General features: G+C 71.6%; 47 protein-coding genes and 3 tRNA genes (2 of these 50 cut by a window edge). 18 read left to right on the top strand and 32 right to left on the bottom strand.

Annotated features, from left to right (window positions below; genetic code table 11):
* The 5 genes from ACIQFU_RS28875 to ACIQFU_RS28855 form a co-directional block, all read right to left on the bottom strand.
* Positions 1-538: the start of a pyridoxal-phosphate-dependent aminotransferase family protein gene (locus tag ACIQFU_RS28875; protein ID WP_402555286.1), read on the bottom strand. It extends 581 nt beyond the left edge of the window; the window shows 538 of its 1,119 coding nt (coding positions 1-538); it begins with the start codon at positions 536-538; its stop codon lies beyond the left edge, outside the window.
* Positions 535-1,665: a phosphonopyruvate decarboxylase gene (gene aepY, locus ACIQFU_RS28870; RefSeq protein ID WP_402555285.1), complete on the bottom strand. Its 1,131-nt coding sequence runs from the start codon at positions 1,663-1,665 to the stop codon at positions 535-537. The genes ACIQFU_RS28875 and aepY overlap by 4 nt, the downstream gene beginning before the upstream one ends.
* The gene (locus ACIQFU_RS28865; protein ID WP_402555283.1) at positions 1,662-3,272 is read right to left on the bottom strand and encodes an isocitrate lyase/phosphoenolpyruvate mutase family protein; all 1,611 of its coding nucleotides are present in this window, start codon (positions 3,270-3,272) and stop codon (positions 1,662-1,664) included. The genes aepY and ACIQFU_RS28865 overlap by 4 nt, the downstream gene beginning before the upstream one ends.
* 183 nt (positions 3,273-3,455) lie before the next feature.
* Positions 3,456-5,021, bottom strand: coding sequence for an MFS transporter (locus ACIQFU_RS28860; RefSeq protein WP_402555281.1), 1,566 nt, complete (start codon positions 5,019-5,021; stop codon positions 3,456-3,458).
* 62 nt (positions 5,022-5,083) lie between these two features.
* Positions 5,084-6,016, bottom strand: a complete 933-nt coding sequence (locus tag ACIQFU_RS28855) for a sterol desaturase family protein (protein ID WP_402555280.1) — start codon at positions 6,014-6,016, stop codon at positions 5,084-5,086.
* A gap of 365 nt (positions 6,017-6,381) precedes the next feature.
* Here ACIQFU_RS28855 and ACIQFU_RS28850 point away from each other — a divergent pair, with 365 nt between their 5' ends.
* Entirely contained in the window at positions 6,382-6,663 is a 282-nt protein-coding gene (locus tag ACIQFU_RS28850; RefSeq protein ID WP_402555278.1) for a chorismate mutase, read from the top strand.
* Positions 6,664-7,054: 391 nt separating this feature from the next.
* Entirely contained in the window at positions 7,055-7,777 is a 723-nt protein-coding gene (locus tag ACIQFU_RS28845; protein ID WP_402555276.1) for a BTAD domain-containing putative transcriptional regulator, read from the top strand.
* A 136-nt stretch (positions 7,778-7,913) separates the two neighbouring features.
* Here the strand turns inward: ACIQFU_RS28845 and fabF are convergent, their stop codons facing one another.
* The 8 genes from fabF to ACIQFU_RS28805 form a co-directional block, all read right to left on the bottom strand.
* On the bottom strand, positions 7,914-9,164 hold the full coding sequence (gene fabF, locus ACIQFU_RS28840) for a beta-ketoacyl-ACP synthase II (RefSeq protein ID WP_402555275.1): 1,251 nt from the start codon (positions 9,162-9,164) through the stop codon (positions 7,914-7,916).
* Between the two features lie 81 nt (positions 9,165-9,245).
* Positions 9,246-10,070 carry an SDR family oxidoreductase gene (locus tag ACIQFU_RS28835; RefSeq protein ID WP_402555273.1) on the bottom strand — a complete coding sequence of 275 codons (825 nt, stop codon included), beginning with the start codon at positions 10,068-10,070 and terminating at the stop codon, positions 9,246-9,248.
* Entirely contained in the window at positions 10,067-11,227 is a 1,161-nt protein-coding gene (locus ACIQFU_RS28830) for an acyl-CoA dehydrogenase family protein (protein WP_402555271.1), read from the bottom strand. The genes ACIQFU_RS28835 and ACIQFU_RS28830 overlap by 4 nt, the downstream gene beginning before the upstream one ends.
* A complete protein-coding gene (aroA, locus tag ACIQFU_RS28825) occupies positions 11,224-14,235 on the bottom strand; it encodes a 3-phosphoshikimate 1-carboxyvinyltransferase (RefSeq protein WP_402555269.1) in 3,012 nt (1,003 codons plus the stop codon). The genes ACIQFU_RS28830 and aroA overlap by 4 nt, the downstream gene beginning before the upstream one ends.
* 243 nt (positions 14,236-14,478) lie before the next feature.
* Entirely contained in the window at positions 14,479-15,240 is a 762-nt protein-coding gene (fabG, locus tag ACIQFU_RS28820) for a 3-oxoacyl-ACP reductase FabG (protein WP_402555268.1), read from the bottom strand.
* Between the two features lie 66 nt (positions 15,241-15,306).
* The gene (locus ACIQFU_RS28815; RefSeq protein WP_402555266.1) at positions 15,307-16,107 is read right to left on the bottom strand and encodes an SDR family oxidoreductase; all 801 of its coding nucleotides are present in this window, start codon (positions 16,105-16,107) and stop codon (positions 15,307-15,309) included.
* Positions 16,108-16,161: 54 nt separating this feature from the next.
* A complete protein-coding gene (locus ACIQFU_RS28810; protein WP_402555264.1) occupies positions 16,162-17,196 on the bottom strand; it encodes a beta-ketoacyl synthase N-terminal-like domain-containing protein in 1,035 nt (344 codons plus the stop codon).
* Positions 17,193-18,359 carry a beta-ketoacyl synthase N-terminal-like domain-containing protein gene (locus ACIQFU_RS28805; protein ID WP_402555262.1) on the bottom strand — a complete coding sequence of 389 codons (1,167 nt, stop codon included), beginning with the start codon at positions 18,357-18,359 and terminating at the stop codon, positions 17,193-17,195. Before ACIQFU_RS28805 ends, ACIQFU_RS28810 begins: the two co-directional genes overlap by 4 nt.
* 243 nt (positions 18,360-18,602) lie before the next feature.
* Between ACIQFU_RS28805 and ACIQFU_RS28800 the strand changes: the two genes are divergently transcribed.
* From ACIQFU_RS28800 to ACIQFU_RS28775, 6 genes are all read left to right on the top strand, one after another.
* The gene (locus ACIQFU_RS28800) at positions 18,603-18,863 is read left to right on the top strand and encodes an acyl carrier protein (protein ID WP_402555260.1); all 261 of its coding nucleotides are present in this window, start codon (positions 18,603-18,605) and stop codon (positions 18,861-18,863) included.
* A gap of 4 nt (positions 18,864-18,867) precedes the next feature.
* The gene (locus tag ACIQFU_RS28795; protein WP_402555258.1) at positions 18,868-20,076 is read left to right on the top strand and encodes a beta-ketoacyl-[acyl-carrier-protein] synthase family protein; all 1,209 of its coding nucleotides are present in this window, start codon (positions 18,868-18,870) and stop codon (positions 20,074-20,076) included.
* Positions 20,076-21,200 (top strand): beta-ketoacyl synthase N-terminal-like domain-containing protein, encoded by a 1,125-nt coding sequence (locus ACIQFU_RS28790; protein ID WP_402555256.1) that lies wholly within the window; start codon positions 20,076-20,078, stop codon positions 21,198-21,200. The genes ACIQFU_RS28795 and ACIQFU_RS28790 overlap by 1 nt, the downstream gene beginning before the upstream one ends.
* Positions 21,197-22,006 carry an alpha/beta fold hydrolase gene (locus ACIQFU_RS28785; RefSeq protein ID WP_402555254.1) on the top strand — a complete coding sequence of 270 codons (810 nt, stop codon included), beginning with the start codon at positions 21,197-21,199 and terminating at the stop codon, positions 22,004-22,006. The genes ACIQFU_RS28790 and ACIQFU_RS28785 overlap by 4 nt, the downstream gene beginning before the upstream one ends.
* Before the next feature lie 11 nt (positions 22,007-22,017).
* Positions 22,018-22,770: a DsbA family protein gene (locus ACIQFU_RS28780; protein WP_402555252.1), complete on the top strand. Its 753-nt coding sequence runs from the start codon at positions 22,018-22,020 to the stop codon at positions 22,768-22,770.
* 79 nt (positions 22,771-22,849) lie between these two features.
* Entirely contained in the window at positions 22,850-23,548 is a 699-nt protein-coding gene (locus tag ACIQFU_RS28775; RefSeq protein WP_402555250.1) for a lysophospholipid acyltransferase family protein, read from the top strand.
* Positions 23,549-23,740: 192 nt separating this feature from the next.
* On the opposite strand, the gene ACIQFU_RS28770 is transcribed toward ACIQFU_RS28775, so the two are convergent.
* The 9 genes from ACIQFU_RS28770 to ACIQFU_RS28730 are packed head-to-tail and all read right to left on the bottom strand — an operon-like array spanning position 23,741 to position 38,041.
* A complete protein-coding gene (locus ACIQFU_RS28770) occupies positions 23,741-24,961 on the bottom strand; it encodes an MFS transporter (protein WP_402555248.1) in 1,221 nt (406 codons plus the stop codon).
* Between the two features lie 17 nt (positions 24,962-24,978).
* Positions 24,979-25,833: an alpha/beta fold hydrolase gene (locus ACIQFU_RS28765; RefSeq protein WP_402555246.1), complete on the bottom strand. Its 855-nt coding sequence runs from the start codon at positions 25,831-25,833 to the stop codon at positions 24,979-24,981.
* Positions 25,834-25,879: 46 nt separating this feature from the next.
* A complete protein-coding gene (locus ACIQFU_RS28760; protein ID WP_402555244.1) occupies positions 25,880-27,367 on the bottom strand; it encodes an AMP-binding protein in 1,488 nt (495 codons plus the stop codon).
* Positions 27,358-28,806, bottom strand: a complete 1,449-nt coding sequence (locus tag ACIQFU_RS28755) for a polyketide synthase (RefSeq protein ID WP_402555242.1) — start codon at positions 28,804-28,806, stop codon at positions 27,358-27,360. The genes ACIQFU_RS28760 and ACIQFU_RS28755 overlap by 10 nt, the downstream gene beginning before the upstream one ends.
* Positions 28,807-28,810: 4 nt before the next feature.
* Entirely contained in the window at positions 28,811-34,894 is a 6,084-nt protein-coding gene (locus ACIQFU_RS28750; protein ID WP_402555240.1) for an SDR family NAD(P)-dependent oxidoreductase, read from the bottom strand.
* A gap of 12 nt (positions 34,895-34,906) precedes the next feature.
* On the bottom strand, positions 34,907-35,293 hold the full coding sequence (locus ACIQFU_RS28745; RefSeq protein WP_402555238.1) for an acyl carrier protein: 387 nt from the start codon (positions 35,291-35,293) through the stop codon (positions 34,907-34,909).
* A gap of 2 nt (positions 35,294-35,295) precedes the next feature.
* Complete coding sequence (locus ACIQFU_RS28740) at positions 35,296-35,856, bottom strand: FcoT family thioesterase (RefSeq protein ID WP_402555236.1); 561 nt, start codon at positions 35,854-35,856, stop codon at positions 35,296-35,298.
* A 34-nt stretch (positions 35,857-35,890) separates the two neighbouring features.
* Entirely contained in the window at positions 35,891-37,129 is a 1,239-nt protein-coding gene (locus ACIQFU_RS28735; RefSeq protein ID WP_402555234.1) for a cytochrome P450, read from the bottom strand.
* Positions 37,130-37,153: 24 nt separating this feature from the next.
* The gene (locus ACIQFU_RS28730) at positions 37,154-38,041 is read right to left on the bottom strand and encodes a TauD/TfdA dioxygenase family protein (RefSeq protein WP_402555232.1); all 888 of its coding nucleotides are present in this window, start codon (positions 38,039-38,041) and stop codon (positions 37,154-37,156) included.
* Between the two features lie 431 nt (positions 38,042-38,472).
* Between ACIQFU_RS28730 and ACIQFU_RS28725 the strand changes: the two genes are divergently transcribed.
* The 7 genes from ACIQFU_RS28725 to ACIQFU_RS28695 all read left to right on the top strand — a co-directional run bounded on the left by ACIQFU_RS28725 (position 38,473) and on the right by ACIQFU_RS28695 (position 44,414).
* Positions 38,473-38,730: an acyl carrier protein gene (locus tag ACIQFU_RS28725; protein ID WP_402555230.1), complete on the top strand. Its 258-nt coding sequence runs from the start codon at positions 38,473-38,475 to the stop codon at positions 38,728-38,730.
* 8 nt (positions 38,731-38,738) lie between these two features.
* Positions 38,739-39,425, top strand: a complete 687-nt coding sequence (locus ACIQFU_RS28720) for a lysophospholipid acyltransferase family protein (protein ID WP_402555228.1) — start codon at positions 38,739-38,741, stop codon at positions 39,423-39,425.
* A gap of 127 nt (positions 39,426-39,552) precedes the next feature.
* A tRNA-Asp gene (locus tag ACIQFU_RS28715) sits at positions 39,553-39,627 on the top strand.
* 24 nt (positions 39,628-39,651) lie between these two features.
* Positions 39,652-39,725: transfer RNA gene (locus ACIQFU_RS28710), tRNA-Phe, on the top strand.
* 133 nt (positions 39,726-39,858) lie between these two features.
* Positions 39,859-43,854, top strand: a complete 3,996-nt coding sequence (gene hrpA / locus ACIQFU_RS28705; RefSeq protein ID WP_402555226.1) for an ATP-dependent RNA helicase HrpA — start codon at positions 39,859-39,861, stop codon at positions 43,852-43,854.
* A 104-nt stretch (positions 43,855-43,958) separates the two neighbouring features.
* Positions 43,959-44,033, top strand: a tRNA-Asp gene (locus ACIQFU_RS28700).
* 186 nt (positions 44,034-44,219) lie between these two features.
* The gene (locus ACIQFU_RS28695) at positions 44,220-44,414 is read left to right on the top strand and encodes a DUF6274 family protein (RefSeq protein ID WP_402555224.1); all 195 of its coding nucleotides are present in this window, start codon (positions 44,220-44,222) and stop codon (positions 44,412-44,414) included.
* A 487-nt stretch (positions 44,415-44,901) separates the two neighbouring features.
* On the opposite strand, the gene bldC is transcribed toward ACIQFU_RS28695, so the two are convergent.
* Together bldC and ACIQFU_RS28685 are read right to left on the bottom strand one after the other, a co-directional pair.
* Complete coding sequence (bldC, locus tag ACIQFU_RS28690; RefSeq protein WP_003949541.1) at positions 44,902-45,108, bottom strand: developmental transcriptional regulator BldC; 207 nt, start codon at positions 45,106-45,108, stop codon at positions 44,902-44,904.
* 544 nt (positions 45,109-45,652) lie between these two features.
* Positions 45,653-46,504 (bottom strand): hypothetical protein, encoded by an 852-nt coding sequence (locus ACIQFU_RS28685; protein ID WP_402555222.1) that lies wholly within the window; start codon positions 46,502-46,504, stop codon positions 45,653-45,655.
* A 229-nt stretch (positions 46,505-46,733) separates the two neighbouring features.
* On the opposite strand from ACIQFU_RS28685, the gene ACIQFU_RS28680 reads away from it, so the two are divergent.
* Both ACIQFU_RS28680 and ACIQFU_RS28675 read left to right on the top strand, forming a co-directional pair.
* Complete coding sequence (locus tag ACIQFU_RS28680; RefSeq protein ID WP_402555220.1) at positions 46,734-47,828, top strand: Leu/Phe/Val dehydrogenase; 1,095 nt, start codon at positions 46,734-46,736, stop codon at positions 47,826-47,828.
* Between the two features lie 321 nt (positions 47,829-48,149).
* Complete coding sequence (locus tag ACIQFU_RS28675) at positions 48,150-48,404, top strand: DUF3073 domain-containing protein (protein WP_333750058.1); 255 nt, start codon at positions 48,150-48,152, stop codon at positions 48,402-48,404.
* An 87-nt stretch (positions 48,405-48,491) separates the two neighbouring features.
* Here ACIQFU_RS28675 and purM read toward each other — a convergent pair whose 3' ends face one another.
* The 6 genes from purM to ACIQFU_RS28645 all read right to left on the bottom strand — a co-directional run bounded on the left by purM (position 48,492) and on the right by ACIQFU_RS28645 (position 54,356).
* A complete protein-coding gene (gene purM / locus ACIQFU_RS28670; protein ID WP_402555218.1) occupies positions 48,492-49,559 on the bottom strand; it encodes a phosphoribosylformylglycinamidine cyclo-ligase in 1,068 nt (355 codons plus the stop codon).
* Between the two features lie 51 nt (positions 49,560-49,610).
* Positions 49,611-51,137, bottom strand: a complete 1,527-nt coding sequence (gene purF / locus ACIQFU_RS28665; protein ID WP_402555216.1) for an amidophosphoribosyltransferase — start codon at positions 51,135-51,137, stop codon at positions 49,611-49,613.
* A 62-nt stretch (positions 51,138-51,199) separates the two neighbouring features.
* The gene (locus tag ACIQFU_RS28660; protein WP_402555214.1) at positions 51,200-52,090 is read right to left on the bottom strand and encodes an META domain-containing protein; all 891 of its coding nucleotides are present in this window, start codon (positions 52,088-52,090) and stop codon (positions 51,200-51,202) included.
* Positions 52,091-52,149: 59 nt separating this feature from the next.
* The gene (locus ACIQFU_RS28655; protein ID WP_402555212.1) at positions 52,150-52,947 is read right to left on the bottom strand and encodes a sterol carrier family protein; all 798 of its coding nucleotides are present in this window, start codon (positions 52,945-52,947) and stop codon (positions 52,150-52,152) included.
* A 9-nt stretch (positions 52,948-52,956) separates the two neighbouring features.
* Positions 52,957-53,802 carry a M23 family metallopeptidase gene (locus tag ACIQFU_RS28650; protein WP_402555210.1) on the bottom strand — a complete coding sequence of 282 codons (846 nt, stop codon included), beginning with the start codon at positions 53,800-53,802 and terminating at the stop codon, positions 52,957-52,959.
* Positions 53,803-53,852: 50 nt separating this feature from the next.
* Positions 53,853-54,356, bottom strand: a complete 504-nt coding sequence (locus ACIQFU_RS28645) for an ArsR/SmtB family transcription factor (RefSeq protein ID WP_402555208.1) — start codon at positions 54,354-54,356, stop codon at positions 53,853-53,855.
* A 127-nt stretch (positions 54,357-54,483) separates the two neighbouring features.
* On the opposite strand from ACIQFU_RS28645, the gene ACIQFU_RS28640 reads away from it, so the two are divergent.
* Complete coding sequence (locus ACIQFU_RS28640) at positions 54,484-55,068, top strand: Uma2 family endonuclease (protein ID WP_402555206.1); 585 nt, start codon at positions 54,484-54,486, stop codon at positions 55,066-55,068.
* 55 nt (positions 55,069-55,123) lie between these two features.
* On the opposite strand, the gene purL is transcribed toward ACIQFU_RS28640, so the two are convergent.
* The gene (purL, locus tag ACIQFU_RS28635; protein WP_402555204.1) at positions 55,124-57,382 is read right to left on the bottom strand and encodes a phosphoribosylformylglycinamidine synthase subunit PurL; all 2,259 of its coding nucleotides are present in this window, start codon (positions 57,380-57,382) and stop codon (positions 55,124-55,126) included.
* Positions 57,379-57,671, bottom strand: partial view of a phosphoribosylformylglycinamidine synthase subunit PurQ gene (gene purQ / locus ACIQFU_RS28630; protein ID WP_402555202.1) — the 3' portion only. It continues 388 nt past the right edge of the window; 293 of the gene's 681 nt are visible here — the last part of the coding sequence; the start codon falls outside the window, past its right edge; its stop codon occupies positions 57,379-57,381. The genes purL and purQ overlap by 4 nt, the downstream gene beginning before the upstream one ends.

The following is a 57,671-nucleotide window of genomic DNA, read 5'->3' as shown; positions in this document are numbered from 1 at the left end:
TGCTGCTGACCGCGTCGACGATCACCTCGCGGCCGTGCGCGTGGGCGATCCGGGTCACCGCGGCGACGTCGTTGAGCATGCCGCTGCTGGTCTCCTGGTGCACCACGCCGACGTGGGTCAGCCCCGGGTCGGCGACCAGCGCCCGCTCGGCCGCGGCCGGGTCGAGCGGGGTGGCCCAGCCGTGTTCGAGCCGGTGGGCGCGGATGCCGTGGGCGGCGGCGATGTGGGCGAACCGCTCGCCGTAGTGGCCGTTGTCGAGGACGAGCAGGCCGCCCCCGTCGGGCACGGCCGAGCTGATGGCCGCCTCCACCGCCGAGGTGCCGGAGCCGGTCAGGACGACCGAGGTGTGCCGCGCGTCGCCGCCGGCGATCCGCGTGACCTTGTCCCGTACCCGGGTGAGGAGTTCGGAGAACTCGGGCTCGCGGTGGCACATGTCGGGTCCGGCGAGCGCCGAGCGGACCCGGTCGTCGGTGATGACCGGTCCGGGGTTCATCAGGACCAGCCGCTGCGGCGCGGCCGTGTCGCGGTCGTGGCTCACTGGGTGATCGCCTCCATGAACCGTGCTGCCGACTGGGGCGGACGGAGGGCCGGGCGGCCGAGGTTCGGGTCCGAACCGACGGCGATCCGCACGCGGATCAGCTGGGCGCCGCCGTCGCGCTGGGCGCGCAGCACGGCCTCGCGCAGGCTCCGCGCGTCCGACACGTCGCTGACGGCCCGGTAGCCGACGGCGGTCGCGACGGCACAGAAGTCCACGCCGGCGGACGCGGTGGGCTGGGCGCCGGTGGACTCGTACGACTCGTTGTCGAGCAGGATGTGGCAGAGGTCCGTGCCGGCCTCGCGTCCGATGGTGGTCAGCGCTTCGAGCCGCATCAGGGCCGCGCCGTCGCCGTCGAGGACGGCGACGGGCCGGTCGTCGGTATGCATCGCCACGCCGAGGGCCACGCTGGAGGCGCAGCCCATCGAGCCGACGACGTACAGGTTCTCGGGCCGGTCCCAGTCGCACTCCAGCTCACGGGCGGTCTTGCCGGTGGTCGCGACGAGCAGCGTCCGCGGGTCCATCGCGCGGACCACCTCGCCGATCGCCTCGGCCCGGCGCATGAGCGGCGGCGCGGGCTCGGCGGCGGGTACCGCCGGCTTCGGGTACGGCGCGATGGCGCCCTTGGGCACGATGAAGGCGAACGGCAGGCCGGTGGCCGCCATGTGCGCGGCCGCCTCGTCCAGCCGCTCCGCGAACACCTCGGGGTCGTCCGGCAGCACCTCGTTGCGGATGTCCATGGCGGTGAGCATGTCCGGCGTGATCCGGCCCATCAGCTCGTGCTGCGGCTCGTCCGGGCTGCCGGGCCGGCCGCGCCAGGTGACCAGCAGGAGGACCGGCAGCCGGAGCGTGTGGCAGAGCGAGGTGAGCGGGTTGACGGTGTTGCCGAGGCCGGAGTTCTGGAGGATGACGACCGGGTGCCGGCCGGCCAGCCGGGCGCCGGCCGCGATGGCCACCGCCTCGCCCTCATTCGCGGCGATGACGTAGTCCTGCGGGTGCTCGGCCTCCAGACAGGTGATGACCGGCCCGAGGAAGGAGCAGGGCACTCCGGTGAACGGGCCGAAGCCGCGGTCGTGGAGCAGGTCGACGACGCTGCGCGCCGCGAGCCTCGGCACGGTGGCGGTACTCACCGCTGTGCCTCCTCGCCGGCGAGCAGCGCGGTGGCGCGGCGGGCGTCGTCCGCGGTGCGCAGCTCCAGCCAGCCGGAGGCGATCTCCACGGCGCGCACCCGGTGGCCGGCCTCGACCAGGTCGGCGACCAGGTCGGCGAGGCTGGCCTGCTGCGAGTTGGCCCGGCGCTTCTCCGCGGCGGCGCGCAGCGCGGCGAAGCCCTGCGGCGAGAAGGCGGCGGCGCCGGCGAACTCGCCGTCGGCCCCGTCCCGGCCGACCGCGACCACGTCGCTGCCGTCGCTGCCGGCGATCCTGCGGCCCTCGCGCGTCGCGGAGTTGAGGCTCAGCGGCACGGCGTCGGCGCGCGGTGCCGCGCCGGCGGAGACGTCGACGAGGAGCGCGATGTCGCTGCCGGCGGCGCCGGCCGCGGTGAGCCTGCTCAGCGGCTCGCTCTCGACGAAGGCGTCGCCGGAGACCACCACGGTGCCGCTGAGGTAGGCGCCGGACAGTTCGAGCAGCGCGCCGGCCGCGTCGGTGTGCTCGGCGAGGACCGACACGTCCTGCGGACGCCGTTCGGGCGCGTCGGCGGACGTGGCGAGGGCCACCGACTCGATGCCGGACCGGCGCAGCGCCGACGTCTGGTGGTCGAGGAGCGCCACGGCGTCCCCGGCGGCCGCGTCGGCGGCGCCCGGTACGACGACGGAGCGGGCGCGGGACTCGAAGGGCGTGATGAACTCGGCCTCGTGCCGCTTCTGCGCGGCCATGCCCTGCAGGTCGAAGACGGTGGCCAGCGGGGCGATGCTGCTCTCGACGCCGGTGGTCCGGTCGTCGCGCAGGATCGACGCGAAGGTGTCGGTGACGGCGCTGATGCCGGCCCGCAGCCCGTGGTTGGCGTAGATGACCAGCTTGGCGCCGGCCTCGGCCAGCTCCGTGGCGGTGATCGTGTGGTAGGTCGTGGGTACGACCACCACCGGCGTCGGGAGCCTCCACTCGGCGAGGAACTGGAGGATCGGCTCCGGCGAGCTGCCCTTGGCGTGGATGAGCACGGCGTCGGCGCCGGCCTCCGCGTAGGCCTCGCCGCGGCGCAGCGCCTCGTCCATGCCCCAGCCCGCGATCAGCGCCTCGATACGGGCGATGACCATGAGGTCCGGCGTGCGCTGGGCGGCCTTGGCGGCGGCGAGCTTGCCGCAGAACTCGCCGACGGGCGCCAGCTCCTGCCGGCCCGGTATGAAGCTGTTGACCTTGGGGAACCGCTTGTCCTCGATGGACACCGCGGCGATCCCGGCCGCCTCGTAGCGGCGGATCATGTTCATCACGTTGTGCGCGTTGCCGTAGCCGGCGTCGCAGTCGGCGACGACCGGGACGCGGACGGCGGCGGCCAGCGAGGAGGCCACGCCCAGCAGTTCGCTCATCGAGAGGATGTCGGTGTCGGGTACGCCCTGGGAGGCGGAGACCTCCAGGCCGCTCGACCAGACCCCGTCGAAGCCGGCGCGCTCGGCGAGCCGTGCGCCGAGCGGGTTGTGGGCGCCGGCGATGCGCACCGCGCCGGGCCGGGCGAACAGGTCGCGGAGCTGTCGCGCGCCGGGGGCGATGCTTGCCTGGTTCGTTTCTGTCGTCGCGGCACTCATGCCGTTTCTCCTAATGCGTGAGGGGCGGCACAACACCATTGGGGCAGCCCACGTAGTGCGGTCGGTGAGAGGTACAGCGCGGTGGCGCCTTGCGCGGGCGGGACTCGTCCCGTGGCGTCCGGCGCCGTGCCGAAGGACCGGTTCAGCGGCGGGAGGGTCCTTCGCGGCCGGTTCCGGGGCCGGTCATCCGCGCGTCCCGGCGGCGGTTTCGTCCGGGGTCTGGTCGGCGGTCTCCTCCCGGGTCGTGGCGGCCGCCTTCTCGGGTTTGGCGGCGAGGCCCGCCAGGGCGCCGAAGGCGGCCACCGCGGCGGTCACCAGCAGCGCGTACTGCATGCCTTCCAGGAACACCCCGTGGCTGATGCCGGTGAGGAGCTCCTGCGCGGCGCCGCTCGCGCCGAGCTCCGGCGGCCGGCCCACCGCCGCTGCCCGGACCGCCTCCTCGGCCTGGCCGGGGCCGAGCGTGACGTCGGCCGCCGCGAGCCGCCCCGGCAGCGCTGCCGCGGCGTGCGAGGCGACGATCGCGCCGGCCGAGGCGATGCCGAGGCTGCCGCCGATCTGCATGGCGGTCTGCTGCATGCCGCCCGCCACTCCGGCGAGTTCCACCGGAGCACTGCTCATGACCAGCTTGGTGCCGCCGATCATGATCGGGCTGAAGCCGAGCCCGAGGACGAAGAAGAACAACGTCATCTTCGGCGTGCTGGTCCCGGCGTCGAGTCGGGACAGCGCCACCATCGCGACGGTGGTGACGGCCAGACCGAGCACCACGGGTGTCCGGGGGCCGGAGCGGCTGATCCAGATCGCCGTCGGCGGCGCGCCGACGATCATCAGCAGGGTCAGTCCGAGCACCTGGACGCCGGATCGGGCGGGCGTCAGGCCGAGCACGTTCTGGAGGTAGAAGACCAGGACGAACGGTGCGCCCACCATCACGAACCCCATCACGGTCATCGTGACGACCCCGACGGAGAAGCGGGCGGAGCGGAAGATCCGCAGCGGGACGAGCGGGTCCTCCGCGCGCCGCTGCCACCAGGTGAAACCGCCGGCGAGCACGGCGGCGGCGAGCAGGTAGGCCGCCGTCCCGGGATGCGACCAGCCCTGGTCGGGAACCAGCGTCAGGCCCCACACCAACGAGCACAGGGCCCCGGCCAGCACCACCGTGCCGACGAGGTCGAACCGGCCGGCCGCGTCGTCGGCCCGGCCGCCGCGCAGCACCGCGGCGCCGAGGCACAGCACCAGCGCGCCGAGCGGCACGTTGAGGAAGAAGACCCAGCTCCAGTCCGCCTTCTGCACGATCAGGCCGCCGACGACCGGGCCGGCCGCGGTGGAGGCGGCGATGACCGCGCTGCGCACCGCGATCGGCATGTTGAGCCGGTCGGCGGGGAACGCGCTGCGCAGCAGTCCCAGCGTGGCCGGCTGCATCAGCGCGCCGAACGCGCCCTGGAAGACCCGCAGGCCGACGACCCAGCCGAGCTGTGTCGACAGGCCGATCGCCACCGACGTTCCGGTGAAGCCGACGACGCCGACGAGGAAGATCCTGCGGTGTCCGAACCGGTCGCCCATCTTGCCCGCGGTGATGAGCAGCGCGGCGACCGCCAGCAGGTATCCGTTGGTCACCCACTGGATGCCGGTCAGATCGGCACCGAGGTCGGACTGCATGGCCGGCTGGGCGACGGTGACGATCATTCCGTCGAGCGACACCATCATCGCGCCGACGGAGAGAGTGGTCAGGGTCAGCCACGGGTGGCCACGCATTCCCGTCCGGCCACGGCGGGACGGCTGCCCGTCCCGCCGTGGGCCGGAAGGAGTGGGCATCGTCATGTGAGCGCTTCGCTGGACTGCCCGGTGGCGACGACGCCGGCCGGCTCGGCGCCGGTGCCGCCCTTGTCCTCCCGCTCCTCGGCCGGCCTCCAGCCGGGCGGGCCGAAGACGTAGCCGAGCTTGTGCTTGAACGTGCGGGCCCCGCGCACGTCACGGGACATGTTGATGAACTCGTGCATCTGGACCTGCCACATGCTGTAGCTGTTCAGCTGCTTGGTCAGGCCGTACGTCGGACGCTGGAGCTCGGGCTGGAAGGTGCCGAACATCCGGTCCCAGATGATCAGGATGCTGCCGAAGTTCTTGTCCAGGTACTCCGGGTCGGTGCCGTGGTGCACCCGGTGGTGCGAGGGGGTGACGAAGACGTACTCGATCGGACGGGGCAGCTTGCCGATCTTCTCGGTGTGCGCGAAGAGGCCGTACACCAGGTGCACGGAGTGCATGGTGAACACGAGGGCCGGGTGCACGCCGAGGAGCGGCAGCGGAAACCAGATCGCCTTCTCGAACCACTGGGCCCACTTGCGGCGCAGCGCGGTCGACAGGTTGAAGTACTGGCTGGAGTGGTGGACCTGGTGGCCGGCCCAGATGAGCCGGATGGCGTGCGACGCGCGGTGGTAGACGTAGAGCAGCAGCTCGACGCCGAAGAAGAGGACGACCCAGGTCATCCACGAGTCGGTCGGCAGGTGCCACGGCGCGAGGTACTCGTAGACGAGCAAGTACAGCGCCAGTGCGATGCTGCGCAGGATCGTGGAGGAGACCAGCGCCCCGAAGCCCGTGAGGATGCTCGTCCGGTGGTCCCGGAGGTCGTATCCCGTCTGCTCTTCGTCGTCGCTGAACTTGATCGCCACCATCTCGATAATGATCAGCAGCGCCATGGCGGGAAGGGCATAGACCGCTGGGTCGTGCAGCCGGTCCAACACCTTGTCGAGCATCATTCTCTCCTCGTAGTCATGCGCCCTTCCGAGCCGCCCAGCAGCTTTATGGACACACCCCGGATGCAGTCCGCCGGTTCCGCACGACCATAATCCAGACGCCCTAAAACTGGACTTAAAAAACACCATCCGGGAAGCCGATACGCAATGAAATAGCCCGCCTGCCAGCCATGTCCCTCCGGCCTTACCGGCCGTTAAGTCGACCTTTAGTGAGCAGCGGTAAGCTGGCAGGTCCGGTCCAACAGAGCCGCACAGCCCTCGTTCGCGCCAAGCGAATCCGGCGGCGGCAGCGGCGATATCTGGCAAGTAACCGGGTCGCCGTATTAAATTCCTCGCGGAGCAGACGAGATCATGGAATCTTTCGCATGAGAGTGGACGACACCGCGAGAACGAAATCGCGACACGAAAGCGACCCGCCACCTCTTGACGCAGAGGCGCAGCAGCGTCTGATCGCGGACATCGACGACGCCATCATTCACCTGGTGCGCAGGCGGAGCGCCGCGTCCGCACGCCTGGAGCAATTGCGCGTCGCCGACGGACGTCCGCGGAAAGCACTGTCCTGGGAGAACAGCGTTCTCCGGCGCTACCGGGGCGAGCTCGGCTCGCCGGGCACGGATCTCGCCCTGCTGCTGCTCAGAATGCTGTAGCCGCCGTGCGCGCCGGCGCCGCCGACCGCCACCGGGACCGGCATCCGTGCGCACCGACCGGCTCAACCCCCGTATGTAGAGACCGCGTTGACAGGCCGGCCGGGGACCGTCCGCAAACGTCATGGCATCTCACGACAGAAGCGGGCGAACACGGCTGCCTCCGGGCCGCACGCCACGCGAAGTTACCTCCGGGTAACCTCAAATGTTCCTTCAAGCTCGCAGACGGCCCTTGACCATCCGCCCCACCTACATTAAGGATCAAGAACCGTGTGGCGTGTACGATACTTATACGCTACGCGCACGGAACTACACAGGGGGAATGTTGAAGTTCCAGATGCTCGGCCCCATTGAGATAAAAGCATCCAATGGATACCAGGTGGCACCGAAAGCAATGAAGCTTCGGTCCCTTCTCGCCTATCTCTGCGCCAATCGCGACGAAGTGGTCTCCTCAAGTCAGCTCATCGATGCTTTGTGGTCCGGCGCCCCACCACAAACCGCTTCGACCGCGCTCCACGTCTACATCTCCAAGCTCCGAAAGCACCTGCAGGACATCGGACTCGACGCCATGTCGGTCCTGGCCACCCGTCCTCCGGGATACCAGCTCAACCTCTCCGGCGTGACGCTGGACGTGAACGAACTGGAAATCCTGCTGGCGAAAGCGCGCGAACTCCGCGAGTCGGGACGCAAAGAGGAAGCATCGGAGATCTTCAGCCAGGCCATCGCCCTGTGGCGCGGACGGGCCCTGGAAGACCTGCGGGACATTCCGGCTTTCGACTCGATCGGCCGGCAGCTGGACGAACGCCGCGTCTTAGCGCAGGAGCAGCGCTTCGAACTCGAACTCGAACTCGGTAACCACACGGCCATCATCGGCGAACTGTTCTCGCTCGTCGACAACCGCTCCACGTCGGAGAACCTGCACGGCCTGCTCATGATCGCCCTCTACCGGAGCGGGCGGACGGCCGAGGCACTGGCGACGTACAGCTGTCTGCGCCGGAACCTGGTGGACGACTTCGGCATCGAGCCGACGCCCCGCCTCCAGCGGCTGCAGTACGCCATCCTCGCCCACGACCCCTCACTGGACGGACGCGACGCCCACGCGCTCAACGCCGTCTGAATCTCCCGGTACCGCGTCGACCACGGGCCGCGGCCCGGTGGCCCGATCACGTACCGGACTTCTCGTGGCACCCTCCGCCCGTGCACCGCGGTCCTCGCTCCCGCCCGGGACCGCGTTGCACGCGCGGGGCCACCGTTCACGGCCTGCGCAGCACCGCCACGCAGTTCTGGCCGCCGAAACCGAAGGCGTCGACAATGGCCGTGTCGACCGCGGCCTTGCGCGCTCGGTGCGGCACGTAGTCCAGGTCGCACTCGGCGGCCGGCGTGTCCAGATTGATCGTCGGAGGCACCACGCCGTCGCGGATGGCCAGCGCGGCGACCATCGCCGACAGCGCTCCGGCGGCTCCGATGAGGTGGCCCGTCATCGACTTCGGCGAGCTCACCAGCAGGTCGTAGGCGTGCGCTCCGAACACCTCGCGGACGGCCCGGGTCTCGGTCAGGTCGTTCGCCTTGGTTCCGGTGCCGTGCGCGCAGACGTAGTCGACCTCGTCCGGCGCCACACCGCCGGCCTGGAGCGCCTTGCGCATCGCCGCCGTCGCGTGGGTGCCGTCCGGGTGCGGCGCGCTCACGTGGAACGCGTCCGAGGTCAGCGCGCCGCCCAGGAGTTCGGCGTACGGCTGGGCGCCGCGCGCCTTCGCGTGCTGCTCGGACTCCAGGACGCAGACCACCGCGCCCTCGCCGAAGACGAACCCGTCCCGGTCGGCGTCGAACGGCCGGCTGGCCTGCTCCGGCTGGTCGTTGCGGCGCGAGAGCGCGCCCATGTTGCACAGGCCCGCGAACATCACCGGGGTGATCGACGCGTCCGTCCCGCCGGCGACGACCACGTCGGCCTCGCCGGCCAGGATCATCCGCCGGGCCTCGAGCAGCGCGTGTACTCCGCTGGCGCAGGCCAGCGCGCTCGCGGTGACCGGGCCGTGCACGCCGAGGTCGATCGCCACCTCGCAGGCCGCCATGTTGGGGATCACCGACGGCACGAAGTAGATGTCCACCTCGCTCGGATCCTCGTGCATCTGGTCGACCGCCTCGGCGATCTCGCCCATGCCGGACACCGCCGTGTTGACGACGGCTCCGACCCGGTCTCCGGCCGTCTCCGCCTCTCCGGCGCCGATCACCAGGCCCGCGTCCTCCACGGCCTCGCGCGCCGCGGCCACCGCGAGCTGGCTCAGCCTGGCGGCGCGCCGCGCCCGCTTCCGGCCCAGGAGCGCGACCGGGTCGAAGTCCTTCACCTCACCCGCGATCCGCGTGCGGAAGTCCGAGGCGTCGAAGCGGGTGATCGGCCCGATGCCGGAGCGGCCTTCGAGCAGCGCCGTCCACGTGCTCTCCCGGCTGTTGCCGACCGGGGTGATCGCCCCCATGCCGGTCAGAACTACCTTCGCCGCTGGCGGCACCCTGCGTCTCCTTCGCTCGCTGCCGCGCCGTCCGGCCGCGGTCGGCCGGGCAGAGCGCGTCGTCCGTACGTCACCCGCTGGTCAGACATCGCGCACCGGGCGGTCCGGCAGCGCCAGCTCGGGTCCGGCGTCGGCGAAGAACGGCGGCGCCACGACGCTGAGCCCGCCGTCCACCATCAGCGTCTGGCCCGTGATGTATCCGGCACCCGGGCCCAGCAGGAACGCGATCGTGTCGGCGAGTTCCTGGACCGCCCCGGGACGCCGCGCCGGAATGCGGTCCAGCACCTCGCGCATCGCCGGCATGCCGGGCACGCCGTAGAAGAACTCCAGCGAGTCCGACTCGACGAGCCCGCCGTTGACGGCGTTCACGTTGATGCCGTACGGCGCGAACTCCACCGCCATGTACCGCACCCACGCTTCGATCGCGGCCTTCATGGCGCCGAGGGTCGCGTAGGTCGGATAGGCGCGGACCGACCCGTAGGAGGACAGGGCCACCATGCGGCCGCCGCGGTCCATCAGCTTCACCGCCTCCTGCGCGCCGAGCACGAAGGGCCGCAGGTTCATGGCGTAGGAGCGGTCGAGGTGGTGCGGCTTCACGTCCATGATGTTCTTGAACGCGCTCGCCGCCGCGTTGGAGACGAAGTGGTCCAGCCGCCCGGTCTCCTCCGCGACCCGGTCGAACATGAGGCGCAGCGCGTCCGGGTCCTCCACGTCGGCCTGGACCGCGATGCCCCGGCCGCCGGCCGCGTCGATGTCGGCCACCGTCTGCTCGGCGAGGTCGCCGTTCTTCTTGTAGTTGACGAAGACGGTGCCGCCCCGGGCCGCCAGGGTCAGGGCCAGGGCCCGGCCGATGCCGCGCGAGGCGCCGGTGATCAGCGAGACCTGCCCGCCCTCCGCCGCGCTCACTGGCCGGCTCCGGCACGGGCCGCGCGGCTCAGCAGCTCGCGGAAGACCACGGCCTTCTGCACCTCGTTCGTACCCTCCTCGAACCGCTGGGCGCGGGCGTCGCGGTAGACGCGTTCCATGGGATGGTCCTTCCAGTAGCCGCGACCGCCGTGGATCTGCAGCGCCTTGTCGGTCACCGAGGTGAGCATGGTCACCGCGTGCATCTTCGCCATGGACGACTTCATCGAGGCGTCCTCGGCCCCGCTCTCGCAGCTGCGGGCGGCGTGCAGGACCAGCTGCCGGGCCGCCTCGATCTCGGTGGCGTTCTCCGCGAGCATGAACTGGATCGCCTGCCGCTCGGTCAGCCTCTTTCCGAAGGTGACCCGCCGGCCCGCGTACTCGAGGGCGAGCCGCTGGGCCCGCTCGGCCAGACCGACGCAGCTCATCGCGACGGAAATGCGCGAGGGCGTCAGGAAGCCGCCGAGGAAGATGTCCAGGCCGTCGCCCTCGGCGCCGATGCGGTGGTCCACCGGGACCGGCGTGCGGTCGAACGTGAGGGTCGCGTGATCCGTGCCCGTCACGCCCATGGTCTGCGAGGAGTCCTGCGCGTGCACACCGGCGGCGTGCCGCGGCACGAGCAGCGCCACCGTCCCGTCCCGGCCGGCGCTGCCTTCCACGCGGGCCGCGAGGAGGTAGTAGTCGCAGCGCATCCCGAAGGTGATCAGATGCTTGCGGCCCGACAGGTAGTACGTGTCGCCCTCGCGGGTCACGGAGGTGGTGATGTCGGCGCCGGTGCCGTTGTCCGGCTCGGTCAGCGTGAAGGCGATCTTCAGCTCACCGTTCACCGCGGGAACGACGAACCGCTTGCGCTGCTCGTCGGTGGCGTGGCCGTCCAGGCTGCGCCAGATCCCGTTGCACACGTGCACGATCATGCGGATCGAGCCGTGGGAGCGGGAGAAGACCTCCATCAGCTCCATCCACCGGACGAAGCCGAGGCCGAGGCCGCCGTACTCCAGCGGCGCGGCCATGCGCAGGAAGCCGTGGTCGTTGAGCTCGCTCCACAGCTCCTCGGGGACCGCGCCGGACGCCTCGATGCGCTCGGCCCAGCGTTCACCCGGCCCTTCCACCCAGCTCTCGACCTGCTCGTACAGAGCAGCGAAGTCCACGTCCCGGCTCACGCCCCACTCACCTTTTCCTGTTGTGTTCCCACGCTCCGGCCGCGCTGGGGAGCAAGGCTCCGCGCCCGGTCGCGGAGCATGAACTTCTGTACTTTGCCGGCGGCGTTGCGCGGCAGGCTGTCCACGACCTCCAGCCGCTCCGGCCAGTAGTGCCGGGCGACCCGGCCCTGGTCCAGGTAGCGCTGCATCGACGGGAAGTCGAGCCGGTCGCCGTCGCGCACCGCGACGAAGGCGCACACGCGCTCGCCGAGCCGCTCGTCGGGCATCGCCACCAGCGCCGCCTCGGCGACGGCCGGGTGGGCGTGCAGCAGCTGCTCGATCTCGGAGACCGGCACCTTCTCGCCACCGCGGTTGATCACGTCCTTCACCCGGCCGGTGATGGTGAGGTAGCCGTCGGCGTCGAGCGTCGCCAGATCGCCGGTGCGGTACCAGCCGTCCTCGGTGAAGGCGTCCGCGGTCAGGTCCGGGCGGTCGAGGTAGCCGGCGAAGGCCGTCGGCGTGTGGATCTCGAAGTTGCCCTCCACGCCCGCCGGCCGGACCCGGCCGGCGTCGTCGACCACGCGCAGCCGGATACCGTCCAGCGCCCGGCCGTCGGTGCCCCAGCGCGCGGCGGGCGCGTCCGCGGGCGTGCTCAGTGTCGCGAGGCAGGTCTCGGTGGTGCCGAACGCGCCGCAGACGGCGGTGCCCATGACGCGGCTCGCCCGCTCGGCGAGGCTGCGCGGGATGGCCGTACCGGCCGCGACGAAGGTCCGCAGCCCCGGCGGAGCCTGTCCGCTGCCCTCGACGACCTGCACCAGATCGGAGAGGAACGGCGTCGATGCCTGGACGAAGGTGGCCCGGTGCTCCTGCAGCAGTGACAGCGCCCGCTTGGCGTCCCACTCGGCCTGGAGCACCTGCGGGACGCCCAGTTCGAGCGCGAGCCACATGCCGTAGAGGAAGCCGGTCTGGTGCGCGAGCGGCGACGGCACCCACACCACGTCGTCTTCTCCCAGGCCCAGTTGGCGGATCTCGGCCGCCGCTGCGCGGGCCAGCACGTCCGCGCGGTGCAGCGCGCCCTTGGGCTCGCCCGACGTCCCCGAGGTGAACAACAGCTGCGCCAGCGCCGTCGGTTCGGGGGTCCGGGCGTCCAGCGCGGCGGCGTCGACCTCGCCGGCGGCCAGCGCCGCGTGCCAGTCGTGGAAGCGGAACGCGCCGTCGGTACGCGGCAGTCGAGCGCTCTCCTCGCAGTCCGACAGGACGAGTACGTGCTCCAGCAGTGCCGTGTCCTCGGCCGGCAGACCGGCCAGCTCCTCGGCCGGCCGGCGGCCCCGGTAGGTCTCGGCGAGCAGCAGGACGCGGGCGCCGGAGCGGCGGAGCGCGAAGCCGACCTCCCGCTCGCGGAAGAACGGCATGACCGGGCAGCAGACCGCGCCGATGCGCAGCGCGGCCAGCGTCATCACGACGAACTCCGCCTGGTTCGGAAGCTGGTAGGCGACCCGCTCGCCGGGCGCGACGCCGAGACGCAGCAGCAGGGCGGCCGCGCGGTCCACCTCCGCGGCGAGCTCCCGCCAGGTGAGCGTCGTCTCGTGGTCCGGGTGCGCGGTCACGACGGCGGTCCCGTCCGGCCGGGTCCCCGCGTGCTCGCGGATCCTGTCGGGCAGCGTCCGCGAAGGCTCCGGCACGGCGGCCGCGGGTTCACGGGCCGCGGCCGGCGCGGTGCGCGCGGGCGAGCGCTCCACGGTCATGGACAGGCCGAGGCTGCCCAGGTCGGTCAGGAAGTCCGGGTACGAGATCCGGTAGGCGTTCGGATAGCTGAGGGTGGACGGTCCCTCGGCCCGGGTCGCCGCCACGGCGAGGGCCATGAGGACGCGGTGGTCGTTGAACGACGACAGCTTCGCGCCGCGGAGGGAGGCCGTGCCGCGTACCCGCAGGGTGTCGCCGGTCAGCTCCAGCCCGGCTCCCATGGCGTTCAGCTGCGTCATGGCGGCCGCCCGGTCGGATTCCTTCAGGCGGGTGTGCGCGACGTGCTCGAAGACGGTCTCGCCGTCGGCGAAGGTGGCCAGCGTCGCGAGGACGGGCAGCATGTCGGGCATGTCCCGGCAGTCGACCGTGGCGCCCCGCAGCCGCACGCCGTCGTGCCGGACGCGCAGTCCGCGGCCGGGCTCGATCTCCATCGGGACGCCCATGTCCCGCGCCACGCGCAGGAAGTGGGCCTCGGGGTGGTCGGCCGGTCCGCCCTCCAGCGTGGTGATGCCGCGCAGCAGGACGTCGGCCGGGTGGAGTGCGGCGGCGGCGACGGCGAAGGCCGCGGAGCCGATGTCCGGCGGCAGCGTGACGTCCTGTGCCCGAGCCCGCTGTCCGGGCTCGACGGCGAAGCGCCGCCAGTCCTCCGACACGTCCACCCGCAGCCCGAACCGCCGCATCATCGCCACGGTGAGTTCGAGGTAGGGGCGCTCGTTCAGCTCGCCCTCGACCTCGATGACGGTCGGCCCGTCGGCGAAGGGCGCCAGCAGGATCAGCCCGGAGATCCACTGCGAGAGCGTGCCCGCGATCCGCACATGGCCGCCGGCCGGCGCGCCGGGCCGGACCTGCACCGGCGGGCAGCCGTCGGCGGAGGTCAGGTTCACACCCAGCTGCCGCAGGGCGTCCAGCAACGGGCCCACCGGACGCCTGCGGAAGTACTTCTGGCCGGTCACCGCGACGGGCCGGTCCGCGAGAGCCGCCAGCCCGATCATGAAGTAGAGGGTCGTGCCGGAGCTGCCGGCCGACACGGACGCGCGCCGCGGCCGGTAGACGCCGCCGAGGCCGTGCACGACGAAGGTGTCGCCCTCGGTCGTGATCCGCACGCCCAGACCGCGCAGGAGTTCCACGGTGTACTTGACGTGCCGCGCCTCGGTCAGGCCGTGGATGCGGCTCACGCCGTCGGCCAGCGAGGCCAGGATCAGCGCCCGGTGCGCGTGGTATTTCGACGTCGGCACCTGTATGTCACCGACCAGCCGGCCTGGGCCGCCGCGAACGAGAAGATGCATGACAATAAGCCTTCGAAAGAGAGGTGGACCCGGTGCGCGATCGGCGGAGGTCGACGGGACGGAAGAGGTGAAATCACGAAGAGAAAGTTCAAAACCCTCGCGTCCGGCGCCACCGTATCGACCTGGCAACCGAGCTTTCAATATTCTCCGGCAGTAATTCGGCAATCAATCGCGGAAATTAAGACCGGTTTTAGCGTCATGAATGCCCCGGGTTTATCGGTGCGGCCGTGCCCGATCGTGTCCTCACTGGCTGATGCCGCCGTCGATCTGCAGGACCTGGCCGGTGATGTAGGAGGCCCGCTCGGAGGCCAGGAACGAGACCGCGTCCGCGACCTCCGCCGCCGAGCCGATACGGCGCAGCGGAATCTGCTTGAGCAGCTTCGTCCGCGCCTTGTCGCTCATGCCGTCCGTCATGTCGGTTGCGATCATGCCGGGCGCGACGACGTTGGCCCGGATGCCGAACCGGGCCACTTCCTTGGCGAGGGACTTGGTGAAGCCGATGATGCCCGCCTTGGACGCCGCGTAGTTGGACTGCGTGGCGTTGCCGTACACGCCCGTCACCGACGAGATGTTCACGATCGTGCCGCGGGACTGCTTCATCATGGGGAACACGGCCGCGCGGCAGACGTTGTACGTCCCGGTGAGGTTGGTGTCGATGACGCTGTGCCAGGCCTGCGCGCTCATCGTCGCCAGCGGGCTGTCGTGCACGATCCCGGCGCTGGTGACCACCGCGTCGAGCGGTCCGAGCCGCTCCGCGGTCCGGGCCAGGTACGCGATGACGGCCTGCTCGTCGGTGACGTCCACGGCGGCCTCGAACAGCCGCCGCCCGTGGTCCTCGGCCAGCTTGACGACGTCGTCCGCGTCCTGCGGCCGGCTGCGGTAGCAGTAGCTGACGTCGTAACCGTCGGTGAGCAGCCGCTCCACCACCGCGCGGCCGATGCCGCGCGAACCACCGGTGACCAGGGCAACGGGTGCGCTCGCCGGCGTCATGGATGTCTCCTGCATGGTTGCGTCCTCTCCTCGCTTGATGACGGCGGGCCGCGCTCGGTGCGGATTGCCGCGCGGCGGCCGTCAGACGATCGCTTCGCCGCCGTCGACGCCGATGACGTTTCCGGTGAGCCAGGACGAGCTGCTGGCCGAGAGCATGACGATCGCCTCCGCCACCTCCTCGGGCTCCGTGATCCGGCCGTGCGGGTTCGCCTCGGCCGCGCGCCGGGCCAGGTCCTCGCTGCCGGGAATGCGCAGCGCGGCCGGCGTGGGGGCCATGCCGGCCCGGATCGCGTTGACCGCGACGCCGGACGGCGCCAGTTCCACGGCGAGCTGGCGGACATGGGCGCAGAGCGCGGCCTTGGCGGCGCCGACCGCGCCGTAGCTGGGCATGGCGTGCTCGTCGCCGTGGCTGGTCAGCGTGAACACCTTCGCGCCGGACGGCAGCAGGCCGGCCACGTAGAGGTCTCTGGTCCAGTAGACGAGGCTGTGGCCCATCACATCGGACGTCATGTTCATCTGCCGTGGCGTGATCACGTCCGGCTGCTCCTCGGTCGGGATGAACGGCAGCAGACTGCCGAACGCGAGCGAGTGCAGCAGTACGCGGACGCCGCCCGGGCCGGTCGCCGCGGCGATCTCCGCCACGAGTTCGGCGCGGTTGCGGTCGCCGGCCGCGTTGCGGTTGTGGAAGGCGACCTGGACGCCGGTGGCCTCCAGCTCGGCGACGAGCTCCTCGACCTCGGCATGCTGCGCCGCGGTGCTCAGGTGCACGCCGAAGATGTTCGCGCCTTCCTTCGCCATGGCCAGGGCCGTGGCCCGGCCCATGCCGCTGGAGGCGCCGAGGATCACGACCCACGCGCCCTTCACCGATGACAGCATGTCCATCCCTTTCGTTCCTTGATGAGCGGTGGCGCGCGGATCCGGTCCGCGCCGCGGCGGCTATGCCGTCCGGTACGGATCCACCGACGCGAACGCCACGTTGCCCTCGCCCGCTACGGCCACCACCGTCCGCGGACCGGCCGCGCCGGTACGCAGGTCGCGCGCGACCACTTCCATCGGCGCCAGCGCGCCGGCCCGGACGCCGGCCGCCCCGGCCGACAGCGGTACGCGCTGCGCCGACCAGTCGCGGACCGTCGCCTCGACCGCGGCGGCCACCGCCGAGCCGTCCGTCACCAACCGGATCCGCTCCGGTGCGCTACCGGCCTCGGCGAGCGCATCCAGGGCTTCGCGCACCTCCCGGTCCGCGCGCCGCCGGCCCGACTCCCGCGTCAGCGCGGCCGGCGGGACGAAACGCAGCGAGGTCCGCAGCAGCGCGCCGCCCGGCCGGAGCGCGTCGGTCGGCGGGCGGAGCACCAGCACGACGGACCCGGCCTCGGCGTCCGCCGTGCCGTGGTCCGGGTCGAACGCCTCCGTGACGCCGGCGAGGACCAGGTCGCCGCGCCCGGCGGCGAGTTCGCGGGCGGCGACGTGCAGCGCCTCGATGCCGGCCACGCGCGGCGAGGTGACGGTCGTGTTGAAGCCCTTGATCCGGTGCTCGGTGGACAGCCGCGAGGCGACGAGGTTGACGGAGAAGAACGGCGTGAGCATCGGGCTGAGCCGGTTGATCCCGCGGGCCTGCACCACCTCGGCGATGTCGGCGTGCAGCGCCGCCACCGCGCTGTTGGTCCCGACGACGGCCGCGCGCCGCTCCTCGGCGAAACCGGCGAGAGCTGCGGGTCCGTCCCCGGCGGAAGCGGCGGTCCCGGCGGCCTCTGCGGCCCCCGCGGCCCCGGCGAGGTCCTCGCCGCTGCGCGCGAGGGCGTCCTTCGCCGCGGCCAGCAGGTACTGGCAGGCGTCGGGCAGGTACTTGTAGCCGCGCGGGCCGAGCCGGGCGCGGTAGTCGAACCAGGGTTCGTCCAGCGGCGTTCCGGCCGGCGCGGCCACCGTCCCCACGCCGGTGACGACGGCCTCGGCCACCGTGTCGCGTGCCGTCACCGGCCTTCGCCCCCGAACACCAGGGAGAAGTTGTTCCCGCCGAACGCGTAGGCGTTGAGCAGGACGTTCGTCCGCGTCAGCGGAGTCGGACCGGTCTGCGGCAGCCACACCCGGCACTCCGGGTCCTGCCGCTCCAGCGCGATGTTCGCGGGCATGGCGCCGTGCCGCGCCATCAGCGCGGCGCACACCGTGGAGAACGCGGCGGCCGAGCCGGCGGTGTGGCCGATGAACGCCTTGAGGCTGAACAGCGGTACGTCGCCCAGGCGTTCGCCGAAGACCTCGCCGAGCACCTGGGCCTCGACCGTGTCGTTCTGGCGGGTGCCGGTGCCGTGCGGGATCACCGCGTCGACGTCGGCGGGCTCCTGTCCGGCCTCGCGCAGCGCCTCGCGCGCGACCCGGACCAGCTGGTCGCCGGCCGGGTCGGGCGCGGTCGGATGGTGGGCGTCGCAGCTCAGGGCGCTGCCGAGGAGGCGGCCGTACACGGGCCGGCCGGCTGCGGCCTCGGCGGACCGCACCACCAGCATCGCCGCGCCTTCGCCGAAGACGGTGCCGCGGCGGTCCGCGGCGAACGGGCGGCAGCGGACGGGGTCGCTGGCGCCGAGCCGGCTGAAGGCGGCCAGCGGCACCGTGGCCACCGCGTCCGCCCCGCCGACCAGCACGGTCCGCGCCTCGCCGCGGCGCACCAGGTCGATGGCGAGCGTGAGCGCGTAGCCGCTGGCGGCGCAGGCGTTGCTGACGCTGATGTTGCTGCCGAACGCGCCGAGTTCGCCGCCCACGGCCGAGGCGACCCGGAACACGGGGGCCCACGCGTCCGCTCCGCCGCCGTCCCGGGCGGCCTCCCGCTCGCTGGTCTCGCCGGCCGCGGTGCCGATCACCACGGCCATGTCCGCGATCTCGTCGTCGGTCAGCGCGGCGTCGGCGACCGCCTGACGTGCGGCGTGCAGGGCGAACGCGGTCGCGCGGCCGTACCGGCCGGCCTCCGTCACGCCGTCCGCGACCCGGTAGGAGAGCGCGCCGGGCACGAGGTCGTCGAGGCCCGGCGGCGGCTCCGGACGGCTGCCTGCCGCCCGCAGTCCGGCCCAGAACGCGTCGACGCCCGCACCGAGGCAGCTCACGGCGCCGAGTCCGGTTACCACGACGTCGTCAGAGGTGAGGCCCTTCATGGTCGGTTGCCTTTCCCCTGTGCCGATGTGCCGAATTCGATCCGCCGAGCTGACGGCGACCTTACCGAGGGCGCCCTTAAACGCTCCTTAATTTCGGCCGATCCATTGATTGCACCCCCTCGTCCGAGTTCCCAGGAAAGCGGCCTTTTAGCGGGGAATAAGAGGGCCGCGGCTAAGCTTCTCCTCGCCGTATATCTGACGGTTGATTTCCTGGACCGCCACATCTATTCACTGGAGAACGACATGACCCAGGCTCAGCAGGTTCAGCATCTTGAGGAGCTCCGGGAACTCGCCGCCGCCGCGCTCGAGATCGAGCCCGAGGAGCTCGGCGACGACGACCACTTCATCGAGGACCACGACGGCGACTCGCTGCGCGCCATCGAGCTGCTGGCCCGGATCGAGAAGAAGTACAAGATCGAGCTGCCGCAGACCGAGCTGCCGAACATGACCAGCCTGAACGCGGTCTACAAGGTCGTCGCCCACCACGCGAACTGGCAGGACTGAGTCCATGGACCGGCGCGTCGTCATCACCGGACTCGGTCCCGTCACCAGCATCGGCATCGGCGTCGCCGCCTTCGGTGCCGGACTGCGCGCCGGACGGAGCGGTGTCTCGCCCATCACCAGTTTCGACACCACCGGCTTCCCGCACGTCATGGGCGCCGAGGTGCGCGACTTCGAGCCGGCCTCGCTGCTGCGGCGCCTCGACCCGCGGGAGTGGGGGCTGGCGAGCCGGTTCGCCGCCGCGGCCGCCCGGCTGGCCGTCGAGGACTCCGGCGTGGACCCCGACCGCATCGCCGGCCCGCGGTCCGGCGCGAGCATCGGCACCTGCACCGGCGAGTCGCAGGTGCTGCAGAGCCTCACCGAGGAGTGGGTGCGCGGCGGCTTCGGGGACATGGCGCCGCACGAGGCGGTCCAGGCGCCGACCCACCGGATCGGCAGCGCCGTCCACCGTGAACTCGGCTTCACCGGCGACTCCATGATGGTCTCCGCGGCCTGCGCCGCGAGCAACTACACCATCGGCAACGCCTACGACCTGATCGCCGACGGCGAACTCGACTACATGATCGCCGGCGGCGCCGACGCCATGGTGCGCTGGGGCCACGCCGGGTTCTACCGGTGCGGCCTGATGGCCGAGGACGCCTGCTCTCCCTTCGACCGCGACCGCACCGGCGTGCTCGCCGGCGAAGGGGCCTCGGCGCTTTTCCTCGAGAGCCTGGACTCGGCGGTGGAGCGCGGCGCGCGCATCTACGCCGAGGTGCTCGGCTACGGCCTCAGCTGCGACGCCCGCCACCCGGTCGCGCCCGACGCGGACGGCATCGCCCGCAGCATCCGCCGCGCCCACGCCAACGCCGGCGTCACCCCGGACGACGTGGACTACATCTGCGCCCACGGAACCGGCACCCCCGCCAACGACCTCACCGAGGCCAACGCGGTCCGCGACGTCTTCGGTCCGACCCCGCCGCCGATGAGCTCGATCAAGTCGATGCTCGGCCACACCATGGGCGCCGCGAGCGGTCTGGGCGCCATCGCCTCCGTACTCGGCATCAGGGAAGGTTTCATGCCGCCCACCATCAACTACGGCCACGAGGACCCGGCGCTGGCCGGCATCGACCCGGTGCCGAACGCCGCCCGGCCCGCGCGGCTGCGCGTCGTCCAGAACAACGGCTTCGCGTTCGGCGGGAACAACGCCGTCACGCTCTTCGGTGAGGTCGCCTGATGGCCGGCACACTGGCGGTGACCGGCTGGGGCGTCGTGGCCTCCACGGGTGTCGGCGCGGACGAGTTCGGCAAGGCGCTGACGGACGGACAGAGCGGTCTGCGGGACGTCGGCACGATGTTCGGCGAGGAGCTGCCGCAGCCGGCCGCCCACGCGATCGTCGACTTCGACGTCCGCGAGCACCTGGGCCGCAAGCGGACCGGCAGCCTGGACCGCACCACCGCGTTCGCCGTCACCGCGGTCGGCCTGGCGCTGGCCGACTCCGGCGTCCAGCTGGACGACGAGAGCCGCGACGAGACCGGCATCGTCCTCGGCAACACCATGGGCAGCTTCCGCTCGATCGCCGAGTTCGACCGGGAGACCCTGGTCAACGACCGGCCGTACCTGGTCGAGCCGCTGCTCTTCCCGAACAGCGTGATGAACTGCGCGGCCAGCCGCTGCGCCATCTGGCACCAGCTGCGCGGCGTCAACGCCACCATTCCGGCGGGCCGGATCTCCGCGGTGTCGGCGCTGCGCTACGGCGGAACGCTGCTGCGGCGCGGCCACGCCCGCACGCTGCTGCTCGGCGCGGTCGAGGAGTTCAGCGCGCACCGGGCCTGGCTGGAGCACCACGCGCACGCCGGCGAACCGTCCCGGGCGCCGCTCGGCGAGGCCGCGGCGCTGCTGGTCACCGAGGACGCGCACGCGGTCCGCGCGGCGGGCAGGCCGTTGGACGCCGAGATCCTCGCGACGAAGGTCGGCCACTTCGACGCGTCCGGCGGGTCCACCGCGCCCGCCGACGGTCTGGCGCAGCACGTCCGGGCCGCGCTCGACGCCGCCGGAGTCAGCCCCGCGCAGGTCACCACCGTCGCCACCGGCGAGTGCGGCCTCTCGGGCGTGGACGCCGTGGAACAGGCCGCCGTCGACGCGGTCTTCGGCGCCGGGCCCGACCGGCTCAAGGCCGCCGACACGCTCGGCGACTGCGGCGGCGCCTCCGCTGCCGTACAGCTCGCCGCCGTCCTGGCCCTGCACCGCGACGACCCGGGCCGCGACGGCCAGGTGTCCGTGGTGACCTCCTGCGATCCCGGGGGAGGAGTCGGCGTGGTCGTCCTGCGGGGCTGGAGCAGGCGGGGAGCGCTCCGGTGATCGTGGACGCGCCGACGGCCTCCGACGGCGTCGGCGTGCACCGGCTGACCGGCGGCGGCGGACCGCTGGTCGTCGCCGTGCACGGCGCCGAGGGAAGCTGGCGCGAGTGGCAGCCACTGGCTGCGGCGTGGCCGGGCCGGCACCGGCTGGTCGCGCTCGACCTGCCGTGGCGGGCCGGGAACGACTACGGCTGGGAGCTGCGGGGCACCCCCGGGCAGTGGCTGGGCGACGCCGTCGACCGCCTGGGCGAACCGGTGCACGCGGTGCTCGGCCACTCCCTCGGAGGCAACGCCGTTCTGGAGTGGCTGTGCGCACCGCGCGGCCACGAGCCGGCGGCAGCCGTGCTGTTCGCGCCCTTCTACCGGCCGGTGACGGACACCGTCGACGCCGCGCTGGAACGGGAGTTCCGCGCCGCCTTCCGGGTCGCGGTCGCCGACGGCATCCGGATCGCGCTGTCCACACGTGCCCAGCGGCCGGACGAGCAGCTCTTCGAGTCGATCGTGGACACCGCGCTGAACCGGGTCGGCGAGCACGGACTCGGCGTGCTCTTCCGCCAGTTCGTCGCCACCGGCGCCTTCGACCTGGCCGGCGTGCGGGTCCCGGCCCGGGTCCTGGTCGGCGAGACGGACCCCGCGCTGATCGCCCGCCGCGGTGCGGCCCTGGCCGCGGCCATGCCGACGGCGGCCGTGTCCTACCGCCCTGACTACGGGCACTGCTTCCACATCAGCCACGCCGACCGGATCGCCGCCGAACTCGCCGCGTTCCTGGCCGACGCCACGCCCGTGCCGCTCGGCACGGGCGAGTAACGGAGGACAGCATGAAACCGCGCAGGCGCCCGAGGGTGTACTTCAACCTCCGCAGCCCGTACAGCTGGATGGCCCTCGACCAGCTGGAGCGACGGTTCCCGCGGGCCGGCGAGCTCATCGACTACTACCCGCTCTGGGAGCCGGACGCGCAGCTGCGGGAGGCACTGCGCGAGCGCGGCGCCGAGGTGCTGTACCGGCCGATGAGCAAGGCCAAGCACCTGTACATCCTGAGTGACGTCAAGCGCACCGCCACCCGGCTCGGCTATCCGCTGGCCTGGCCCGTCGACAGCGAGCAGGACTGGGACCTGCCGCACCTGGCGTGGCTGGCGGCCCGGCGCGAGGGGCGGGAGCGCCTCCTGTACCGGGCGCTGGTGGAGACCCGCTGGCACCGCGGTGAGCCGATCAACCAGGCGGAGGCCGTCGTCAAGGCGGCCGACGCGGCCGGTCTGGACGGCGCCGCACTGCTCACCGCCGCGCGCGCTCCGCAGACGCACGCCGAGGCGGTGGACGTGCTGGAGGCCGCCTACGAGGACGACATCTTCGGCATGCCCTACTTCCGCATCGGCCGCGAGCGGCTGTGGGGCCTCGACCGGCTCGACGAGTTCGTCTCCGCGCTGCACCGGGCCCATCCGGACACGGAGGCGGACGGCGCCGCCCGGACTGACGGTTCGGCCGCGGACGCCGATCCGCTGGCCGGCGTACCGACCGAGCTCTTCACGAAGGTCGGCAGCTACGACATCGACACGACGGGTGCGTGCGGCTGACGCCGGTCCACGCAGCCGGGTCCGAACCGTCCCTTCCCACACCCTCCCGAAGACTGCCGTGGAGCGATTGCGAGGCACCATGTTCAGAAAACTCCTGCGGGCCTTCCTGTCCCTTGTGATGCGCGTCGCCTTCCGCCCGCGCATCACCGGCGTGCACCACATACCGGCCGACGGACCGTGCATCATCGCGGCCAACCACCTGTCGTTCTCCGACCACGTCTTCATCTCGCTCGCCGTGTCCCGGCCGGTCTGCTTCATCGGCAAGGCCGAGCGGCTGACCGGCAAGGGCGTCAGGGGCAGGCTGAGCGCGGCGTTCTTCCGGGCCATCGGGATCGTGCCGGTGGAGCGGGACGGCGGGCCCGGCGGCGTCGCCGCTCTCGGGCTCGCGCGCGAGGTCATCGACGACGGCCAGGTCTTCGGCATCCACCCGGAGGGCACACGCTCGCCGGACGGCCGGCTGTACCGGGGCCGCACCGGTGTGGGCTGGCTGGCCATGGCGACCGGCGCGCCGGTGGTGCCGTGCGGAATCGTGGGCACCGACCGGGTGCAGCCGCTCGGCCGGATGGTGCCGAAGCCCGTCCGGTTCGACCTGCACTTCGGCGCGCCCCTCACCTTCCCGGAGCACCACGGCAAGGAGGGCGAGGCCCGGCTGCGCCGCAGCGTCACGGACGCGGTGATGAAGGAGATCGAGCGGCTGTCCGGCCTGGAGTACGTGCCGCGGTTCGCCACCATGAACAAGGACGCCGCCGCGGCGAAGGAGAAGGAGACCGCCGCGTAGTCCCTCGCCGGACGCGCACCCTCGCCCCACACCGCGCCGGCGCCCCACGGTGCCCCACCCGACGTCACGTCCCGGTCGGGTGGGGCACCGTTGTCCGCCGCCCTCCGCGACGGTGCGTGGTCTCCTGCTCTCCCCTGCCCGCGGCGGTGACCGGACGCCGGGTGGCCGCCGCCGGCCGGTTCGACGCGCCGCTCAGCCGTCCTTCGCGGCCGGCTCGCCCGGAGCCTGCCCCGCCGGGGCACCGGACTCCGTGGAAGCGCCGGACGTCACGGGGGCGCTCCTCGGATAGGTGAAGGCCGTGAAGGCGAGCGCGAGCAGGGCGAAACCGGTGGCCGTCCAGCCGATCGCGCCGCGGCCCGCGAAGTTCACCGCGAGCCCGCCGGCCAGGCCGCCGACGGCGGTGCCGAGGTACTGCGCCGAGGACAGCAGGCCGAGCGCGAGCGGCGCCGAGGCCGGCGCGGCGGTGATCACCCGGTGCTGCTGGCCCATGGTCACCGGCCAGGCCATCACCGACCAGACCGCCGCCCACACCAGCGCGCCGGGGAAGGTGAGGTCGGCGAGCGGGGTCAGCGCGACCGAGGCCGCGATGCCCACGATGCCGAGGTAGATCATGGCGCGCGGGCCGTAGTGGTCGGTGAGCCGTCCGGCCACCACGATGCCGACGACCGCGGCGACGCCCCACACCCAGATGACGGCCGTCAGCCTCCCGGCGCTGCCGCCGGTGGCCCCGCTCAGCGCGGGGCCGAGGTAGGTGTAGAGGGTGTATCCGGCGGAGAAGGTGAGCGCCTGGGTGACCAGCGCGGCGAGCACCGCGCGGTCGGCGAGCGGCTCGAGCCGCGCCCGCAGGCTCGGCGCCTGCGGCAGCCGCACGGCCGGCACGGTCACGGCGACCGTGGCCAGCGCCACCGCGCCGAGCCCGGCGATCAGCCAGAACACCACGCGCCAGCTGAACGTCCCGCCGATCCAGGTACCGACCGGCGAGCCCAGCGCGGTGGCCACGCTCAGGCCGCCGAGCACCACGGCGAGCGCGCGGCCACGCCGTTCCGGCGCCACGAGCGCGCTGGCGGTGGCCGAGGCCGTCGGCGTGTAGAGCGCGGCGCCGGCCGCCGCGAGCACGCGGGTGGCGAGCACCAGGCCGAGCGTGGGCGCCAGCGCGGTGAACGCGTTGGCCACCGTGAACACGGCGAGCCCGGCGAGCAGCACCTGCCGCCGGGAGAACCGCGCGGTGGTGGCGGCGAGGACCGGCGAGAGCACCGCGTAGGCGACGGCGAAGACGGTGGCGAGCTGACCGACCGCGGCGACCGAGACCTCCAGGTCCCGCGCGATCGGCAGGACCAGTCCGGCCGTGACGAAGAGGTCGGTGCCGATCGCGAACGTGCCCATGCCGAGCGGCAGCAGCCGGCGCAGCTCCATGTCCGCAGCTCCCTGGTTCACGCGTCACCGCCGGTGACGAAGTCGAGGCTCTGTCCGATGACCGAGGGGTCGGTGAGGACGCGCCGGTGGCCGAGGCCCTCGGTGGCGACCAGGCGGGACCGCTCGCCGAGCGCCGTCACGATCTTCCCGGCCTCGGCGAAGGCGACTTCCCGGTCCTTGCGGTCGTGGATCACCAGGGCCCGGGAGGTGATCAGCTCGGGCCGGTGGGAGACGGAGAAGCGGCGCCAGATGTCGGTCTCGGGCCGGAAGAACGCCTCCGTGCGGCGGTGGAGCTCCTTCTTGAGCCCCTCGCGCAGGCCCAGCTGGACGCAGAAGGTGTCGTAGCTGGTGCGGAAGTCGCACAGAGCGCCGATGGAGACGATCCGCTCGGCCCCGACGCCCTCGCGCACCGCGTCGTACGCGCAGGTGCCGCCGAAGGAGTGCCCGATGATCGCGCGGAAGGGGCCGTGCTTCTCGTGCATCGCGGCGGTGAGCGCGCGGTGGTCGAGCAGCGTGGTGTTGCGGCCCTCGGAGTCGCCGTGCCCGAAGGCGTCGTAGGCGACCGGAGTGAGGCCGCGCTCCAGCAGACCGGGCACGAAGCCGCAGAGCGCGCTGGCCCGCATCGCGAAGCCGTGCATCAGCAGCACGGGCTCGCCCTTGCCGTCGCCCCAGCGGTAGGCGGCGACCTGCTTGCCGTCCACCACGATCCGCTCCACCGCGGCCGCCTCGTGCACCTCCTTCTCCGTCGGCCGCACCGGCGCGCGGCCCGTCGGCTCGCAGAAGAGCCGGAAGGCGTATCTGCCGGCGAGGCGCGGCGCTACGTACGAGGTCGTGTTGAGCGCGCGGCGGATGGTCACCACGGAGGGGGGCATGGCGGTCTCGTTCCTTGTCGGTCGGCGGACGGGGCGTCAACCGCCGTCAGTTGACCTGGCGTTGGCGTTCCTGCCAGTACGGCTGACGCAGCTCACGACGGAGGATCTTGCCACTGGCGTTCCGCGGGAGCGACGGGACGAAGGTGTATCCGGCCGGCAGCTGGAAGTCGGCGAGCCGGCCGCGCAGTGCCAGCATCAGCTCACGGGGCGTGGCCTCGGCACCGGGCTCCAGGACCACGAAGGCGTGCACCGCCTCGCCCCACCGGTCGTCCGGCACGGCCACCGCGGCGGCCTCGCGGACCGCCGGGTGGGCGGCGAGCGCGTTCTCGACGGCGGCCGGATAGACGTTCTCACCGGCGACGATGATGGTGTCCTTGATCCGGTCGCAGAGGTAGAGATAACCCTCCTCGTCGAGGTAGCCCGCGTCCCCGGTGACGATCCAGCCGTCCTGGAGGGTCTGCTCGGTGGCCTCGGGCCGGCCGTGGTAGCCGAGCATGCGGGCCGCGGTGCGCAGCCGCACCTCGCCGACCTCGCCGGTGGGCAGCGGCGCGCCGTTCTGGTCGGTGATCCGGACGGCGAAGCCCGGGTAGGGACGGCCCGCGGCGGCCAGCCGCGGACTGCCCGGGACGTGCTCGGACGGAGGCAGGCAGCAGGCGGTGTTGCCGGTCTCGGTGAGGCCGTAGATCTGCGCGAAGTCCGCGCCGATGCGGTCCAGTCCCTGCCGCAGCAGGGTCTCGGAGATCGGTGCGCCGCCGTAGACGACCTTGCGGAGGCTGCGCAGCGAGGCGGGATCCTTCGGCGTCTCGGCCAGCATCATCTGCAGCATCGCCGGGACCACGCAGGTCGTGGTGGCGCGGTGCGCGCGCACCAGCTCCACGGCGGCACCGCCGGTGAAGGCCGGCATCACCACGTTGGTGACGCCGGCGGCGAACCCCTGGGCCGCCCACCACAGACCACCGACGTGGAAGCCGGGGACGCAGATCAGCGAGGTGTCGTCGTCGCGCCAGTCGATCCAGTCCAGGCCCTCGGCGTCCAGCGCGGCGCGGACGGCGGAAAAGGTGCGGTGCGCGAGGACCACGCCCTTGGGCAGGCCCGTGGTGCCGCTGGTGTAGATCTGGACGACCGGCGTGTCCGCGCCGGCCTCGAAGGACGGCGGCTCGCCGGCGGCCTCGGCCCATCCCGGCGGCACCGTGGTAATGCCGTCGCGCTCGGTGTCGGCGAAGAGCAACTTCGCGTCGGAGTCGCGCAGGATGTGCTCGATCTCCTCGCCGCCGAGCCGCCAGTTGACCGGCACCAGCACGGCTCCCGCGAGAGCGCAGCCGAAGAGCAGCACGTAGTAGTGCTCGGAGTCGCGTGCGAGGTGCGCCACCCGGTCTCCGGGCCGCACGCCCGCCTCGTGCAGCGCCGCCGCGGTGCGCCGCGCGCGGGCGTACAGCTCGGCGTAGGTCACCGTGCGGTCCTGGCAGTGCACGGCGATCCGCTCCGGGCGGCGCGCGGCCTGCGCGGACAGCGCGGCGTGAAGGGTCAGGTCCATCGGTTCTGCTCCGCCCAGTAGCTGCGTACGTCGGTGCGCTCCGGACCCGGCCGGTCCTCGGCGGTGCGGGGGGTGGCGGCGGCCTCCAGGAGCACGTGCGCCTGCGTGCCGCTGAAGCCGACCGCGCTCACGCCGGCCAGCATCCGGGCCGCCGTCGGCCACGGGACGGTCTCGGTCGGCAGGCGCAGGGTGTCGCTCCAGGGCGCCTCGGGCTCGGGCTCGGCCGCCCCGGGATGCGCCGGGACCTCACGGTGGGCGAGCGCCAGCGCCACCTTGATCAGGCCCGCGGCGCCCGAGGCGGCCTCCAGATAACCGATGTTGGCCTTGTGCGAGCCGACCAGCAGGTCGCCGCCGCGGTAGGCGGCGGCGAGGGCCTCGGTCTCGATCAGGCCGCCGAGCCGGGAGCCGTTGGCGTGTGCCTCGACGTACTGCACCTCCTCGGCGCGCACGTCGGCGCTGTTCAACGCCAGTTCCATGGTGTGCCGTTGGCCCTCGGCGGAGGCCGCGGCGATGTCCGCGCGGGAGCCGTGCTGATGGACGGCCCCGCCGCGCAGCACGGCGTACGGCGTCGCGGGGAACCGCGCCGCGTCCGACTGCCGGCACAGCACGAGGACCCCGCAGCCCTCCGCGCGCACGTGACCGTCGGCGTGCGCGGTCAGCGGCCGGCTGCGGCCGGTCGGCGAGAGCATTCCCGCGCGGGCGCAGGCGACCGTGGACAGCGGCGAGAGCAGCAGGTTGGCGGCGCCGACCACCGCCACGTCGCACTCGTCGCGGCGCAGCGACGCGAGCGCGAGCTGCACCGCGACCAGCGTCGACGAGCAGGCGGTGTCCACGGTGAGCGCCGGCCCGTTCAGGCCGAGCCCGTGCGCCACCCGGGCCGCGCTGCCGCTGGGCGCGCTGCCGAGGGCCGCGTACGGCGAGACGGCGTCCAGCGCGGCGCCGCCGCGCAGTGCGGCGTGGTGGTACTCGACGGTGCCGACCGTGGTCCACACGCCGACGCGGTGTCCGGCGCGCCGGGCGCGGTCCAGCCCCGCGTCGGCCAGCGCCTCGTCGGCGACGGTCAGCAGCAGCCGCTGCTGCGGGTCGAGCTGGACGGCCTCCTCGGCGCCGACGCCGAACCGTGCGGCGTCGAAGAGGTCGACGCCGTCGAGGTAGCCGCCGTGGTTCAACTCACCGGCCCACCGGCTGAACTCTCCGTCCGCCAGGTTCCAGCGCGGCCGTCCCGTGGAGTCGCGCGGCGCCCGTCCCGAGGCGGGCAGCACGTCCTTGCCGGACCTGAGCACGTCCCAGAACGCGGCGGGCCCGTCGAGCCCGCCGGGCAGGCGGCAGCCGATGCCCAGCACCGCCGCGCCCTGGGTGTCCGCGGCGCGCTGCCGGGCCAGCGCGAGGACGAGCTGCTTCTGGCTGAGGGTCTGCAGGTGGGCGACGTACTCCCGCACCGGTTCAGCCCTCGCCTTCGAGCAGCGCGGCGAGTTCCGCGTCGGCCTGCTCGTCGGAGAGCCCGGCGACGTCCCGCTCCTCGGCGGCCGGCGTCGCCTCCGCGGTCAGCTGCGCCAGCACGTGGTCCGTCAGCGCCCGCACCGTCGGGAAGTCGAAGGCGATCGACGAGGTGAGCGGCGTCCGGAAGTCGGACTCCAGCACGTTCTTCAGCTGTACGGCGCTCAGCGAGTCCAGGCCCAGGTCGCGGAACGGTGCGTCCCCCGCGATCTCCTCGGGGCCGCGGAACTGCAGCACCTCCGCCACCCGGACCCGGATCCGCTCGTTGATCCGCGCGGCGCGCTCGGCGCGGCCCACCGCGGCCAGGCCCGCCAGGTCGAACGGGGCCACCGCACCGCCGTACCCGCCGTCCGCGCCGGCGACCAGCGAGTAGAGCGCGTTCGCCGCGGGCTGCCGGGACACGAAGCGGTCCCAGTCGAACTCGCCGACCATCACCTGCGGCAGACCGCCAAAGAGGGTTCTGGACAGCGCCCTGGTGCCTTCGCCGGGCTGGAGGAAGCGCATGCCCTGGCCCTCGATGGCCCGCATGTGCCGGCCGCCCAGCTTCGCCGCCATGCCGACCTCGGCCCACGGCCCCCAGTCAAGGCTCAGCCCGGGCAGACCCCGACCGGCACGGCGCTCCATCAGCGCGTCCAGGAAGGAGTTCGCGGCGGCGTAGTTGGCCTGGCCGGCCGGGCCGAGCACCGCGGAGACCGAGGAGTAGCCGACGAACAGCTTGAGCCCGGGTGCGGCCTGTTCGAGCAGCCGGGCGCCGTACACCTTGGGCCGGAAGACCTGCTCCAGGTCCTGCCAGGTCATGGCGGAGAGCGGCTTGTCCGCGAGGACTCCGGCGGCGTGCACCACGCCGGCCAGCGGCTGCAGTTCGGCCACCACCCTGGCGACATCGCCGGGGTCGGCGACGTCGCCGCGGCAGAAGGTGACGGCGACCTCGTCGCCGAACCGCCGCGCGAGCTCCGCCGGGGCCTCGCTGCGGGACATCAGCGCGATACGGCGGGCGCCGAGCGCGACCAGCTTCTCGGCGGTGAGCAGACCGAGCGCGCCGAGGCCGCCGGTGATCAGATAGGTGCCCTCCGGGTCGATCTCCTCGGCCACCGGCGCCGACCGCTCACCGAAGCGGAGCACCAGCTTTCCGGTGTTGGCGCCACGCGACAGGACGCCGAACGCCTCCGTCGCCTCGTCCAGGTCGTAGGCGGTGACCGGCGGCGGCCGCAGCTCACCGGTGCTGATCAGGTCGGCCACCGGACGCAGGATGTCCCGGGTGATGCGGGCGATCTCCGGCGGCGAGAACTCGCTCAGGTCGAAGTTGTGGTACTCGGCGTCGGGCCGCTGCGCACGGGCCTCCTCCGGCGTCCGGATGCCGAGCTTGCCGAGCTCCACGAACCGGCCGCCCTCGGCGAGCACCCGGAATCCGGCGTCGACGTACTCCTTGTTGAGGGAGTTGAGCACGACGTCCACGCCGTGTCCGCCGGTGAGCCGGAGCACCTCCCCGGCGAAGTCGGTGGTGCGCGAGTTCATCACGTGCGCCACGCCCTGCTCGCGCAGCAGCGGCCACTTGCGCGGCGAGGCGGTGGCGTACACCTCGGCGCCGGCGAGCCGGGCCAGCTGCACCGCGGCCTGTCCGACACCGCCGGCTGCGGCGTGCACGAGCACCTTGTCGCCGCGCTTGATGTGCGCCAGGTGGTGCAGCGCGTACCAGGCGGTGACGAAGGCGGTGGGCACGGCCGCACCCTGCTCGGCGGTGATCCCGTCCGGACGTCGGGCCACCATCGCGGACGGCACGGTCACCCGGCTGCGCAGCGCGCCCAGCTGACTGACCAGCACCGGCGTGCCGGGCGGGAACTCCGCGTCGGGCCCTGCCGAGACCACGGTGCCCGCGCCTTCGAAGCCGAGCGGCAGCTCTCCGTGCTCGCGGAGCATGCCGAGCGCGTTGAGCACGTCCTTGAAGTTGAGGCCGGCCGCCTCGATACGCACCTCGACCTCGTCGCCGCGCGGCGCGGCCGGCTCGGGGGCGGGAACGGCCCGCACACCGGAGAAGTCGCCGTACTCCTCGATCTCCAGCGCGACGTCGCCGGCGTCCTCCGCGACCGGGACGATGCGGCGGACGTGCCGGTGGCCCTCGCGGTAGGCGACCTGGAACTCCGTCGCCTCGGCGTTGCGCCACTCCTCGGCCAGCGGCGCGGTGTCACCGGCGGGGAGGTCGAGCAGGGTCGCCCGGAAGCCCGGGTACTCGCTCCACAGCGTCTGTCCGAAGCCCCACAGCGAGGCGGCGGGCAGACCGTCCTCGTCCGCGGGGTCCTGCGCGCCCTCGGTGACCAGCCACAGCCGTCCGCCGAAGCCCTGCAGCCGGGGCAGCAGGCCGAGCAGATCCGTGTAGTTCTCCTCGCACTCGGCGCGCAGCCGCTCGTCGGTGAGCGGACCGGGCAGCCGCCGCCAGAACCAGGCGACGTCGGTCCCGTCCTCCGGCACGCCGGAGAAGGCCGCCACGTCCGCGCCCAGGTCCGCCAGCTCCGCCGGGTCGCGGTGCGCCACCACGACGGGCCGGCACTCGCCGTCGGTGCGGATCAGCGAGCGCTTCAGCCAGCGCGGCCGGTGGTAACGGGACACCGTCCGACCGCTGTTGACGACCTTCTTGAAGGCGATGCCCCGCAGCGAGCAGACCGGCCGGCCGTCCTCGTACAGCACCGCGTCCGCGGTGGTCCCGTCGCCGGTCAGCCGGGCGACGCTGCGCAGCTCGCCGCCGCGCGGCTTCTTGTGCAGCAGCACTTCGCCGAAGCCGACCGGCAGGTACGTCTCGTCGCCCTCCACCAGCGCGGCGAGCGACTGGATCACGCCGTCGAGCAGTCCGGGCGGCAGCAGCTCCACCGCGCCCGCCGCCGGATTGCCCAGCCGCGTGACGGCCGCGCCCTCGGCATCGCGCGCGAGGTGCGTGATCCGCTTGAACTCCGGTCCGTAGGTGAGGCCGTGGTCGGCGTACTCGGCGTACAGCTCGTCGGCCGGGAAGACCGTGCCCGGGTCGGCGGCCGTCAGGCCCACCGGCTCGGCCGTCTCACCGAAGCGTGCGGTGAGATGGCGCCGCTCCAGGCCGTCGGCGAGGCTCACCACCTCGACCTCGCCGTCCGCGGTGACCCTGGTGCGCACCTCGGCGGGGACCAGCAGCGGCTCCAGGATCCGCAGTCCGGTCAGCGGCCGGGACGTCTCACCGTACTCCGCGTCCTGGAGCGCGAGCATCAGCTCGACGTAACCCGCGGCCGGGAAGAGAACCTGTCCCATCACCACGTGGTCGCGCAGCCACCGCGGATGCTCCGGCTCCAGCCGTGCGGTGAACTCGCCGGGCCCGGTCCGCCGGCCGAGCAGCGGGTGCAGCGCCAGCGGGTCGGCGGTGCGGCGGTGACCGCGGGACGGCAGCCAGTAGCGGCGGCGGTCGAAGGCGTACGACGGCAGCACGGCGCGGGCGGCGCCGCGGCCGTGGTGGAAGCCGCGCCAGTCGACCGCGAGGCCCGCCCGGTAGGCGCGGACCAGCGAGGAGAGCAGGGTGCGGCCGGCCTCGTCGTCCGCCTTGAGGCTGGCCAGCCACAGGTGCTCCTTGGGCTCGGCGACGCAGCGGCGGCCCATGGCGGTCAGCGTGTTGGCGGGCCCGACCTCCAGGAAGAGGTGGTGCCCGCGGGCTTCCACGGCCCGCATGCCGGCCTGGAAGCGGACCGGCTCCGCGACATGCCGGACCCAGTAGTCGGCCGTCGAGACGGTCTCCAGGTCGGCGACCTCGCCGGTGACGTTGGAGACGAGCGTGAACTCCGGCTCGCGGAAGACGATGCCGTCCAGCGAGGCCCTGAACTTCTCGGTGATCTCCGCCATCAGCGGCGAGTGGAAGGCGTGCGAGACGGGCAGTTCCCTGGTCCTGACACCGCGCGCGGACAGCTCCGCCACGACCTGGTCCAGCGATGCGCGGCCACCGGAGACGACGCAGTCCTGCGGCGTGTTGAGCGCGCCGAACGAGAGGTCCGGGTACGGCGCGATGAGTTCGGCGACCTGCTCGGCGGGCGCCGCCACGGCCACCATGGACCCGGGCGCCTCGACCGACTGCATCAGGGCGCCGCGGGCCGCGACCAGGCGTACCGCGTCCTCCAGCGAGAACAGTCCGGCGACCGCGGCCGCCGCGACCTCGCCGACGGAGTGGCCGACCAGCACGTCCGGCCGTATCCCCCAGCTGAGCCAGAGCTTGGCGAGGGCGTATTCGAGGGAGAAGAGCGCGGGCTGGGTGAACCGGGTCTGGTCGAGGTCGGCCGCCTCGCCCTCCTCACCGAACATGAGCGCCTTGACGGAGCGGCCCAGGTGGGGGGCGAAGAGCCGGTCGCATGCGTCCAGGTGCTCGCGGAACACCGGGTAGCGCGCGTACAGCGGGGCACCCATGCCCGCGTACTGGGCGCCCTGCCCGGTGAACAGCAGCGCCACCTTCCGTTCCCGTTCCGCCGTGGGCTCCTGGCCGAGGAGCGCGAGCAGTTCGTCGCGGTCGCCGACCACGCCGGCGAGACGGTGCCCGAAGTGGGCCCGGCCGAGCGTGCTGGTGCGGCAGACCTCGTCGAGACCGAGGTCGGGATGGTCCTCCAGGTGCCGTCGGTGGCGCGCGGCCAGCTCGCGCAACGACTCGGGTGTCTTGGCGGAGAGCGCGAAGACGCCGGCCTCGCCGGACCCGGCATCGCGGGCGGGCGCGGGCGGGGCCTCTTCGAGGACGGCGGAGGCGATGGTGCCGGCGAAGCCGAAGGAGTTGACCAGCGCGCGGCGCGTCGGCGCCGACCAGGCGACGGTCTTGGTCGGCACGGTGACGCGGTAGCGGTCCCAGGGAATGTGCGTGGACGGTGTGTCCCAGTGCAGGTGCGGGAAGATCTCCGCGCTCTGCAGCTGGAGCACGGCCTTGATCAGTCCGCCTACGCCGGCCGCGGCCTCCATGTGTCCGACGTTGGTCTTCAACGAGCCGACGGTGACGCCGTCGGGGAAGGTCGCGTCGACGGCGCCGAGCTCGATCGGGTCGCCCAGCGACGTTCCCGTGCCGTGCGCCTCCACGTAACTCACGTCGCCCGGCCCGAGCAGCGCCGCGTCCAGAGCCGCCCGCATCACGGCCTCCTGCGCGGAGCCGTTGGGCACCGTCAGCCCGCCGCTCTCGCCGTCCTGGCGCACAGCGGTGCCGCGGACCAGGGCCAGCACCGTGTCGCCGTCCTCCTTGGCCCGGGACAGCCGCTTGAGGACGACGGCACCGCAGCCCTCGCTGCGGCTGTAGCCGTCGGCCCTCTCGTCGAAGGTCTTGCACTCGCCGTCCGGAGCGAGCATGCCGGCCTGCGAGAAGACCACGTGGTTGCGCGGGTGGTGGATGACGTTGACGCCGCCGGCGAGGGCGACGGAGCACTCGCCGCGGCGCAGCGCCTCCACCGCCAGGTGGAGGGTCACCAGCGACGAGGAGCAGGCGGTGTCCACCGTGAGGCTGGGCCCGCGCCAGCCGAGGAAGTACGAGACCCGGCCCGACACCGCGCTGTTGGCGGCGCCGGTACCGGTGTAGGCGTCCATCTCCTCGTACGGCAGCTGCACCACTTCGAGGTTGAAGTCGACGCCGCTGGAGCCGAAGTACACCGCGCCGTCGCCGCCCCGCAGCCCGGTGGGATCGATGCCCGCGTGTTCGAGCGCCTCCCAGCAGGTCTCCAGCGCGAGCCGCTGCTGCGGGTCGATGTACTGGGCCTCCTTGGGGGAGATGCTGAAGAACCGGGGGTCGAAGCGGTCGAAGTCCCGCAGGTAGCCGCCACCGGCGGTGCGGATCCGGCCCGCGGTGACCGGGCCCTCGCCGTCGTCCGCGAACTCGGCGGCGTCCCAGCGGTCCTCGGGCACAGGCCCGGTCCCGGAGCGGCCGGCGCGCAGGAACTCCGCGAATCCCTCGGGTGTGTCGTTCTCACCGGGGAACCGCAGGCCGACACCGACGACCGCGATGGGCTCGTACTTCTCCAGCAGGAGGCTCTCCAGGAGCTTGCGCTCCTCACCCTCGTTCACGCGGGGACATCCTCACTTCTTGTAAAGGTCTTCGAGGAGTTTTCCTACGAGTTCCTTCTCCGGGCGCTGCTCGGCCCGGCGCCGGCGCTCCGTGCCGAACAGCTCCGCCAGCACGTCGGCCGTCAGGTGCTCCAGAAGACGGGCGACGGTCGGGCTCTCGAAGAGCAGCGCCTCGTTGATACCGGCGCCGAAGCGCTGCTCCAGGCGCTGCTTCAGCTCGGTGGCGCGCAGCGAGGTCAGGCCGAGGTCGAAGTAGTTGGCGTCCAGCGGCAGTTCCTCGGCCTCGCCGAGCAGCAGGGCGACCCGGAACTCCGCGACGACGCTCTCCCGCAGCGCCGTGCGGCGCTCGGACAGGGGCAGGGCCGCCAGCTCGCGGTAGCCGGGTGCGGTGCGGTCCACCGTCAGCCCCCGTTCGCCGGTGCGTTGGTTATGACGATCTTGACCTCGCCGCGGCTGTCGCCGCCGGCCTGGTCCCAGAAGCGGCAGCCGGTGTTGACGACGACCATCCCGCCGCGGTCCGCGCTCGGCGCCCGCTCCACCACCTTCTCCAGCGTGATCTCGCCCTGGAAGCGGCTGGTGTGGATGCCGCGGCGGTAACTGCTGGCGAGCTTGGCGATGAGGATGTCCGGGAGCTGCCGGTCCCAGTAGTCCTGCATGCTCCACCGGTCGAACGGCGCGAAGAGCCCGTCCTGCACGGCCTTGGCGGCGATGTAATAGAACATCTGGTTGTAACAGATGTTGAACTCGACCGCGTTGAAGTGCCCGGTGGAGTCGATGTAGCAGGACTCCTCGATCTCGAACTCGCAGAGCGCGCGGGCCACGCCCTCCTCGCTGCCGCCAAGGACCACCTCGGCGGACTTCAGGTACTGGCAGTTGTCCCGGTACGGAGTGAGCACGCGGGCCAGCAGGTCCGGGTCGTTCGGCAGCGTGCGCAGCCCGGCGAGCGCGGTTTCGGTGGTCATGGTGTGCCGTTTCCTCAGGTGGTGGCCGGGGCGGTCAGTAGGTGACCGGGATGGAGGTGGGAATCCGGATCAGATAGGCGCGGCGCCACGGGATCTCCTCGACCGGCGTCTTCAGCGCCAGGTCCGGCAGCCTGCGCAGCACTGCCTCCAGAGCCACCGACATCTCCAGCCGGGCCAGCTCGGAGCCCGGGCAGTAGTGCGGCCCGTAGCCGAAGGCCACGTGGTGGTTCTCCGGCCGGTCGAAGGAGAGCGCGTCCGGGTCATCGAAACGCTCGGGGTCGCGGTCGGCGGCGGCCATGCAGAGCATCACCTGGTCGCCGGCGTTGATCGTGGTGCCGCCGAGCTCGACGTCCTCCGCCGCGAAACGGCGGGCCGAGGTGTGCGCCGTGCCGTAGTAGCGGAGGAACTCCTCCACCGCGTCGGGGAGCTTCGCCGGGTCCCCGCGCAGTTCGGCGAGGCGCTCGGGGTTGTCGAGCAGCGCCATCACGGCACCGCCGATCATGCCGACCGTGGTGTCGTAGCCGCCCAGCAGGATCATGAAGCCGAGGCCGACCAGCTCCTCCTCGGTCAGCTCGTTGCCGTCGTCGTCGCGGCTGGCGATCCACTCCGAGACGACGTCGTCGCCGGGCTCCGCACGCCGCTTGGCGATCAGCCCCTGCAGGAAGGCGAGCATCGACTCGCCGGCCTCCTGCGACGCGGACCGGTCGAGGCTCAGGATGGTGTCGGACCAGTAGGCGAAGTTGCCCCGGTCCTCCTCGGGCACACCGAGCATGTCGCCGATGACGGCGATCGGCAGCGGCGCGGCGAGGGCCGAGATCAGGTCCGTCTCGCCGGACTCGCCCATCGCGTCGATCAGCTGCTCGGTGATCTCCTCGATGCGCGGTCGCAGCGCCCTGATCCGGCGGATGGCGAAGGCGCGGTTCATGAACTTCCGCAGCCGGGTGTGGTTCGGCGGGTCCTCGCTGGCGAGCGTGTTGGACAGGAACGCCGAAGGCACCGCCAGGTTGTCCCGGTACGTGGGACTGGCGTGCTTGATGTTGCGCACCAGCCGCTTGTCACCGAGCCCCTGGCGCACCTCCTCGTACCCGGTGACGTACCAGGACGGGGCGCCGGCCGGGGTCTCGATCCGGTGCACCTTGCCTTCGCCGTGCATCAGCGCGTACGTCGCGTACGGGTCGGCGTGGTACGTGTCGTCGAAGGGCATGCGGGCGAACGGGCAGCCCTCCGTCTCCGCCTGCTCCGCGGCCTTCGTCGGCTGTGTGGTTTCCGTCATGAGTCGGCTCCTCCTCGGCGGACGTCAGACGCCCGTGACGGCGTGGAACGGGTGCGCGTCGTGCACGGTGACCCGGTGCGAGACGGCGGGCTCGGGCGTACTGGTGTGCAGCGCGCGGTGGATCAGACTGCGGTTGTCCCAGACCAGCAGGTCGCCCTCCTCGTACGTCTGGAGGTGGACCAGCGGGTGCGCGCACTCGGGGTCGAGCTGTCCGGTCGCCTCCAGCAGCCGCGGCACCAGGGAGTCGTCCAGCCGCTCGCCGGCCTCGTTCTCCAGGGCGCAGGTGAAGCCCTCGGAGATGTAGAGCACCGTCTCGCCGGTGACCGGGTGCGTGAACGTGGTGGGGTGCTTGACCGCAGGGGTCTTCCTCTCGATCTCCTCCAGCAGTTCGGAGACCGGCCGGTACACGTCCGAAGGACGGATCTTGAAGTAGCGGCGCGGCGACTGCTCGGCGCGCGTGCCGGCGATCGCGTCCTTCAGGTCCTGCGGCAGGCTCTCGTAGGCCCTGCCCATGTCGATGAAGTACGTGCCGCGGTTCTCCTTCGGGATCACCTGCGGGTAGATCAGGGTGAGCCCGAAGGGACGCGGCATGAACTGGTAGTCCGCGTGCCAGAACTTGCCGGTCTTGGGCACGCCGACCTGCTTGCCGTCCGCCGGCACGTTGGAGGAGACGAAGATCTCCCGGTACTCCGGGTGGTGGTACATCGGCTCGTAGTAGACGTCGATCTCACCGAGCCTGCGACCCAGGTCGATGAAACCCGGCGAGTCCAGGTCCTGACCCTTCAGCACTACGATCTTGGCCGTGTAGACCTGGTGCAGCAGCTCCGCGATCTCCTGCTCGCTCGCCGAGCGCGGATCGAAGTCATGGATCTCCACGCCGAGCGCCGAGGACTCCGGTGCCTGGATACGCATTGGTCGCCTCCCCATCTGTACCGCCTCCGCAGCTTGCGATCCGAGTCTGGCGAAGTGCTCGTAAACCTCTCTAAACTCTGTCCAAAAGCCCCTGCTGAGAGCGCCCGTCGGCCACCGGACCTGGGCACCGGCAGACGCTCCCCCGACATGTCACGGTCGTGCGGGCCGGCATCCGTCGCAGTAAGGCGCCGCGTCCGGCCGGACATCAGGCGGTCCGGTCATTCGGCGGCGACAGCCGACGGCCGTGATCCGCCGAAGAGAGAAAGGGGGGACGTTTCACCGGGCGGTAAGCGCTCTTTACGACACGCTTTAGCCACTATTGTTAACTTCTCCCTGGGAGCGGTGCGGCATCTTTCCGGCTCCAGGAGCCTCTGCCGCCGACAGCAGTCCGTCACGCTCCGCCTCATTTGAACACGTGGAGGATCGCCGATATGCCGGAACAGACGAGCGTGCTGGACCTGGAGGACCTGCGCACCACTCTCGCCGAGATCCTCGACATCGACGTCGCGCAGGTCACCGACACGGCCGACTTCGCCGAGGACCTGGAAGTGGATTCGCTGATGGCGCTGGAGATCCTGGTCGCCCTGGAGGAGAAATACCAGGTCACGATGGTGCAGGAGAACCCGCAGCAGATCCGGTCCTTGTCGGCCACGTACGCCCTGCTGCTCGAGAAGCTCAACTCGAAGTAGGGCCTTCCATGCTCCGCAAGCTGCTGAGACTCGTCCTCGCGGCCCTTGTCAGATTGATTCTCCGGCCGCAGGTCCGAGGGCTGGAAAATCTGCCGGCCGGCCCGTTCATCATTGCCTCCAATCACCTCTCGTTCTTCGACTCACTGTTCATTCCGATCCTGACACCGCGCAGAGTCCATTTCGTGGGAAAACAGGGCTGGCTCGAGATGCCGGGCCTGAAAGGAAAACTGCAGGCCTTCTTCTTCCGGTCCATCGACATGATCTCGGTCGACAAGAACAGCGGCACCGGCGTGACGTCGGGGCTGTCCGGCGCGCTGGACATCCTGAACCGGGGCCAGGTCGTCGGAATCCATGTCGAAGGCGGCCGCTCTCCCGACGGACGGCTCTACAAGGGCAACTCGGGCGTCGCCTGGCTGGCCCTGGCCGGCGGATTCCCGGTCGTCCCTTGCGGCCTCATCGGCACCGAGAAGGTCCACCCGGTCGGCAGCAAGAGGCTCCACGTGGCCCGGTTCAGCGTCAGCTTCGGAGCGCCGCTCTCCTTTGCGGAAGACCACGGCCGCCAGTCGAACCGGCACGTCAGGCGTACCGTGACCGACGAGATCACCCAGGCGATCGCCGCCCAGTCGGGCCAGGAGTACGCGAACATCTACCTGTCCACGGTCAGGGAACGAATGAAGCAGAACAGCGGCGCCTGACGTCCGTCGGCGGCCGGCGCCGGGAAGCGCTGTTCGGCCCACCCCGCGAGCGGGTCCGCGCCGGCGTCGGCCCCGCCGACACCGGCGGGATGACGGAGTACATGTGCGACACTGTCGTACGAGGCTTGGTCCTGTGGAGCAGTTTGGAGTGCTCGCCACCCTGTCAAGGTGGAGGCCGCGGGTTCAAATCCCGTCAGGACCGCTGAGGTTTCACGTGAAACCTCGCGGCTGGGTAGCTCAGTTGGTACGAGCGATCGCCTGAAAAGCGATAGGTCGCCGGTTCGACCCCGGCCCCAGCCACGGCAAAGGCCCCGATCTCCGGATCGGGGCCTTGTCGTATGCGGACTCGCACGCCGGCCCGCACACGCGTCCGGGGAGGCGGCGGCAAAAGCGTTCGCCAGGATTTTCCCCGGGATGAGATCCTGGAACCCGTATGTCTACGCACCCTGCCCCCGCCCTCGGCACCCTCGCCCCCCGGCTGACCGAACTGTCGCTGCGCGACGCGCACCGGCTCGGCCGCAGGCTGGAGGGTGCGCGGAAGATCCGTAAGCCGGAGGCCCGCGCCGCCGTTCTCGCCGAGATCGAGACGGAGGTGGCCAAGGCCGAGCAGCGCATCGGCGAACGCCGGGCGCGGGTGCCGGCCGTCAGCTACCCCGAGCAGCTCCCGGTCAGCCAGAAGAAGGACGAGATCGCGGCGGCCATCCGTGATCACCAGGTCGTGATCGTCGCCGGTGAGACCGGCTCCGGCAAGACCACGCAGATCCCGAAGATCTGTGTGGAGCTGGGCCGCGGCGTCCGCGGCATGATCGGCCACACCCAGCCCCGCCGGATCGCCGCGCGCACCGTCGCCGAGCGAGTCGCGGACGAGCTGGACACCCCGCTCGGGGAGACCGTCGGCTGGAAGGTGCGCTTCACCGACCAGGTGAACCCGCAGTCCACCTTCATCAAGCTGATGACGGACGGCATCCTGCTCGCCGAGATCCAGACCGACCGCGAGCTGCGCGCCTACGACACGATCATCATCGACGAGGCCCACGAGCGGTCCCTCAACATCGACTTCCTGCTGGGGTACCTCGCCCAGCTGCTGCCGAAGCGTCCCGACCTCAAGGTCGTCATCACCTCGGCCACCATCGACCCCGAGCGCTTCTCCCGGCACTTCGGCGACGCCCCGATCGTCGAGGTCAGCGGACGGACGTACCCCGTGGAGGTGCGTTACCGCCCGCTCCTGGAGGAGGACGGCGAGGACGCCGACCGGGACCAGATCACGGCGATCACCGACGCCGTCGAGGAGCTGATGGGCGAGGGCAAGGGCGACATCCTCGTCTTCCTCTCGGGCGAGCGCGAGATCCGCGACACAGCGGACGCGCTGGAGAAGAAGTACACCCGCGCCGGAGGCGCCAATTGGCACAGCACGGAAGTACTGCCGCTGTACGCGCGGCTGTCGCACGCCGAGCAGCACCGTGTCTTCCAGCAGCACACCGGGCGCCGGATCGTCCTCGCGACCAACGTCGCCGAGACGTCCCTCACCGTCCCGGGCATCAAGTACGTCATCGACCCCGGCTTCGCCCGCATCTCCCGCTACAGCCACCGCACCAAGGTCCAGCGGCTGCCGATCGAGCCGGTCTCGCAGGCCAGCGCCAACCAGCGCAAGGGCCGCTGCGGCCGTACGTCCGACGGCATCTGCATCCGGCTGTACTCCGAGGACGACTTCAACGCGCGCCCGGAGTTCACCGACGCCGAGATCCTCCGGACCAACCTCGCCTCCGTCATCCTTCAGATGACCGCGGCCGGCCTCGGTGACATCGAGAAGTTCCCCTTCATCGACCCGCCGGACCACCGCAACATCCGCGACGGGGTGCAGCTCCTTCAGGAGCTGGGCGCGCTCGACCCGGCGCAGAAGGACGTGCGCAAGCGGCTGACCGACACCGGCCGCAAGCTCGCCCAGCTGCCCGTCGACCCGCGGCTGGCCCGGATGGTGCTGGAGGCGGACAAGAACGGCTGTGTCCGCGAGGTCATGGTCATAGCGGCGGCCCTGTCCATCCAGGACCCGCGCGAGCGCCCGGCGGAGAAGCAGGCCCAGGCCGACCAGCAGCACGCCAGGTTCAAGGACGAGACCAGCGACTTCCTCGCGTTCCTGAACCTGTGGCGGTACGTGCGCGAGCAGCAGAAGGAGCGCGGCTCGTCGTCCTTCCGCCGGATGTGCAAGCAGGAGTACCTCAACTTCCTGCGCATCCGCGAGTGGCAGGACATCTACACCCAGCTGCGCACGGTCGCCAAGCAGATGGGCATCCACCTCAACGACGCCGAGGACGCCGCGCCCGACGACCGGGTGCACGTGTCGCTGCTGGCCGGGCTGCTCTCCCACGTCGGCATGAAGGACGTCAAGGACGCCGGCGGGGAGGGCGGGAGGAGCACGGGCAAGAACGAGTACCTAGGGGCGCGCAACGCCAAGTTCGCGATCTTCCCCGGCTCGGCGCTGTTCAAGAAGCCCCCGCGGTTCGTGATGTCGGCCGAGCTGGTGGAGACCTCTCGCCTCTGGGCCCGCGTCAACGCGAAGATCGAGCCCGAGTGGGTGGAGCCGCTCGCCGGGCACCTCCTCAAGCGCACCTACAGCGAACCGCACTGGGAGAAGGACCAGGCGGCCGTGATGGCGTACGAGAAGGTCACGCTGTACGGCGTGCCGATCGTGGCGCAGCGCAAGGTGAACTACGGGCGGATCGACCCCGAGGTCAGCCGCGAGCTGTTCATCCGCAACGCCCTGGTGGAGGGCGACTGGCGCACGCACCACAAGTTCTTCGCCGACAACCGCAGGCTCCTGACGGAGGTCGAGGAGCTGGAGCACCGGGCGCGGCGCCGGGACATCCTGGTCGACGACGAGACGCTGTTCGACTTCTACGACCAGCGGGTGCCCGAACACGTCGTCTCCGGCGCGCACTTCGACTCGTGGTGGAAGCACAAGCGGCACGAGCAGCCCGACTTCCTCGACTTCGAGCGCGAGATGCTCATCAACGAGAAGGCGGGGGCGGTCACCAAGGACGACTACCCGGACTCGTGGCGCCAGGGCCCGCTGAAGTTCCGGGTGACGTACCAGTTCGAGCCGGGTGCGGACGCCGACGGCGTCACGGTCCACGTGCCGCTCCAGGTACTCAACCAGGTCACGGACGAGGGCTTCGACTGGCAGATCCCCGGCCTGCGCGAGCAGGTCGTCACGGAGCTGATCCGCTCCCTGCCCAAGCCGGTCCGCCGCAACTACGTGCCCGCGCCGAACTACGCGCAGAAGTTCCTGGACAGGGCGGTGCCCCTCCAGGAGCCGCTGACGGTGACCATGGCGCGGGAGCTGAAGCGCATGGTGGGGGTGCCGTTCGACGCCGAGGACTTCGACTGGGCGAAGGTCCCCGACCACTTGAAGATCACCTTCCGGATCGTCGACGAGCGCCGCCGCAAACTGGCCGAGGACAAGGACCTGGAGGCGCTGAAGCTCCGGCTGCGCCCGAAGGCCCGCAAGGCCCTCTCGCAGGCCGCGGCGGCCACCGCGGAGCGCAGCGGCGGCGAGTCGCTGGAGCGCACGGGCCTGACGGACTGGACGATCGGCACGCTGACCCGGGTCTTCGAGACCCGCCGGGCCGGCCAGCCGGTGAAGGCCTACCCGGCGCTGGTCGACGACGGCGACACCGTCTCCGTCCGCCTCTTCGACACCGAGGCCGAGCAGGCCCAGGCGATGTGGCGGGGCACGCGCCGGCTGATCCTGCGCAACATCCCGGTCAACCCGGCGAAGTTCGCGTCCGAAAAGCTGACCAACCAGCAGAAGCTGGGCCTGTCCGCGAATCCGCACGGTTCGATCCAGGCGCTGTTCGACGACTGCGCCATGGCTGCGGCGGACCGGCTGATCGCGGACTTCGGCGGCCCGGCGTGGGACCGGGAGTCGTACCGCAAGCTCTACGACAAGGTCCGCGCGGAGATCGTCGACACGACCATCCGCACGGTGGGCCAGGTGCAGCAGGTGCTGGCGGCCTGGCAGGCCTGCGAGCGCCGCCTGAAGGCCGTGCGCAGCCCCGCGCTGCTGGCGAACCTCCAGGACGTCCGGACGCAGCTGGACGCGCTGGTGAAGCCGGGCTTCGTCACCGAGGCGGGGATCAGGCGGCTGCCGGATCTGATGCGCTACCTGGTCGCCGCGGACCGGCGGCTGCAGCAGATGCCGACCGGGGTCCAGCGGGACACCTCCCGCATGGAGAAGGTCCACGAGATGCGGGACGAGTACGCGTGGCTGCTGGAGCAGATGCCGCAGGGCCGGCCGGTGCCGCAGCAGGTCCTCGACGTCCGCTGGATGATCGAGGAGCTGCGGGTCAGCTACTTCGCCCACGCGCTGGGCACGGCGTACCCCGTCTCCGACAAGCGGATCGTGAAGGCGATCGACGCGCTCGCGCCCTGACCGGCCCGTGACGGAGCCCGCACGGAGGGTGAGTTCGACCGGCGGCCCACCCTCCTGTACAGTCTCTTCTCGCAGCGCAACGCACAAGAAGCGCCGCGAAACCTGGTCCTGTGGAGCAGTTTGGAGTGCTCGCCACCCTGTCAAGGTGGAGGCCGCGGGTTCAAATCCCGTCAGGACCGCAGTGAAGACCCCGCACCGATCACTCGGTGCGGGGTTTCTTTCTGTGCGCATGCCCCCTGAAGCCCCGGAAGCCACCCAAAGCCCCCAGCAGCCCTCAGCGCCCCTCTCGTGGCCTTGACGGCGTCACATTCGCTCGGTACTCCAAAGACAGGGCACATCCCCCGTGCAGCCCCTGGAGGTGGCGCATGACGGCATCGGTCAGGCACGAGACGCGGGCCCTGCTCCGCGCGCATCTGTCGGCCGCGTCGTCCTACGGTCACCTGACACGCCACTGCCCTGTCTGCCACCGCCTGTTGCGGCTGGCGCTGGACTCGCCGGCGCCACAGTCTCCTACGGGCCGTCAAGAGGGCGTCGACGACGGGAGCGCGCCCACGGCCTGAACGGTGCGAGCCCCAACGCCCTTGCGCCGCAGCCCTCCTGGAGGCCAGGCCCCCAATAGCGCACGGGCGCCGCACCCAACAACCACCGTGCCGTGTGACGGGTGTCACCGCATGAGTTTTTGAAATGGCGGCACTTACGGCTCCCCTACAACTGGTCAATTTAATATGTGCAATTGCACCGCCTTCGCAGTGCTCGCACAGTGGATCCGACACCCCTCCCCAGACTCCGACAAGCCCGCTCACAGAACCGGCCGCCGACCCGCCACCCGGCACAGGACCGCACACGAAACCGGGTGCACACCCGGGCGCGGACCCGAGTGGGAACCCGAGCCGAGGCCCGGGCACAAAGAAATCGCGCTGGACCCGGCGGAGTCCAGCGCGATCAACGACGCACCTCTGTTGGGGCAGGGACGGCGTCGCTTGGAGCTGTGGTTCCAGGCGCCTCGACAGGTTGGGGGACCTGCCGTTCTGCCCGGTTATTGAGTTGTCAGGCCTCGCTGCGCTGCTGCGGAATGCCCGCGAGCAGGGCGCGGACCTCGGCTTCGCGGTAGCGGCGATGCCCGCCGAGCGTGCGGATCGACGTGAGCTTGCCGGCCTTCGCCCAGCGCGTGACCGTCTTCGGGTCGACGCGGAACATGGTGGCGACCTCAGCCGGGGTCAGCAGCGGCTCGGCATCAGGGGTGCGAGCGGTCATGAGCGGCCTCCTCGGGAGAACCGAACCTTCTCGGTTCATTCCTCTAAATTCTGCACCTTGACCCGCGTTGCCCGAAATGGCGGACGCGAGTCGAGTCGGTTATAGGACGAACGGCTTGTCCTCGGCACTACAACTACACCATCTGTCCAGCCGCGTCGGCCAAACCGATGGAATTGCCCTCCCAGGTGTTCATCAGCGACGGAAGCCGATGGACCATGCCATAGCGGACAGTCACGCCACTGTGACGATCAGTCACAGGGCGATCAGGGGTCACCAGACCTGCCATCAGACCCCCCAAAGCGTGCAATGCTGAGATTCCGCCCACAGTGCATCACAGCAGGACGGAAGGAGCCCTCCCCGGGCTCCTTGTCCTATTTTGGCATGAGGAGGGGGAAGCGGCGCAAGAGTGATGTACGTGCGGTCCGTCACGCTTGACGCATACGCCCGGATCGGGACCTACGTCCTTTGTCGGCAAGGGATGAGCCCACACCGAACACGTGTCGGAGCGGAAGACGAAACCCCACATCGGGCGGTACGTCAAACGTCAGTTCGCGGACCGCCGGTCCCGGACGGCCCGCCAGCGCTCCACGAGGCGCCCGTACGCGGCCCCCGCGGCGGCCCCGTCGCCGTGACGCAGCGCCTCGATCCCCTCGGCGACGTCCGCCGCGGAGTGGTCCGCCTCCAACTCGCCCGCCGGCAGGGCGTGCACCAGCCCTCCGTAGTCCAGCTCGACCAGGGAACGCGGGTGGAACTCCTCCAGCCAGCGCCCCACGTCCACCAGACCGTCGATGAGCGGTCCCTCGTCCACGGCCTCCCGCAGGGCCCGCAGCCCCCGGGCCACCCGCCGCCGGGCCTGCACCATCGGCGTCCGGTAGCGCAGCACCGGCGCGTCCGCCCCCTCGGCGACGCCGCCCCCGTCGTACTCCCGCTCCGCGTCGGAGACCAGCACGAACCAGTTGATCGGCACCTGCCAGGTGGCCGTGCGGATCCAGGGCCGGGCGTCCGGGTTGCGCTCCAGCCAGCGCTCGTAGTCCTGGGTGCTCTGGCGGCGTACGACCGGGGGGATCAGGGCGTCCAGGACCGGCTCCGGGAAGTCCTCGGCCAGGTCGCCCAGGGCCTGCCAGCCGCGCAGCCGGGTCCGCCAGGGGCACACGCAGACCACGCCGTCCACCTCCGTCACGAAGGCGTCGGCGCTCTCGTGCACCGGCACCGCCACGGGCGGGGTGGGCAGCAGGTCGGCCAGGGAGCGGCGCAGCTCGTCCTGGTAGGAGGGCCGGCCGGGGCGGCGGGCGTAGCGGGCCCAGTGGGCGCGTTCCGCGTCGGGGAAGGCCGCCAGCGGCTCGTACACGCGCAGGTACGCCGCGTACGGGACGATCACCGAGGACACCTTGGGCACGCCTGCTCCCTCCCCCGCGCACCGACGCGAAAACCTGCGGAAAGCCGTGGAAACGGATCACAAACGCGCGAGAATCTCTGCAAATCGTCGCACGCCCGTACTCCGTGCGGAGGTGATCCTGAGCACTGTGCGGCGGGCGGGCACCACCAGGCTCTAATCTCGTGCCACAGTCCCCGCCACCCGCACGGGGCCTGCCACCCATCGCCGCAACTACACAGGAGTCACCACCGTGACCGACGTAACCGGCGCACCTGCTGATGTACTGCACACCCTGTTCCACTCGGACCAGGGGGGTCATGAGCAAGTCGTGCTCTGCCAGGACCGCGCCAGCGGTCTCAAGGCCGTCATCGCCATCCACTCCACCGACCTGGGCCCCGCACTCGGCGGTACCCGCTTCTACCCGTACGCGAACGAGGCGGAGGCCGTCGCCGACGCGCTGAACCTCGCGCGCGGGATGTCGTACAAGAACGCCATGGCCGGGCTCGACCACGGTGGCGGCAAGGCCGTGATCATCGGTGATCCGGAGCAGATCAAGAGCGAGGAACTGCTCCTCGCCTACGGCCGGTTCGTCGCCTCGCTCGGCGGTCGCTACGTCACCGCCTGCGACGTCGGCACGTACGTCGCCGACATGGACGTCGTGGCCCGCGAGTGCCGCTGGACCACCGGGCGCTCCCCCGAGAACGGCGGCGCGGGCGACTCCTCCGTCCTCACCTCCTTCGGCGTCTACCAGGGCATGCGGGCCGCCGCCCAGCACCTGTGGGGCGACCCGACGCTGCGCGACCGCACCGTCGGCATCGCGGGCGTCGGCAAGGTCGGCCACCACCTGGTCGAGCACCTGCTCGCCGAGGGCGCGCACGTGGTCGTGACCGACGTGCGCAAGGACGTGGTGCGGGCCCTCACCGAGCGGCACCCGTCGGTGGTCGCCGTCGCCGACACCGACGCGCTGATCCGGGTGGAGAACCTGGACGTCTACGCACCCTGCGCGCTCGGCGGCGCGCTGAACGACGAGACCGTGCCGGTGCTGACCGCCAAGGTGGTGTGCGGCGCGGCCAACAACCAGCTCGCCCACCCGGGCGTCGAGAAGGACCTCGCCGACCGCGGGATCCTCTACGCCCCGGACTACGTGGTGAACGCCGGCGGTGTCATCCAGGTCGCCGACGAGCTGCACGGCTTCGACTTCGACCGGTGCAAGGCGAAGGCCTCGAAGATCTACGACACCACGCTGGCCATATTCGCACGTGCGAAGGAGGACGGTATTCCGCCGGCCGCCGCGGCCGACCGGATCGCCGAGCAGCGGATGGCGGAGGCCCGTACCCGGCGGTGATCCGGCCGTCGTACGGCGGTGGCCCGGCAGGGCCTTCGCAGGTTTGACGGGTACCCGTCGGGGGGCAGTTCGAGAGAACTCTCACTTATCCCGGCGGGTCGACCGCCGAAAGGTGGTTAAAATCGCGGTTGACCAGCGAGGACGGGGCGCCTCGGCGGTCCTGGGCAGGGCCACGTGCTGCGGGCGACGTACCGTATGGGCGTGGGCTCAGGTACCGTGGAAGCCCTACGGACCGGTCTCTCCACGGAGAGCCCGTTCCGGACCATGAACGCGTGTCAAGACTCTGGGGCCGTCGAGCCCCGTCGTTGAGGGGGTCGAGCCATGGGGCGCGGCCGGGCCAAGGCCAAGCAGACGAAGGTCGCCCGCCAGCTGAAGTACAACAGCGGTGGGACTGATCTCTCCCGCCTGGCCGAGGAGCTGGGCGCATCGCCATCGAATGCACAACCGCCGAACGGCGAGCAATTCGAGGACGATGAGCAGGACGACGACGTGTACGCACGTTACGCCGACCTCTATGAGGACGACGACGAGGATGAGGACGGCCAGTCCCCTTCCCAACAGCGACGCGGCGCTTGACCTTGCACTGAACACCTTCCCGGTCGGTGACCTCCGTCACCGACCGGGTTCTGTGCTACCCACGTCATCCGCCGCACCCGCGGTGCCTCAGGCGGCGTAGTCGCCCACGAGCTCGGCACCCGTCGTGTGCTCGCCGCGGTCGGTGATCTCGCCGGCCACCCAGGCGTCCACGCCGCGGTCGGCGAGGGCCGTCAGGGCCACGTCCGTCGATTCCTCGGGCACGATCGCGATCATGCCCACGCCCATGTTGAGGGTCTTCTCCAGCTCCAGGCGCTCGACGTCGCCGGTCCGGCCGACGAGGTCGAAGATCGCGCCCGGGGTCCAGGTGGACCGGTCGACCACGGCGTGCAGGCCGTCGGGGATCACACGGGCCAGGTTGGCCGCGAGCCCGCCGCCGGTGACGTGGCTGAAGGCGTGGACCTCGGCGGTGCGCATGAGGGCCAGGCAGTCCAGGGAGTAGATCCTGGTCGGCTCCAGCAGCTCCTCGCCGAGGGTGCGGCCGAGACCGTCCAGGTGGGCGTCGAGCGCCAGGCCGCCCTCGTTCAGCAGGACGTGGCGGACCAGCGAGTACCCGTTCGAGTGAAGCCCGGAGGACGCCATGGCGATCACCGCGTCACCCGTACGGATGCGGTCCGGGCCGAGCAGCCGGTCGGCCTCCACGACGCCCGTACCGGCGCCGGCGACGTCGAAGTCGTCCGCGCCCAGCAGGCCGGGGTGTTCGGCCGTCTCGCCGCCCACCAGGGCGCATCCCGCCAGCACACAGCCCTCGGCGATGCCCTTGACGATGGCGGCGACCCGCTCGGGGTGGACCTTGCCGACGCAGATGTAGTCGGTCATGAACAGCGGCTCGGCGCCGCACACCACGATGTCGTCCATGACCATGGCGACCAGGTCGTGGCCGATGGTGTCGTAGACGCCGAGCTGCCGGGCGATGTCGACCTTGGTGCCGACGCCGTCGGTGGCGGAGGCGAGCAGCGGACGCTCGTAGTTCTTGAGGGCGGAGGCGTCGAAGAGGCCGGCGAAGCCGCCGAGGCCGCCGAGGACCTCGGGGCGCCGCGTCTTCTTGACCCATTCCTTCATGAGCTCGACGGCGCGGTCGCCCGCCTCGATGTCGACGCCGGCAGCTGCGTAGCTGGCACCAGTTGTGTCAGGCATGACGATGAGAACCTTCGTGTCGTACGGCGGTGGGGCCAGGGAGGCGGACGGCTACGGGCGACGGATGGCGTCGGCGGCGGCCGTACCGGCGGGCCCGGCGGCCAGCTCGGTCTCCAGGAGCTGCTTGCCGAGCAGCTCGGGGTCGGGGAGTTCCATCGGGTACTCGCCGTCGAAGCAGGCGCGGCACAGGTTCGGCTTGGCGATGGTGGTCGCCTCGATCATGCCGTCGATGGAGATGTACGCCAGGGAGTCGGCGCCCATCGAGGTGCCGATCTCCTCGACGCTCATGCCGTTGGCGATGAGCTCGGCGCGGGTGGCGAAGTCGATGCCGAAGAAGCAGGGCCACTTCACGGGCGGCGACGAGATCCGGATGTGGATCTCGGCCGCGCCGGCCTCGCGGAGCATGCGGACCAGCGCCCGCTGGGTGTTGCCGCGGACGATGGAGTCGTCGACGACCACCAGCCGCTTGCCCTTGATGACTTCCTTCAGGGGATTCAGCTTCAGGCGGATGCCCAACTGGCGGATGGTCTGTGAGGGCTGGATGAAGGTCCGGCCGACGTAGGCGTTCTTCACCAGTCCGTTGCCGAAGGGGATGCCGGAGGCCTCGGCGTACCCGATCGCGGCGGGGGTGCCGGATTCCGGGGTCGCTATGACGAGGTCGGCCTCGACGGGTGCCTCCTTCGCCAGCCTGCGGCCCATCTCGACACGCGAGAGGTAGACGTTGCGCCCGGCGATGTCGGTGTCCGGGCGGGCCAGGTACACGTACTCGAAGACACAGCCCTTGGGCTTCGCTTCTGCGAAGCGAGTCGTTCGCAGGCCGTTCTCGTCGATGGCGACGAACTCGCCGGGCTCGATCTCCCGGACGAAGCTGGCGCCGCAGATGTCCAGGGCGGCGGACTCGGAGGCGACCACCCAGCCGCGCTCCAGCCTGCCCAGCACCAGCGGGCGGATGCCCTGCGGGTCGCGGGCGGCGTAGAGGGTGTGCTCGTCCATGAAGACGAGGGAGAAGGCGCCGCGCACCTGGGGCAGCACCTTGCCGGCCGCCTCCTCGACGGTCAGCGGCTTGCCGTCGTCGTCGACCTGGCCCGCGAGCAGCGCGGTGACCAGGTCGGTGTCGTTGGTCGCCGCGACGCGGGTGGAGCGGCCGTCCTGCTTGGGCAGGTCGGCGACCAGCTCCGCGAGCTGGGCGGTGTTGACGAGGTTGCCGTTGTGCCCGAGCGCGATGGAACCCTGCGCGGTGGCACGGAACGTCGGCTGGGCGTTCTCCCACACGGAGGCACCGGTGGTCGAGTAGCGGGCGTGACCGACCGCGATGTGACCCTGGAGCGAACCGAGCGAGGTCTCGTCGAAGACCTGGGACACCAGGCCCATGTCCTTGAAGACGAGGATCTGGGAGCCGTTGCTGACCGCGATACCCGCGGACTCCTGGCCCCGATGCTGGAGGGCGTACAGCCCGAAGTAAGTGAGCTTTGCGACCTCTTCGCCCGGAGCCCAGACTCCGAAGACGCCGCAAGCGTCCTGGGGGCCCTTCTCGCCGGGAAGCAGATCGTGATTGAGTCGACCGTCACCACGTGGCACGCCACCGAGTGTAGGCGAGGTCGACCACTGGTCCGAATTGGGGACCGGGGGTCAGCAGTGGATCACTGCTCGGCGACGGCCCGGACCGTGGCGCCGTCTTCGCTGGTCAGCGTGAGGGTTTCATGATCGATACGATAGGTGACCTTGCCGTCGAAGAGGCCGAGCAGCCGCTTCTCGGCGGCCATGAGTGAGCCTTCGCACATCATTCGGGTCGTGGACGGGGCGCCGAGGGTGATACGCCCGTCGCCGACGGTGGCCGAGGCGTTGACGCGGTTGCAGGGAAGGTGTCCGGAGACGGTCTTCGCGTCCCGGTCGAAGGTGAGGCGGGCGCGGCCCTCGTCGCCCTTGTGCCCCGGAGTGTCCACGACCCACTTCGTTCCGTGGAGGGGCGCGTCCTCGGACCTGCTGAGCCGGACGGTGTCGCCGTCGGCGGTGGTGAGGGTGAGGCGCTCCCCCTCGCCCTTCGTGGTGAGCGGGCCGGTGGTGAGGGCGCGGCCGAGGGACTTCTCGAAGCCGGCGGGGGTCTTGTCGCAGGCCTTCTCGGTGAACATGGCGTCGCTGAGCCGGACCCGTGCGCCGTCGCCCCGGTCCTCGATGTCGGCGCGGGCGCTGAAGCTGTTGCAGCCGGTGCTGCCCGCGGCCTCGCCGCCGTCGTCGATCCTCACGTGCGCCGCGTCCGGCGCCCGGTGGGTGGTGCCGTCGACGGTGACGCTGTCGATGCTCCACCGCACACCGGTGACGCGCTGACCGCCCGCGTCCGCGGAGCCGCTGCCGGAGTCGCCGGCCTTCTCGCTGCCGCAGGCCGCGGCGAAGGGGACGAGCGCGGCGACGGCGGCCACGGCCAGGGTCGTGCCGCGCTGCTGCCCGCGCGTGCGCGGCCGCGTCTGCCTGTTCTGCTGTGTCTTCTTCTGCTGTGTCTTCTGCTGCTGCGTCTTCCTGTTCTGCCTGTACATGCCGATTCGACGGAGCCGGGGAAGATCCGGTTCCGTCCGGTTCCCGTCGGCCTTCCCCCTCAGCTCAGCAGCGGCAGCAGCGCTCCGAGGTCGGCCCGCTCCCCGCTCGCGCTCACCTTCGCCCCGGCCAGAGCGTCCTTCCAGGCCAGCCGTCCGGCGGCGAGCCGGACCCAGGTCAGCGGGTCCGTCTCGACGACGTTGGGCGGGGTGCCCCGGGTGTGCCGGGGGCCTTCCACGCACTGCACGACCGCGTACGGCGGGATCCGCACCTCCGTCGAGCCACCGGGCGCCTTCACGGCGAGCGCGTCGGCCAGCAGCCGGGTCGCGGCGGCCAGGGCCTGCCGGTCGTACGGGATGTCGAGGCCGGGGACGGCGGCGTTCAGGTCGTCGGTGTGCACGACCAGCTCGACGGTGCGGGTGACGACGTAGTCGGCCAGCGGCAGGGCTCCCGCGCTGGTGGGGAGCAGCCTGCCGCCGGGGTGGGTGTCGAGCCGCTCGGTGAAGCGCCGTTCGGCCTCGGCGAGGTGGGCGTCCGGGTCGGGGTGCCCGGCGGCGAGCCGGCGGGCGGTGGCGGCGATGGCGTCCGCGTCGGCGCCGATCGCGAACGGCCAGTCCAGCAGCCGCCCGTCCTGCCGCACCGGCTCGGGCTCTCCGAGCAGCCGGTCCACGGCGGTCAGCGCCGTCCCGACGTGCGCGACCAGGTCCCGCACGGTCCAGTCCCCGAGCCGGGTGGACAGCGCGAGCTGCTCCGGGGTGAGAGCGCGGACCGCCGCCCGTACGTTGCCGAACTGGGCGAGGACGGCGGCACGGGTGCGGACGGGGTCGTAGGCGCGGGGGCGCTTCCTGGCGGGCGGCATGCGGTGAGCCTATGCGGGCGAGGTGGTCGGCGTGGGCGCCTCGAAGACCTCGCCGTTGTGTGGGACGCCGATGCCGGTCCAGGTGAAGGGGACGCCCCGTGCCGTGTCCGGGTCGGGGCCGTCCATCAGCTGGAAGTGGACGTGCGGCTCGGTGGAGTTGCCGGAGTTGCCGCACCGGGCGAGCATCTGGCCGGCCCGGACGCGCTCGCCCTCGCGGACGGCGACGGAACCCCGCTGCACGTGGGCGTACAGGGCGTGGGTGCCGTCGCCGAGGTCGAGGACGAGGTGGTTGCCGACGATGCGGCGGACGCCCGCCATCTCCCGCACCGAGCCCTCGACGAGCATCAGGTACAGCAGCGCGGGCAGCGAGTTGCGGCTCAGGTGGTCGCGCCGGCCGTCGTCGGCGCGTACGACGGTGCCGTCGGCCACCGCGAGGACCGGGGCGCCGAACGCCGGGAACGCGCGGCCGTGCCGGGCGAGCGGCCACAGGACGCGGAAGCCGGGACGGGCGCCGGGCTCCGGCTCGGCGACGAGGTCGATGGCGAAGGTCTGCCCGTAGGCGTGGACGCCGTGGCTCGGGGTGCGGTCGGCCGGGCTGTTCAGCGCGGACCAGCGGCCGGTGACGGGCGGGGCGACCTCGACGGGCTCGCGGGACCTGCCCGGCGCGTCCGGGGCGCCGCCGTTCCACCGGTTGACCACGGTGATCAGGACGTAGGCGAGGACCAGCGGCAGGAAGACGCACCACCACGGTATCCCCGGGTCGAAGAGGACGCCGACGGCCACCAGGGCGACGAAGGCGAGCTGCAGCCCCCGGAAGGTGATCATGGCGAGCTTGCGTACGGACGGTACGGACATCGTTCGTTCCCCCTTGCTCGTGACGGTCCTGACGGCAATGGCCGTCCCGGTCAGTTACGCGCGGCCGACAGCGCCACCAGCAGCGGTACGACCCGCCCCGGCGGCACCTCGTGGCGGCCCCGGCCGGCGGTGTGCAGCCAGCCGGCGCCGGTGAGCTGGCGCAGGTGGTGGTAGATCTGGCCGGTCGTGCCCATCCCGTCCAGCTCCGCCAGCTCGGCGGCGGTGCGCCGGCCGCCGAGCACCTCCCGCAGCAGCCGCAGCCGCACGGGATGCCCGAGCGCCGCGAACACCTCGGCGGACTCGGCCCAGTCGGCGTCCAGCAGACCTTCGGTGAGCGCGCCGTGCTGCCAGGCGTACTGCTCCCCGGTCGGCAGGTGGACGGAGCCGGTGAACAGCACCCCGCCGGCCGCCGCGCCCAGCTCGGCCAACTGCGCCTTCAACTCCTCCAGGGCCCAGAGGTCGCCCTCCCGAGGGCGGGGCGCCGGCCGGTCGGCGGCTTCCAGCGCGGCGAGGCGGCGTTCGAGGTCGGCTACGCGTTCTTCCAGTTGCTTCACTTCTTCGAGATTACGTAAGTCCGTAATCTCGCGCCAGCGTCGCTCGTACGGGTGTCGGACCTCCAAAGCCGCCCCCTGAGCGCCATAGCTACGGAAACACTGGTCCGCGCCTGAAAGGAGGTGCACCATGACGGTTATGGCCGAGCACACGTCTCAGATGTCGGTGGACGAGTTCGAAACGATCGCCTCCGCCGCCCCCGAGACCGTCACGTTGGAGTTCATCGACGGACGGATCGGGACCAAACCGGTGACAGACGGGGACCACAACAGCATCGTGTCCTGGCTGGCCAAACGCTGTATGCAGGCGCGACCCGACCTGGACCTGTACCAGACACAAGGGCTACGGGTCGACGCCTACCGGCAGAGCAGGGCCCGACCGGACGCCGTGCTCACGCCCGAGGCTCACTTCGCGGGGCACGGCGAGTGGGCCGACCCGGACGGTGCCCTCATGGTCGTCGAGGTCACGTCGTACGACTCGGACACGGATCGGCGTGACCGGCACGAGAAGCCTGCCGCGTACGGACAGGCGGGGGTCCCCGTGTACCTGCTGATCGACCGGGACACCTGTACGGTCACGGTGCACAGCCGCACGGACCAGCGGGTCGGTGGCTATCGCGACATCCGCCTCACGGATTTCGGCGAGACGGCGGTCCTCCCCGATCCGGTCGGGATCGAACTCGACACGGAGATCCTCAAGAGCTACGTCCGCTGAAACGCCGAGGTCCCGTCCGGAACGCCCGGACGGGACCTCGGTGTCGTACGGCCGCTTACGCGAGCAGCGCCGGGATGGTCTCCTCGTGCGCCGTGCGCAGCTGCTCCAGGGGCAGGGTGAACTCGCCCTGGACCTCGACCGCGTCGCCGTCGACCACGCCGATGCGGGTGACGGGCAGGCCTCGGGCGCCGCACATGTCGTTGAAGCGCAGCTCCTCCGAGCGCGGGACGGCGACGACCGCACGGCCCGCCGACTCCGAGAACAGGAAGGTGAAGGCGTCGAGACCGTCCGGTACGACCAGACGCGCGCCCTTCTCCCCCAGCAGCGCCGACTCGACGACCGCCTGGACCAGACCGCCGTCGGACAGGTCGTGCGCGGAGTCGATCATGCCGTCGCGGGAGGCGGAGATCAGGATCTCGCCCAGCAGGCGCTCGCGCTCCAGGTCGACCTTCGGGGGCAGACCGCCGAGGTGGTCGTGGACGACCTGGGACCAGGCCGAGCCGCCGAACTCCTCACGCGTGTCGCCCAGCAGGTACAGCAGCTGGCCGTCCTCCTGGAAGGCGACCGGCGTGCGGCGGGCCACGTCGTCGATGACGCCCAGGACCGCGACCACCGGGGTGGGGTGGATGGCCGCCTCGCCGGTCTGGTTGTAGAGCGAGACGTTGCCGCCCGTGACCGGGGTGCCGAGCTGCTGACAGCCGTCGGCCAGGCCGCGCACGGCCTCCGCGAACTGCCACATGACCGCCGGGTCCTCCGGGGAGCCGAAGTTCAGGCAGTCGGAGACGGCCAGCGGCTTCGCGCCGGTCGTCGCCACGTTGCGGTAGGCCTCCGCCAGCGCCAGCTGCGCGCCCGTGTACGGGTCGAGCTTGGCGTAGCGGCCGTTGCCGTCGGTCGCGATGGCGACGCCGAGGCCGGACTCCTCGTCCACGCGGATCATGCCCGAGTCCTCGGGCTGGGCGAGGACGGTGTTGCCCTGCACGAAGTGGTCGTACTGCTGGGTGATCCACTGCTTGGACGCCTGGTTGGGCGAGCCGACCAGCTTGAGGACCTGGGCCTTCAGCTCGTCGGACGTACCCGGCCGGGGCAGCTTGCCCGCGTCGTCGGCCTGGAGGGCGTCCTGCCAGTCGGGGCGGGCGTAGGGGCGCTCGTAGACCGGGCCGTCGTGGGCGACCGTGCGCGGGTCGACGTCGACGATCTTGCCGCCGTGCCAGAAGATCTCCAGCCGGTCGCCGTCGGTGACCTCACCGATCACCGTGGCGATGACGTCCCACTTGTCGCAGATCTCCAGGAAGCGGTCGACCTTCTCCGGCTCCACGACCGCGCACATGCGCTCCTGCGACTCGCTCATGAGGATTTCCTCGGGCGAGAGGGTGGAGTCGCGCAGCGGTACGTCGTCCAGGGTGACGCGCATGCCGCCCGAGCCGTTCGACGCCAGCTCGCTGGTCGCGCAGGACAGGCCCGCCGCTCCCAGGTCCTGGATGCCGACGACCAGCTTCTCGGCGAAGGCCTCCAGGGTGCACTCGATGAGGAGCTTCTCCTGGAAGGGGTCGCCGACCTGGACGGCGGGCCGCTTGGAGGGCTTCGCGTCGTCGAAGGTCTCCGAGGCCAGGATCGACGCGCCGCCGATGCCGTCGCCGCCGGTCCGGGCCCCGTACAGGATGACCTTGTTGCCCGCGCCGGACGCCTTCGCGAGGTGGATGTCCTCGTGCCGCATGACGCCGATGGCACCGGCGTTGACCAGCGGGTTGCCCTGGTAGCAGGGGTCGAAGACGACCTCGCCGCCGATGTTGGGCAGGCCCAGGCAGTTGCCGTAGCCGCCGATGCCGGCGACGACGCCCGGCAGGACGCGCTTGGTGTCGGGGTGGTCGGCGGCACCGAAGCGCAGGGGGTCGACGACCGCGACCGGGCGGGCGCCCATCGCGATGATGTCGCGGACGATGCCGCCGACGCCCGTGGCCGCGCCCTGGTAGGGCTCGACGTACGACGGGTGGTTGTGCGACTCGACCTTGAAGGTGACCGCGTAGCCCTGGCCGACGTCGACGACACCGGCGTTCTCGCCGATGCCGACGAGCATCGCCTCGGACTCGGGGGCCTTCTCGCCGAACTGGCGCAGGTGCACCTTGCTGCTCTTGTACGAGCAGTGCTCGGACCACATGACGGAGTACATGGCCAGCTCGGCCCCGGTGGGGCGGCGGCCGAGGATCTCCACGACCCGCTCGTACTCGTCCTTCTTCAGGCCCAGCTCGGCCCAGGGCAGCTCGGTGTCGGGGGTCCCGGCCGCGTGCTCGACCGTGTCCAGAGGGGTCCGGCTCATGCGTTGACCAGCTTCTTGAGGATCGAGGTGAAGAACGGGAGGCCGTCGGTGCGGCCCGTGCCGATCAGCGACTCGACGGCGTGCTCGGGGTGCGGCATGAGGCCGACGACGTTCCCGGCGGCGTTGGTGATGCCGGCGATGTCGTTGAGCGAGCCGTTGGGGTTCATGTCCAGGTAGCGGAAGGCCACCCGCCCCTCGGCCTCCAGCTCGTCCAGCGTCCGCCGGTCGGCGACGTAGCGGCCGTCCATGTTCTTCAGCGGGATGCGGATCTCCTGCCCGGCGGTGTAGT

Source organism: Streptomyces sp. NPDC093065 (assembly GCF_044754585.1).
GTDB lineage: Bacteria > Actinomycetota > Actinomycetes > Streptomycetales > Streptomycetaceae > Streptomyces.
This window is presented reverse-complemented; position numbering and strand designations above follow the sequence as displayed.

Coding starts and splice junctions, on each gene's coding strand:
- fabG (WP_402555268.1), bottom strand. CDS start 15,240: ATGCAGGAGACATCCATGACGCCGGCGAGCGCACCCGTTGCCCTGGTC.
- ACIQFU_RS28770 (WP_402555248.1), bottom strand. CDS start 24,961: ATGGAGCTGCGCCGGCTGCTGCCGCTCGGCATGGGCACGTTCGCGATC.
- ACIQFU_RS28860 (WP_402555281.1), bottom strand. CDS start 5,021: ATGCGTGGCCACCCGTGGCTGACCCTGACCACTCTCTCCGTCGGCGCG.
- ACIQFU_RS28675 (WP_333750058.1), top strand. CDS start 48,150: ATGGGGCGCGGCCGGGCCAAGGCCAAGCAGACGAAGGTCGCCCGCCAG.
- ACIQFU_RS28855 (WP_402555280.1), bottom strand. CDS start 6,016: ATGCTCGACAAGGTGTTGGACCGGCTGCACGACCCAGCGGTCTATGCC.
- ACIQFU_RS28660 (WP_402555214.1), bottom strand. CDS start 52,090: ATGTACAGGCAGAACAGGAAGACGCAGCAGCAGAAGACACAGCAGAAG.
- ACIQFU_RS28800 (WP_402555260.1), top strand. CDS start 18,603: ATGACCCAGGCTCAGCAGGTTCAGCATCTTGAGGAGCTCCGGGAACTC.
- ACIQFU_RS28850 (WP_402555278.1), top strand. CDS start 6,382: ATGAGAGTGGACGACACCGCGAGAACGAAATCGCGACACGAAAGCGAC.
- ACIQFU_RS28740 (WP_402555236.1), bottom strand. CDS start 35,856: ATGACCACCGAAACCGCGCTCGCCGGGCTGCGCACGCTGCCGAACGAC.
- ACIQFU_RS28655 (WP_402555212.1), bottom strand. CDS start 52,947: ATGCCGCCCGCCAGGAAGCGCCCCCGCGCCTACGACCCCGTCCGCACC.
- ACIQFU_RS28775 (WP_402555250.1), top strand. CDS start 22,850: ATGTTCAGAAAACTCCTGCGGGCCTTCCTGTCCCTTGTGATGCGCGTC.
- ACIQFU_RS28815 (WP_402555266.1), bottom strand. CDS start 16,107: ATGGACATGCTGTCATCGGTGAAGGGCGCGTGGGTCGTGATCCTCGGC.
- ACIQFU_RS28865 (WP_402555283.1), bottom strand. CDS start 3,272: ATGAGTGCCGCGACGACAGAAACGAACCAGGCAAGCATCGCCCCCGGC.
- ACIQFU_RS28720 (WP_402555228.1), top strand. CDS start 38,739: ATGCTCCGCAAGCTGCTGAGACTCGTCCTCGCGGCCCTTGTCAGATTG.
- ACIQFU_RS28790 (WP_402555256.1), top strand. CDS start 20,076: ATGGCCGGCACACTGGCGGTGACCGGCTGGGGCGTCGTGGCCTCCACG.
- ACIQFU_RS28780 (WP_402555252.1), top strand. CDS start 22,018: ATGAAACCGCGCAGGCGCCCGAGGGTGTACTTCAACCTCCGCAGCCCG.
- ACIQFU_RS28805 (WP_402555262.1), bottom strand. CDS start 18,359: ATGAAGGGCCTCACCTCTGACGACGTCGTGGTAACCGGACTCGGCGCC.
- ACIQFU_RS28640 (WP_402555206.1), top strand. CDS start 54,484: ATGACGGTTATGGCCGAGCACACGTCTCAGATGTCGGTGGACGAGTTC.
- ACIQFU_RS28650 (WP_402555210.1), bottom strand. CDS start 53,802: ATGTCCGTACCGTCCGTACGCAAGCTCGCCATGATCACCTTCCGGGGG.
- purM (WP_402555218.1), bottom strand. CDS start 49,559: ATGCCTGACACAACTGGTGCCAGCTACGCAGCTGCCGGCGTCGACATC.
- ACIQFU_RS28735 (WP_402555234.1), bottom strand. CDS start 37,129: ATGACGGAAACCACACAGCCGACGAAGGCCGCGGAGCAGGCGGAGACG.
- purL (WP_402555204.1), bottom strand. CDS start 57,382: ATGAGCCGGACCCCTCTGGACACGGTCGAGCACGCGGCCGGGACCCCC.
- ACIQFU_RS28725 (WP_402555230.1), top strand. CDS start 38,473: ATGCCGGAACAGACGAGCGTGCTGGACCTGGAGGACCTGCGCACCACT.
- ACIQFU_RS28695 (WP_402555224.1), top strand. CDS start 44,220: ATGACGGCATCGGTCAGGCACGAGACGCGGGCCCTGCTCCGCGCGCAT.
- ACIQFU_RS28765 (WP_402555246.1), bottom strand. CDS start 25,833: ATGCCCCCCTCCGTGGTGACCATCCGCCGCGCGCTCAACACGACCTCG.
- ACIQFU_RS28795 (WP_402555258.1), top strand. CDS start 18,868: ATGGACCGGCGCGTCGTCATCACCGGACTCGGTCCCGTCACCAGCATC.
- ACIQFU_RS28845 (WP_402555276.1), top strand. CDS start 7,055: ATGAAGCTTCGGTCCCTTCTCGCCTATCTCTGCGCCAATCGCGACGAA.
- ACIQFU_RS28730 (WP_402555232.1), bottom strand. CDS start 38,041: ATGCGTATCCAGGCACCGGAGTCCTCGGCGCTCGGCGTGGAGATCCAT.
- bldC (WP_003949541.1), bottom strand. CDS start 45,108: ATGACCGCTCGCACCCCTGATGCCGAGCCGCTGCTGACCCCGGCTGAG.
- aroA (WP_402555269.1), bottom strand. CDS start 14,235: ATGCATCTTCTCGTTCGCGGCGGCCCAGGCCGGCTGGTCGGTGACATA.
- hrpA (WP_402555226.1), top strand. CDS start 39,859: ATGTCTACGCACCCTGCCCCCGCCCTCGGCACCCTCGCCCCCCGGCTG.
- ACIQFU_RS28760 (WP_402555244.1), bottom strand. CDS start 27,367: ATGGACCTGACCCTTCACGCCGCGCTGTCCGCGCAGGCCGCGCGCCGC.